The organism is Pseudomonas sp. LBUM1643 (assembly GCF_059716215.1).
On the sequence record NZ_CP166813.1, the window covers coordinates 2,119,771 to 2,176,349 of the forward strand.

At 59.4% G+C, this 56,579-nt stretch carries 52 protein-coding genes and 1 pseudogene (1 of these 53 running past the window's edge); 22 read left to right on the forward strand and 31 right to left on the reverse strand.

Going from position 1 to position 56,579, the window contains the following annotated elements:
• A protein-coding gene (mfd, locus tag ACA063_RS09505; RefSeq protein ID WP_497665634.1) for a transcription-repair coupling factor crosses the window boundary here: on the reverse strand, positions 1-2,176 show its 5' portion. The gene continues 1,274 nt to the left of window position 1, outside the view; the window shows 2,176 of its 3,450 coding nt (coding positions 1-2,176); the start codon lies at positions 2,174-2,176; its stop codon lies off the left edge, out of view.
• A 363-nt stretch (positions 2,177-2,539) separates the two neighbouring features.
• Here mfd and ACA063_RS09510 point away from each other — a divergent pair, with 363 nt between their 5' ends.
• The 5 genes from ACA063_RS09510 (at position 2,540) to ACA063_RS09530 (ending at position 10,570) form a co-directional block, all read left to right on the forward strand.
• Complete coding sequence (locus tag ACA063_RS09510; protein ID WP_162437411.1) at positions 2,540-4,003, forward strand: glyceraldehyde-3-phosphate dehydrogenase; 1,464 nt, start codon at positions 2,540-2,542, stop codon at positions 4,001-4,003.
• Between the two features lie 519 nt (positions 4,004-4,522).
• Positions 4,523-5,728, forward strand: coding sequence for an HlyD family secretion protein (locus ACA063_RS09515; protein WP_497665635.1), 1,206 nt, complete (start codon positions 4,523-4,525; stop codon positions 5,726-5,728).
• Complete coding sequence (locus tag ACA063_RS09520) at positions 5,725-6,969, forward strand: hypothetical protein (RefSeq protein ID WP_497665636.1); 1,245 nt, start codon at positions 5,725-5,727, stop codon at positions 6,967-6,969. The genes ACA063_RS09515 and ACA063_RS09520 overlap by 4 nt, the downstream gene beginning before the upstream one ends.
• Position 6,970: 1 nt before the next feature.
• The gene (locus ACA063_RS09525; RefSeq protein ID WP_497665637.1) at positions 6,971-9,121 is read left to right on the forward strand and encodes a glycosyltransferase family 2 protein; all 2,151 of its coding nucleotides are present in this window, start codon (positions 6,971-6,973) and stop codon (positions 9,119-9,121) included.
• A gap of 9 nt (positions 9,122-9,130) precedes the next feature.
• Positions 9,131-10,570, forward strand: a complete 1,440-nt coding sequence (locus ACA063_RS09530; protein WP_497665638.1) for an efflux transporter outer membrane subunit — start codon at positions 9,131-9,133, stop codon at positions 10,568-10,570.
• A gap of 111 nt (positions 10,571-10,681) precedes the next feature.
• On the opposite strand, the gene ACA063_RS09535 is transcribed toward ACA063_RS09530, so the two are convergent.
• On the reverse strand, positions 10,682-11,980 hold the full coding sequence (locus tag ACA063_RS09535) for an MFS transporter (RefSeq protein WP_497665639.1): 1,299 nt from the start codon (positions 11,978-11,980) through the stop codon (positions 10,682-10,684).
• Positions 11,981-12,331: 351 nt separating this feature from the next.
• Between ACA063_RS09535 and ACA063_RS09540 the strand changes: the two genes are divergently transcribed.
• Entirely contained in the window at positions 12,332-13,363 is a 1,032-nt protein-coding gene (locus ACA063_RS09540) for an FAD:protein FMN transferase (protein ID WP_497665640.1), read from the forward strand.
• Positions 13,364-13,563: 200 nt separating this feature from the next.
• Positions 13,564-14,958: a Si-specific NAD(P)(+) transhydrogenase gene (gene sthA, locus ACA063_RS09545; protein WP_497665641.1), complete on the forward strand. Its 1,395-nt coding sequence runs from the start codon at positions 13,564-13,566 to the stop codon at positions 14,956-14,958.
• Between the two features lie 42 nt (positions 14,959-15,000).
• Here sthA and ACA063_RS09550 read toward each other — a convergent pair whose 3' ends face one another.
• Positions 15,001-15,723, reverse strand: a complete 723-nt coding sequence (locus tag ACA063_RS09550) for a glycerophosphodiester phosphodiesterase (protein WP_162437405.1) — start codon at positions 15,721-15,723, stop codon at positions 15,001-15,003.
• A gap of 14 nt (positions 15,724-15,737) precedes the next feature.
• Positions 15,738-16,319: a PilZ domain-containing protein gene (locus ACA063_RS09555; protein ID WP_497665642.1), complete on the reverse strand. Its 582-nt coding sequence runs from the start codon at positions 16,317-16,319 to the stop codon at positions 15,738-15,740.
• A gap of 94 nt (positions 16,320-16,413) precedes the next feature.
• Between ACA063_RS09555 and ACA063_RS09560 the strand changes: the two genes are divergently transcribed.
• From ACA063_RS09560 to ACA063_RS09570, 3 genes are all read left to right on the forward strand, one after another.
• Positions 16,414-17,664, forward strand: a complete 1,251-nt coding sequence (locus tag ACA063_RS09560; protein ID WP_497665643.1) for a lipoprotein-releasing ABC transporter permease subunit — start codon at positions 16,414-16,416, stop codon at positions 17,662-17,664.
• A 7-nt stretch (positions 17,665-17,671) separates the two neighbouring features.
• Entirely contained in the window at positions 17,672-18,355 is a 684-nt protein-coding gene (gene lolD / locus ACA063_RS09565) for a lipoprotein-releasing ABC transporter ATP-binding protein LolD (protein WP_497665644.1), read from the forward strand.
• A 66-nt stretch (positions 18,356-18,421) separates the two neighbouring features.
• On the forward strand, positions 18,422-19,666 hold the full coding sequence (locus ACA063_RS09570) for a lipoprotein-releasing ABC transporter permease subunit (RefSeq protein ID WP_497665645.1): 1,245 nt from the start codon (positions 18,422-18,424) through the stop codon (positions 19,664-19,666).
• A gap of 140 nt (positions 19,667-19,806) precedes the next feature.
• Here the strand turns inward: ACA063_RS09570 and ACA063_RS09575 are convergent, their stop codons facing one another.
• Together ACA063_RS09575 and ACA063_RS09580 are read right to left on the reverse strand one after the other, a co-directional pair.
• Positions 19,807-21,156, reverse strand: a complete 1,350-nt coding sequence (locus ACA063_RS09575; protein WP_497665646.1) for a heavy metal sensor histidine kinase — start codon at positions 21,154-21,156, stop codon at positions 19,807-19,809.
• Positions 21,156-21,836, reverse strand: coding sequence for a heavy metal response regulator transcription factor (locus tag ACA063_RS09580; RefSeq protein WP_497665647.1), 681 nt, complete (start codon positions 21,834-21,836; stop codon positions 21,156-21,158). The genes ACA063_RS09575 and ACA063_RS09580 overlap by 1 nt, the downstream gene beginning before the upstream one ends.
• 155 nt (positions 21,837-21,991) lie before the next feature.
• Between ACA063_RS09580 and copI the strand changes: the two genes are divergently transcribed.
• Positions 21,992-22,519 carry a copper-resistant cuproprotein CopI gene (gene copI, locus ACA063_RS09585; RefSeq protein WP_497665648.1) on the forward strand — a complete coding sequence of 176 codons (528 nt, stop codon included), beginning with the start codon at positions 21,992-21,994 and terminating at the stop codon, positions 22,517-22,519.
• A gap of 102 nt (positions 22,520-22,621) precedes the next feature.
• Positions 22,622-23,452 carry an NADPH-dependent 7-cyano-7-deazaguanine reductase QueF gene (gene queF, locus ACA063_RS09590; RefSeq protein ID WP_497665649.1) on the forward strand — a complete coding sequence of 277 codons (831 nt, stop codon included), beginning with the start codon at positions 22,622-22,624 and terminating at the stop codon, positions 23,450-23,452.
• Between the two features lie 156 nt (positions 23,453-23,608).
• On the opposite strand, the gene ACA063_RS09595 is transcribed toward queF, so the two are convergent.
• Both ACA063_RS09595 and pcrP read right to left on the reverse strand, forming a co-directional pair.
• Complete coding sequence (locus ACA063_RS09595; RefSeq protein ID WP_497665650.1) at positions 23,609-23,872, reverse strand: DUF4404 family protein; 264 nt, start codon at positions 23,870-23,872, stop codon at positions 23,609-23,611.
• Between the two features lie 125 nt (positions 23,873-23,997).
• A complete protein-coding gene (pcrP, locus tag ACA063_RS09600) occupies positions 23,998-24,618 on the reverse strand; it encodes an HAD superfamily inactivated hydrolase PcrP (protein WP_497665651.1) in 621 nt (206 codons plus the stop codon).
• Positions 24,619-24,813: 195 nt separating this feature from the next.
• Here pcrP and ACA063_RS09605 point away from each other — a divergent pair, with 195 nt between their 5' ends.
• Complete coding sequence (locus ACA063_RS09605) at positions 24,814-25,503, forward strand: MlaA family lipoprotein (RefSeq protein WP_194690420.1); 690 nt, start codon at positions 24,814-24,816, stop codon at positions 25,501-25,503.
• A 61-nt stretch (positions 25,504-25,564) separates the two neighbouring features.
• Here the strand turns inward: ACA063_RS09605 and ACA063_RS09610 are convergent, their stop codons facing one another.
• Complete coding sequence (locus ACA063_RS09610; RefSeq protein ID WP_497665652.1) at positions 25,565-25,864, reverse strand: PilZ domain-containing protein; 300 nt, start codon at positions 25,862-25,864, stop codon at positions 25,565-25,567.
• A gap of 274 nt (positions 25,865-26,138) precedes the next feature.
• Here ACA063_RS09610 and rssB point away from each other — a divergent pair, with 274 nt between their 5' ends.
• Both rssB and rssC read left to right on the forward strand, forming a co-directional pair.
• Entirely contained in the window at positions 26,139-27,323 is a 1,185-nt protein-coding gene (gene rssB / locus ACA063_RS09615; protein ID WP_497665653.1) for a two-component system response regulator RssB, read from the forward strand.
• Complete coding sequence (rssC, locus tag ACA063_RS09620) at positions 27,320-27,802, forward strand: anti-sigma factor antagonist RssC (protein WP_123403442.1); 483 nt, start codon at positions 27,320-27,322, stop codon at positions 27,800-27,802. Before rssB ends, rssC begins: the two co-directional genes overlap by 4 nt.
• Before the next feature lie 207 nt (positions 27,803-28,009).
• Here rssC and tal read toward each other — a convergent pair whose 3' ends face one another.
• Together tal and dusA are read right to left on the reverse strand one after the other, a co-directional pair.
• Positions 28,010-28,936 (reverse strand): transaldolase, encoded by a 927-nt coding sequence (gene tal / locus ACA063_RS09625; RefSeq protein WP_497665654.1) that lies wholly within the window; start codon positions 28,934-28,936, stop codon positions 28,010-28,012.
• Positions 28,937-29,114: 178 nt separating this feature from the next.
• A complete protein-coding gene (dusA, locus tag ACA063_RS09630; protein WP_497665655.1) occupies positions 29,115-30,110 on the reverse strand; it encodes a tRNA dihydrouridine(20/20a) synthase DusA in 996 nt (331 codons plus the stop codon).
• Positions 30,111-30,283: 173 nt separating this feature from the next.
• Here dusA and ACA063_RS09635 point away from each other — a divergent pair, with 173 nt between their 5' ends.
• The gene (locus ACA063_RS09635; RefSeq protein ID WP_497665656.1) at positions 30,284-31,276 is read left to right on the forward strand and encodes a threonine ammonia-lyase; all 993 of its coding nucleotides are present in this window, start codon (positions 30,284-30,286) and stop codon (positions 31,274-31,276) included.
• 99 nt (positions 31,277-31,375) lie between these two features.
• On the opposite strand, the gene ACA063_RS09640 is transcribed toward ACA063_RS09635, so the two are convergent.
• On the reverse strand, positions 31,376-32,167 hold the full coding sequence (locus ACA063_RS09640) for a transporter substrate-binding domain-containing protein (protein ID WP_497665657.1): 792 nt from the start codon (positions 32,165-32,167) through the stop codon (positions 31,376-31,378).
• Between the two features lie 109 nt (positions 32,168-32,276).
• A complete protein-coding gene (locus ACA063_RS09645; protein ID WP_497665658.1) occupies positions 32,277-32,981 on the reverse strand; it encodes a murein L,D-transpeptidase catalytic domain family protein in 705 nt (234 codons plus the stop codon).
• 81 nt (positions 32,982-33,062) lie between these two features.
• Between ACA063_RS09645 and ACA063_RS09650 the strand changes: the two genes are divergently transcribed.
• The 3 genes and pseudogenes from ACA063_RS09650 (at position 33,063) to ACA063_RS09660 (ending at position 37,494) form a co-directional block, all read left to right on the forward strand.
• Positions 33,063-34,811, forward strand: a complete 1,749-nt coding sequence (locus ACA063_RS09650; protein WP_497665659.1) for a L,D-transpeptidase family protein — start codon at positions 33,063-33,065, stop codon at positions 34,809-34,811.
• 10 nt (positions 34,812-34,821) lie between these two features.
• Positions 34,822-35,619: a WaaZ-like lipopolysaccharide core biosynthesis protein gene (locus ACA063_RS09655; protein ID WP_497665660.1), complete on the forward strand. Its 798-nt coding sequence runs from the start codon at positions 34,822-34,824 to the stop codon at positions 35,617-35,619.
• A gap of 302 nt (positions 35,620-35,921) precedes the next feature.
• A pseudogene (locus ACA063_RS09660) lies at positions 35,922-37,494 on the forward strand (sensor domain-containing diguanylate cyclase).
• Between the two features lie 58 nt (positions 37,495-37,552).
• Here ACA063_RS09660 and ACA063_RS09665 read toward each other — a convergent pair.
• Complete coding sequence (locus tag ACA063_RS09665) at positions 37,553-37,870, reverse strand: hypothetical protein (RefSeq protein WP_497665661.1); 318 nt, start codon at positions 37,868-37,870, stop codon at positions 37,553-37,555.
• 186 nt (positions 37,871-38,056) lie between these two features.
• Here ACA063_RS09665 and ACA063_RS09670 point away from each other — a divergent pair, with 186 nt between their 5' ends.
• On the forward strand, positions 38,057-38,851 hold the full coding sequence (locus ACA063_RS09670; RefSeq protein ID WP_497665662.1) for an exodeoxyribonuclease III: 795 nt from the start codon (positions 38,057-38,059) through the stop codon (positions 38,849-38,851).
• Positions 38,852-38,962: 111 nt separating this feature from the next.
• Positions 38,963-39,790 (forward strand): arylamine N-acetyltransferase family protein, encoded by an 828-nt coding sequence (locus ACA063_RS09675; protein ID WP_497665663.1) that lies wholly within the window; start codon positions 38,963-38,965, stop codon positions 39,788-39,790.
• Between the two features lie 72 nt (positions 39,791-39,862).
• On the opposite strand, the gene ACA063_RS09680 is transcribed toward ACA063_RS09675, so the two are convergent.
• Together ACA063_RS09680 and ACA063_RS09685 are read right to left on the reverse strand one after the other, a co-directional pair.
• A complete protein-coding gene (locus ACA063_RS09680; protein WP_497665664.1) occupies positions 39,863-40,195 on the reverse strand; it encodes a BrnA antitoxin family protein in 333 nt (110 codons plus the stop codon).
• A gap of 3 nt (positions 40,196-40,198) precedes the next feature.
• Positions 40,199-40,480, reverse strand: coding sequence for a BrnT family toxin (locus tag ACA063_RS09685; protein WP_497665665.1), 282 nt, complete (start codon positions 40,478-40,480; stop codon positions 40,199-40,201).
• A 254-nt stretch (positions 40,481-40,734) separates the two neighbouring features.
• On the opposite strand from ACA063_RS09685, the gene ACA063_RS09690 reads away from it, so the two are divergent.
• A complete protein-coding gene (locus ACA063_RS09690; protein WP_497665666.1) occupies positions 40,735-42,252 on the forward strand; it encodes a nucleobase:cation symporter-2 family protein in 1,518 nt (505 codons plus the stop codon).
• 65 nt (positions 42,253-42,317) lie between these two features.
• Here ACA063_RS09690 and ACA063_RS09695 read toward each other — a convergent pair whose 3' ends face one another.
• The 15 genes from ACA063_RS09695 to antA form a co-directional block, all read right to left on the reverse strand.
• The gene (locus tag ACA063_RS09695) at positions 42,318-43,550 is read right to left on the reverse strand and encodes a dienelactone hydrolase family protein (protein ID WP_497665667.1); all 1,233 of its coding nucleotides are present in this window, start codon (positions 43,548-43,550) and stop codon (positions 42,318-42,320) included.
• A 28-nt stretch (positions 43,551-43,578) separates the two neighbouring features.
• Positions 43,579-44,367 carry an SDR family oxidoreductase gene (locus tag ACA063_RS09700; RefSeq protein ID WP_497665668.1) on the reverse strand — a complete coding sequence of 263 codons (789 nt, stop codon included), beginning with the start codon at positions 44,365-44,367 and terminating at the stop codon, positions 43,579-43,581.
• Positions 44,364-44,957, reverse strand: coding sequence for a cysteine hydrolase family protein (locus tag ACA063_RS09705; RefSeq protein WP_497665669.1), 594 nt, complete (start codon positions 44,955-44,957; stop codon positions 44,364-44,366). Before ACA063_RS09705 ends, ACA063_RS09700 begins: the two co-directional genes overlap by 4 nt.
• Positions 44,957-45,490: an aromatic-ring-hydroxylating dioxygenase subunit beta gene (locus tag ACA063_RS09710; RefSeq protein ID WP_497665670.1), complete on the reverse strand. Its 534-nt coding sequence runs from the start codon at positions 45,488-45,490 to the stop codon at positions 44,957-44,959. The genes ACA063_RS09705 and ACA063_RS09710 overlap by 1 nt, the downstream gene beginning before the upstream one ends.
• Positions 45,480-46,811: an aromatic ring-hydroxylating dioxygenase subunit alpha gene (locus ACA063_RS09715; RefSeq protein WP_497665671.1), complete on the reverse strand. Its 1,332-nt coding sequence runs from the start codon at positions 46,809-46,811 to the stop codon at positions 45,480-45,482. The genes ACA063_RS09710 and ACA063_RS09715 overlap by 11 nt, the downstream gene beginning before the upstream one ends.
• A 17-nt stretch (positions 46,812-46,828) precedes the next feature.
• Entirely contained in the window at positions 46,829-47,773 is a 945-nt protein-coding gene (locus ACA063_RS09720; RefSeq protein WP_497665672.1) for a PDR/VanB family oxidoreductase, read from the reverse strand.
• A gap of 307 nt (positions 47,774-48,080) precedes the next feature.
• Positions 48,081-48,875 (reverse strand): alpha/beta hydrolase, encoded by a 795-nt coding sequence (locus ACA063_RS09725; protein WP_497665673.1) that lies wholly within the window; start codon positions 48,873-48,875, stop codon positions 48,081-48,083.
• A 6-nt stretch (positions 48,876-48,881) separates the two neighbouring features.
• Entirely contained in the window at positions 48,882-49,568 is a 687-nt protein-coding gene (locus ACA063_RS09730) for an ABC transporter ATP-binding protein (protein WP_497665674.1), read from the reverse strand.
• Complete coding sequence (locus tag ACA063_RS09735; protein ID WP_497665675.1) at positions 49,561-50,310, reverse strand: ABC transporter ATP-binding protein; 750 nt, start codon at positions 50,308-50,310, stop codon at positions 49,561-49,563. The genes ACA063_RS09730 and ACA063_RS09735 overlap by 8 nt, the downstream gene beginning before the upstream one ends.
• Complete coding sequence (locus ACA063_RS09740; protein ID WP_497665676.1) at positions 50,307-51,323, reverse strand: branched-chain amino acid ABC transporter permease; 1,017 nt, start codon at positions 51,321-51,323, stop codon at positions 50,307-50,309. Before ACA063_RS09740 ends, ACA063_RS09735 begins: the two co-directional genes overlap by 4 nt.
• 10 nt (positions 51,324-51,333) lie before the next feature.
• Positions 51,334-52,245 (reverse strand): branched-chain amino acid ABC transporter permease, encoded by a 912-nt coding sequence (locus ACA063_RS09745; protein WP_497665677.1) that lies wholly within the window; start codon positions 52,243-52,245, stop codon positions 51,334-51,336.
• A gap of 66 nt (positions 52,246-52,311) precedes the next feature.
• Complete coding sequence (locus ACA063_RS09750) at positions 52,312-53,472, reverse strand: ABC transporter substrate-binding protein (RefSeq protein WP_497665678.1); 1,161 nt, start codon at positions 53,470-53,472, stop codon at positions 52,312-52,314.
• A gap of 104 nt (positions 53,473-53,576) precedes the next feature.
• Positions 53,577-54,599, reverse strand: a complete 1,023-nt coding sequence (antC, locus tag ACA063_RS09755; protein WP_497665679.1) for an anthranilate 1,2-dioxygenase electron transfer component AntC — start codon at positions 54,597-54,599, stop codon at positions 53,577-53,579.
• Positions 54,600-54,618: 19 nt separating this feature from the next.
• Positions 54,619-55,110 carry an anthranilate 1,2-dioxygenase small subunit gene (gene antB / locus ACA063_RS09760; protein WP_497665680.1) on the reverse strand — a complete coding sequence of 164 codons (492 nt, stop codon included), beginning with the start codon at positions 55,108-55,110 and terminating at the stop codon, positions 54,619-54,621.
• Between the two features lie 2 nt (positions 55,111-55,112).
• Positions 55,113-56,516 (reverse strand): anthranilate 1,2-dioxygenase large subunit, encoded by a 1,404-nt coding sequence (gene antA / locus ACA063_RS09765; RefSeq protein WP_497665681.1) that lies wholly within the window; start codon positions 56,514-56,516, stop codon positions 55,113-55,115.
• Between the last annotated feature and the right edge of the window lie 63 nt (positions 56,517-56,579).

Consider the following 56,579-nt stretch of genomic DNA (forward strand, 5'->3'; position numbering starts at 1 on the left):
CCAGGTTTTTGATTTTGACGTCGTCCTGCAGCAGTTTGTGCGTACCGATAACGATGTCGATCTTGCCTTCGGCGAGGTCTGCAACGGCGGCGTTCACTTCCTTGGTCGACTTGAAGCGGCTCATCACTTCCACGGTCACCGGCCAGTCGGCGAAGCGGTCGCGGAAGCTGTTGTAGTGCTGTTGGGCGAGGAGGGTGGTCGGCACCAGAATCGCAACCTGGCGGCCGCCATGCACCGCGATAAAGGCGGCGCGCATCGCCACTTCGGTCTTGCCGAAACCCACGTCGCCGCAGACCAGGCGATCCATCGGTTTGGGCGCGAGCATGTCGGCGCGTACGGCGTCGATGGTGGTTTGCTGATCCGGGGTTTCTTCGAACGGGAAGCCGGCGCTGAAGGTCGCGTAATCGGCTTTCGGGTCTTCGAAGGCATGCCCCTCGCGAGCGGCGCGGCGCGCATAAATGTCGAGCAGTTCGGCGGCCACGTCGCGCACCTGTTCGGCAGCTTTGCGTTTGGCTTTCTGCCAGGTCTCGGAGCCGAGACGGTGCAGCGGGGCCAGTGCATCGTCGCTGCCGGTGTACCGGGCGATCAGGTGCAGGTTGGCGACCGGCACATACAGCTTTGCGCCTTCGGCGTACTGGAGCGTGAGGAACTCCGCTGCCTGGTCATCGATCTCCAGTGTCGCCAACCCGAGGTAGCGGCCCACGCCGTGATCGATGTGCACCACCGGAGCGCCTTCGCGCAGCTCGGTGAGGTTCTTGATAACGGCATCGTTGTTGGCATCGGCACGCTTTTCGCGACGCCGGCGCTGCATCACACGCTGGCCAAACAGCGGGCTTTCCGCCACCAGCGCCAAGGCTGGATTGTCGAGCACAAGGCCTTCGTCGAGCGGCGCAATGGTAATCGACAGGCGTTCCTTGCTTGCGACGAAATCAGGCCAGCTGTCGACGGTCTTCGGTCGCAGCTTCAGGCGTTCGAGCAATTCCAGCAGCACTTCGCGACGACCCGCAGACTCGGCAGTAAACAACACGCGGCCGGGGAACTCGTCGAGGAAGCCGGCCAGCGCCGCCAGTGGCTGAGTCGCCTTGGCTTCGATGGCCAGGTTGGGCAATTCGCGCGCCGGGAAGCGCTCGCGGCCGACGCCGGTCTCAATGTCTTGCTGGCTGGCAACCACACGCGGCCAGCTCTTGAGGCGTGCGAAGCAATCTTCCACCGGCAGAAACAACTCGGCGGGCGGCAATAAAGGACGCGCCGGATCGACGCGTCGCTCTTCATAGCGATTGCGCACATCGTTCCAGAAGTTTTCTGCGGCTTGCTCGATGCCTGGCAGGGAGAACACTTGTGTGTCCTGTGGCAGGTAATCGAACAAGGTTGAGGTTTCGTCGAAGAACAGCGGCAGGTAGTACTCGATACCGGCCGGCGTAATCCCGCTGCTCAGATCCTGAAAGATGGGGCAGCGACGGAAGTCGACATCGAAGCGCTCACGAAAACGCGCCTTGAAGCGAGTGACGGCATCTTTCTGCAGCGGGAACTCGCGTGCCGGCAACAGGCGGACGGTGTCCACCTTGTCTATGGAACGCTGGTTCTCCGGATCGAAGGTGCGCAGGGTTTCGATTTCGTCATCGAACAGATCGATGCGGAAGGGCAGTTTGCTGCCCATCGGAAACAGATCGATCAGCGAGCCACGTACAGTGAATTCGCCGTGCTCGTACACCGTATCGACATAGCGATAACCGCTGGCCTCGAGCCGGGTGCGCATTTGTTCGACATCCAGCTTTTGGCCGACGTCCAGAACAAGGCTGCTGCCCAGCAGGAATTTGGTCGGTGCCAGGCGATGCAGGGCCGTGGTGATCGGCACGACGAGCACGCCATGACTCAGCTCCGGCAGCCTGTACAAGGCGGCGATGCGCTGGGAAATGATGTCCTGGTGCGGCGAAAACAGATCGTAGGGCAGGGTTTCCCAGTCCGGGAAATGCAGTACTGGCAAGTCCGGGGCGAAGAAACTCAGCTCCTGTTCCAGCCGTTCGGCACTTTGGCTATCGGCTGTCAGCAGCAGGGTAAAGCGCTTGGCAGCGCTGGCAGCCTCGGCGATGGCCAGGCTCAGGGCGGCACCGGGCAGGTTGCCCCAATGCTGTTTACCTGCCGCGGCAGGGAGAATCGGTAGACGCAGAACGGGCACGGAAGGTTGAGCTCCAAGCGTTGCGACAAAGTCGGTAATTGTAGCGGTCCCGGGTGCCGCCTGTCAGTTGAAGACTGCGTCTATTACGCAGGTTTGGCGAAATGTAGTGGTAAAGACAAAAACCCGCTGTTTTTTGCAGTTTTTTGGGGATTATGTAGTGCCGAAATGGGTGAGTGTTACGGATGGTTACGGATAAGGCAGCGCTGTCTCTAAAAAATACGCAGCGCTGGAAGCCACGGTTTTACTGGGCTTTAGCGAGGCGTAATTTTTTTCGATGGGAATTTGTTACGGCCCGTTCGACAGGATCGCATTGCTACGTGACGGTTGGGGCGGCATAATGTAGCCCCTTTTTTCTGCCCCTACATGTGGAAGGTTCCCGTGACTCAGAAGCCCGACCAGTGTCTTGGTGAATGGATCGACCGTGAAGCACTCGCAGAAGCGATGATTCCGCTTATCGGTCAGCTCTACCGCAATAACAACGTGGTGAGCTCGATCTATGGCCGCAGCCTGATCAATCGTTCAGTCATTGCGATTCTCAAAGCTCACCGCTTTGCTCGTCATCGTCAGTCCGATGACAGCGAATTGTCCGTCCACGAAACATTCCCGCTGCTCAAAGCGATGAGCGAGCTCAAGCTCGGCGCCGCTTCGGTAGACCTGGGCAAGCTTGCGGTCAAGTTCAAGGCCGAAGGCAATGGCCGTACTGCCGAGCAGTTCGTCCGTGAAGAACTGGCCGACGTCGTTGGTCAGCAAAACGCTTCCGCTCGCAAAGGCACCGATGTTGTTCTTTACGGCTTCGGTCGTATCGGTCGTCTACTGGCGCGTATCCTGATCGAGAAAACCGGTGGTGGCGACGGCCTGCGTCTGCGCGCCATCGTTGTCCGCAAGGGCGCCGAGAACGATCTGGTCAAGCGTGCAAGCCTGCTGCGTCGTGACTCGGTTCATGGTCCGTTCGACGGCACCATCACCATCGATGAAGCCAACAGCACCATCACCGCCAACGGCAACCTGATCCAGGTTATCTACGCGAAGAACCCGACTGAAGTGGACTACACCCAGTACGGCATCAAAGACGCGCTGCTGGTGGACAACACCGGTGTATGGCGTGACGCCGACGGCCTGGGCCAGCACCTGGCCTGCCCGGGTATCGACCGCGTTGTTCTGACCGCGCCTGGCAAAGGCAAGCTGAAGAACATCGTTCACGGCATCAACCATGGCGAAATCACCGCTGACGACAAGATCGTTTCCGCCGCTTCCTGCACCACCAACGCCATCGTGCCGGTGCTGAAAGCTGTAAACGACAAGTTCGGCATCATCAACGGTCACGTTGAAACGGTTCACTCGTACACCAACGACCAGAACCTGATCGACAACTTCCACAAAGGCGATCGCCGTGGTCGTAGCGCCGCGTTGAACATGGTGATCACCGAGACCGGTGCTGCTACCGCTGCTGCCAAGGCATTGCCTGAGCTGGCCGGCAAGCTGACCGGTAACGCGATCCGCGTTCCGACGCCTAACGTGTCGATGGCCATTCTCAACCTGAACCTTGAGAAAGCCGCTACCCGCGAAGAGATGAACGAGTACCTGCGCTACATGGCGCTGCACTCCGATCTGCATAAGCAAATCGACTACGTCAATTCGCAGGAAGTGGTTTCCACTGACTTCGTTGGCTCGCGCCACGCAGGCGTTGTGGATGCTGAAGCGACCATCAGCCAGGACAACCGCGTTGTATTGTACGTTTGGTACGACAACGAGTTTGGCTACAGCTGCCAGGTTGTTCGCGTGATGGAAGACATGGCCGGTGTAAACCCGCCAGCGTTCCCACGCTAAGCGTCACAGGTAAATGAAAACGCCCCGGCACTTGTCGGGGCGTTTTTTTTATAACGTTTTAATCTGTTTGTTTTGAAATTAATGATTGTCTTGAACTCGATACAAAGTTCATTTCAGTAGTAAAAATAAAAACTACTAATAAAAATAAACAGTTGTCGCGCAAACGCGTGTGGATGATTGAAGCGGATCCAATCCAAAGCGCGGTACATATTTGGCGTCATTTAATTGCTCTGCACAAATGCTTGACACTCTAAAACACTGAATCTAGTGTCTTCCCTGTCGGCGTCCGCTCTTCCTCGGGCATCACAGGTTTTGCCGCCACTGCGTTTCGTGTATCTCTCCAACAAGACAGGAATCCCATTCCTGCTCACATCAAATAAATCCTGATAAGAAAGTGGCCGGCTTAGTTGCCGTCCATAAAGACTCTTTGTTTTTTCGCTCACCCTGCCAAAAGTGTTTCGCAGTCACGGCCTGCTATTGCCTGACTTTTACGCGGTTGGTCTATCGGGAGAGTTGAACATGGCTGAAGAGCGCTCAAAGCTATTGTCATTGTTACCGCGCCTGGTGGGTCTGGGCGTTCTTGGATTTATCATCTGGCTGTTGTTGTCGACGTTGTTGATGCCTTTGGTTTCGGCTTCCGCAACGCGGGCGATTTTAAATGCACCGGTAATTCTGCTCACCACACCGATTGACGGTGTGGTGAGCACGCTGGAGGTCAAACCGGGTGCGACGTTTGTGCAGGGACAGAAAATCGCGGTCGTGGAAAATCCTCGGGCCAATCAGGAAACATTGCTGACCTTGCAAACGCGACGATTGACCCTGGAGCAGCAGCTGTCCTCATCGGCGAGTCAGGCCGAGCACGATCAGCGGTATTACGAAGCGCTCGAAAGAACCAGCCAGCAGTACCAGACGGCGTTTCATACCCGCCAGCTGTTCACTCAAAGAGCCCTGAAAGCCGAGAACAGCGCTGCCAGCGCCCGGTTGATGGATGCTCAGGAAACCGTCGAACGCAATCTGGAGTTGTTTGTGCAGGGGGCAGTGAGTGGCGCGGTGGTCGCGTCATCCAAAGCCCAGTTGGCCTCATTGCAAGGCGCGGCCGAGTCGGTTCGCTCGCAATTACGCATCAACGATGGTGACGTCAGCGCCGCCAACAAGCAGGTTTACCTCGATCCGGATCAATTGAGGATGTTCGACCTCAGTGCGCAAATGACCACTTTGAAACTCAGCCTCGAGAATCAGGCGCGCAACCGGGCGACCTATCAACAGGAGCTCGACAACCTCAACCAACTGATCGAAACCGAGCAAAATCGGGTCAGGCTGATGGCCGGTTATGACGTGGTGGCGTATTCGCCGGGTACCGTCCAGGAGCTGTTGGCACCCCAGGGCACCCTGGTACAGGCCGGGTCGACCTTGTTGCGCGCCACCGATTGCGGTCAGAGCTACGTGATCGCGGTGTTTCCGGAACGCATGGCCAGCAAGATCGACCGCGACAGTGTGCTGACAGTGAAAATCCGCGGCCTGGATGAACCTCTCAAGGCCAGTGTGGTGCAGTTGTTGTCGAGCACGTCGGACATCCGCGCCAACACCTACAGCGTGCCGTTCCCCTATGCCGAGCAAAACTCGGTGTACGTGGTCGGGACGTTTGCTTCGGACCTGACGGACACCCAACGAGCCATGACTTGCAACCCGGGTTTGTGGGCCAGTGCCGAGGTATCGCGGCGATGAATAACGTCCTGAAGGGAATGGTCGGCGTGATGCTGATCACCAGTGGGGCGTCCGCACTGGCCGCTCAGGCTCGGCCGCAACTGGTGGCGATGACCTGCGCTGCGCTGGACCGGGCGGTGGCTTCACAACCTGCAGGCCCGGTGCTGTTGGCCAGTTATCCGCCGCTGGAGGGTCAACCTTCACCGATCCTGGCCCTGCGCGGCGTCGCCTTCACTTACGACAACGCGTTGGCGAGTATCGCGTTGTTCGCCTGTGGCAAAGCGGTGTCGGCGCGGCGGATAGCCGATGCCCTGGCGTTCGCGACGAATCACGATCCCGAGTATCAGGACGGCCGCTTGCGCAACGCCTACGCCGCCGGCCCGGTGGGTGCACCGTCGATGAAGTTACCGGGCTATTGGAGTACCGAACGTAACGCCTGGAATCAGGATGCCTATCAGGTCAGCAGTGCCACGGGCAATCAGGCGTGGGCCGCGTTGGCGTTGTTGGAGGCGTTTCGTCAGAGCGGGGAGGCGTCTTACCTCGAGGCCGCACGAAAAGCCCTGCAGTGGTCGCAGAAAAACACCTACGACGGGCAATCGCCAGCCGGCTTCAGCGGCGGCTATTACGGTTACTTTGCCCAGCAGGTCCAGCAGAACTGGAAGTCCACTGAGCACAATGTCGACCTGGCTGCCGCATGGTCGGCACTCAATGCGCTAGCGCCGGACCAGGCTTCGGCGCAACAGGCGCAGATCGCCCGGCAATTTGTCTCAAGCCAGTGGGACGCTAAAGAAGGGCGGTTTCTGATCGGCACCGGGGAAGACGGCCAGACATCCGACCGCATTCGCTCGGGGCTGGACGCGCAGATCTGGCCATTGATTGCCTTGCACGATCCGCCCAAGGATTGGCGTCGGGTGTTCGCGTTCATCGATCACGCTCACCGTGCTGGCGAAGGTTATGGCTTCAACCGCGACCCCGATGGGTTGTGGACCGAAGGCACCGCTCAAGCGGCTGCTGTCGCGCAGTTGAGTGGCCTGAGCGACATGGCCCAACCGCTATGGAGCGTGTTGTTAGCCCAGGAAGCCAGTAATGGCTGGCTCTTCGCAACACCGGCAGCGCGCATCAGTACCGGGCTGGCCATAGGTCCGGACTCCGTCACCAACGACTTTTTCTATTACCACCTGCCTCACTTGGGCGCCACGGCGTGGGCGGCGATTGCGGCCACCGGCGTCAATCCCTTTACTGGTTCGCTAGAGGCTGACTGACATGCAGGCACTGGACTCGCTGCAACTGCTGCAAATCAATTTCTGGACACTGGCGGCGGTGATTCTGTTCACCTGCCTCACGCATCGGGACCAATGGGCGGCGCGGGCAGGTTTCGGTGCCGTCACCGCGTTGTTGTTGCTCAACTACGCTGCTTGGCGGATTCGCGACACCTTGCCCGACAGCCACTCAGGCTTCGCCACGGTATGGGCGTATGCCTTTCTGTTTTTTGAAATGCTGGCGATCGGTTACACGCTGTTCTCCATTGTCGTCATGCTCTGCCGATCGGATCACAGCAAGGACGCGGACGCCGGCGAGCGAGAGTTGCGCGCCTGGGGTGTGGATGTGCCCGCCGTGGACGTGTTCATCGCCACCTACAACGAAGGCCTGGAGATCCTCGAAAAAACCATTATTGCCGCCCAGGCCATCGATTATCCCAACTTCACCATATGGGTGCTCGACGACACGCGTCGCGACTGGTTGCGCGATTACTGTGCCGAGGTGGGCGTGCAGTACGCGCGACGCCCGGATAACTCCTTCGCCAAGGCGGGCAATCTGAACAACGGCCTGCGTCAATCGGCGCTAGGCAGCAACGCGCCATACATACTGGTACTGGACGCCGACTTTGCCCCGCAGCAACCGATTCTGTTGCGCACGCTGGGGCTGTTCGATGACCCGAAAGTCGGCCTCGTGCAGACGCCGCAGTTCTATTACAACCCTGATCCGATCCAGCACAACCTCGGCACTTCAGCCTGTTGGGTCGATGAGCAGCGGGTGTTCTTCGACGTCTACCAGCCGGCGAAAGATGGGTGGGATGCAGCGTTCTGCGTCGGGACGTCCTTCGTCGTGCGGCGGGATTTAATCAACGAGATCGGTGGATTTCCGACAGGCTCGGTCTGCGAAGACATCTACACGACGTATCGACTCCTGCAAAAAGGCTACGTCACGCGCTGGTTGAATGAGCGTTTGTCGATTGGTTTGTCTGCCGAAGGTTTGACCGAGTACATCAATCAGCGTGGGCGTTGGTGCCTCGGAACCATCCAGGTGGCGCTGCTCAAGGACGGCCCGTTGCGGGGCAGCGGTTACACGCTCAATGACCGGTTGCACTACATCCACGGGCTGATGCACTGGTTTTCCAAGCCGTTCATTTTGATGATGCTGGTGTCCCCGGTGTTGTATTGGTACTTCGGCATTGCCGGGTTCTACGCCAATCCAGTGGATTTCCTTGCGTTCGGCATGCCGGCGCTGATCGCGTTCTGGGGATATGGCACCTGGGTCACGGATCGGCGCACCTTGCCGATTTTCACCGAGGTCACCCAGATCGTCGCCTCGCTGGCGGTCACGGCGACCATTGCCAGCGCCATGATCCGGCCCTTTGGACGTCCCTTCAAAGTCACCGCGAAAGGGCTCGACCGGACGAAAACAATGGTCCACTGGAAGCTCTTCGGCTTCTTTTTTGCCCTGACGCTGTTTTCACAGATCGGCGCGTACATCGCCATCAGCACGGCGGCCTCGTTCGACGGCAACATGCTGTTCAACCTTTGCTGGACGGTGGTCGCGCTGGTGTACAACCTGGCGACGCTGGTGGCTTGCGTCGACCGCCCACGGTTGCACGGCGAAGAGCGCTTCCCGTTCGACAAGCCCACCGGGTTCCGCTTCGGCGGCAAAGTCCTGCCCGGGCGTCTGGTGGATATTTCCCTCAGCGGCACGTCATTGAAATGTGCCTTCGCGTCCTCGATCAAGCCCGGGCTGCGCGGCCAACTGTGGATCGACAAACTGGGCTGGCTCGACGTCGAGGTGATGCGCAATCACGCCGACGATCAGTTGGGCTTGAGGTTTATCGACCTCGATGAGCCTCTGCGCCGGCAACTGATTGCGCGTCTGTTCAGCGACGCGACGATCAATGTGGTGAGCAAGGCCGAGCCGGCGCTGGCGTTCGGTACTTTACTGCGTCGGTCATTGCTTGGAGAAAAGCGTACGAAGCCGCGTTTGCCTGCGCAGGCCAAAGTTCCGTCCTACACGCCATTGCCAAGTTGGCGTCCGCTGCGTGTGCGCTCGCGGGAACCGGCACTGCCGCACATCAGTGTCGGACGTTCAGGTTTGTGGTCTTTGCTTCTTTCTCCCTTGCGAGCTTTGCTCGGCCAACGCCTGTAGGTGCGCGCCATGACGAACAGTTACTTACCCACTTCATGTTTCATGTTGTTACTACTCGGCGGCTGTTCCCTGGAGCCGACTTATGAGAAGCCCGATGCGCCCATCGACCAGCAGTGGCCAGCGAACACAGCGGGTGAGTGTTGCGCGGGCAAGCAGGCGTTCGACAAGGATTGGCACGGTTTTGTGGTCGATGATCGTCTGCGTCAACTGATCGAAATGGCACTGACCAACAATCGCAGCTTGCGACAGTTCGCAGCCAGCGTCGAAGAAGCGCGGGCCGGCTATGACAGCGCGCAGTCGGGACTTTTTCCTACGATTGGCATCGACACCTACGCGGGACGCAGCAAATTACCGCCGTTGGTGCGTACGCCGGGAGGCGGTGACAGCGCCGGCAGTATCGCCAACACGTTTCAGGCAACGGGTGGGTTCACGTCCTACGAGCTTGATCTGTTTGGTCTTATCCGCAGTCAACGCAACGCCGCCGGGGCGCGTTTCGAGGCGTCCGAAGCGGATTACCAGACGGCGCGCCTGGCATTGATTGGCGAAGTCGCCAGCACCTGGTTGAGTCTCAAGGCCAATCAGCATTTGCTTGATCTTGCACAGAACACCTACCAATCCCAGGACAAGTACGGACAACTGTTGCGTAAAAGTTTCAATCTCGGGTCCAGTGCGCGCATAGACGTTCACCAGGCGGATGCGCAAACGAATACCGCGGCGGTGCAGGTCAACACCTACCGCATGCAAGTGGCGCAGAACAGCAACGCGTTGCGGGTGCTGGTGGGGCAGCCGGTGCCGGTGGGTTTGTTGCCCACGGGTGTGCTCGGCGAGCAGTTGGCAACGCTCGACGTTCCGGCGGGTTTGCCGTCGTCGCTGGTCGAACGCCGGCCGGACATCATGTCTGCCGAAGCCCAGTTGCGAGCGGCCAACGCTGATATCGGCGCCGCTCGCAGTGCGTACTTTCCAACGTTTTCGCTGACCTCGGCGTTGGGCAGCCTGACGGGTGATTTTTCGCGGTTGCTCAGTGGCCCTGCGGAATTCTGGTCGGTGGCGTTGGCGGGGTCGTTGCCGTTGATTGACGGCGGTGCGCGGCGGGCGCAAGTGGATGCCAGTCATGCGCGGTTCGACGGTCGAACGGCGGCGTATGAAGCCACGGTGCAGAATGCGTTTCGTGAAGCAGCCGATGCGTTGAATGCGCGGCAGGAAATGCTTACGCAGGTGGAGTTCCAGAAAAAACTGGTAGGGGACTATCAAGAGGCGTATCGCCAGTCGCGTCTGCGTTTCGAGGCGGGGCTCGACAGCTATTTCTCGACCATGGATGCGCAGCGTTCGCTGTTTGACGCGCAGCAGAAGTGGGCGCAACTGGAGTTGGCGCGGGAGATTAACCAGGTGACGTTGTACAAGGCGTTGGGCGGGGGATGGAGTCGTTCGTTGAAGGTAGCGGAGCGGTGAGTTTGCGGTGAGTTTTCGGGCCTCATCGCGAGCAGGCTCGCTCCCAAAGATTATGCGCTAATTTTGAAATGGCGCACGAACCTGTGGGAGATTGCTCGCGATGGCGGCCTATCAGGCGCCGCCAACCACCGCCGCTTGCGCCGTCCGCAGTTCGTGCCGGTTACCCCGGAACAGCACCAGCGTCGCGATCAATCCCATCACCGCCGCGCCCGTGAGCCAGATCCCTGGCGCCGCCTTGTTATCCAGCACATGAATCAGGTACGTGCAGGCCGCCGGAGTGAAACCACCGAAGGTCGCGGTGGCCAGGCTGTAGGCCAAAGAGAAACCGGTCGTACGAACTTCCACCGGCATGATCTCGGTAAGCGCCACGACCATCGCGCCGTTGTACGAGCCGTACAGGAACGACAACCATAACTCGACGATCAGCAAATGACTGAAGCTCGGGTTTGCCACCAGCCATGACAGGGCAGGGTACGCAGTGAAAATCGCGAGAATCGTCGCCGCCAGGAGTAAGGGTTTTCGCCCGACCCTGTCGGACACAGCCCCCATCACCGGCAACCAGAAGAAATTCGACAGGCCGATGCACACCGTCACCAGCAATGCGTCCAGGTCCGACAAATGCAGCTCGGCTTTGCCGAAGGTCGGCGTGTAGGCCGTGATCAGGTAGAACGACACCGTGGTCATCACCACCAACGCCATACCGGCGATGACGATACCGAAATTCTGACCGATCGAGCGGATGATTTCCTGCAGGGTAGGGCGGTGTTTGCGCGCCTGGAACTCTGGTGTTTCTTCCAGCGAACGACGGATCACGAAGATCACGGGCACGATCATGCAGCCGATCAGGAACGGCACGCGCCAGCCCCAGTCACCCATTTGTTCCGGGCTGAGCCAGTGGTTCAAGCCCACCCCCAGCAAACCGGCAAAAACCACCGCCGCTTGCTGGCTGGCGGACTGCCAGCTGACAAAAAAGCCTTTGCGCCCGGGCGTGGAAATCTCGGCGAGGTACACCGACACACCACCGAGCTCAACGCCGGCGGAGAAACCTTGCAGCAGGCGTCCGAACAGCACGAGCAGCGGCGCCGCCACGCCTAATGTGGCGTATCCCGGCACGCAGGCAATCAGCACCGTGCCGGCTGCCATCATTGCCAGTGTGATGATCAGACCTTTGCGACGGCCATGACGGTCGATGTAGGCACCAAGGAAAATGGCGCCCAGCGGACGCATCAGGAAACCGGCGCCGAAGGTGGCGAGGGACAACATCAGCGAAGCGAAAGCGCTGTCGGCGGGGAAGAAGGTTTTGGCGATGGCCGTGGCGTAAAAGCCATAGACCATGAAGTCGAACATCTCGAGGAAGTTGCCGCTGACAACGCGAAAAATCGCCTTGCCTTTGCCCGTATTCGAGGACATTTGTACGTACTCACTTTTGGCTAGCTGGTTGGAAATCCTTGTTCTAGAGGCGTCCTCGGCGCTTTCAGGAAGCCAGGCTCCTTGGGCGAACAGTTTTGTAACGATATGTGTATAGAGATCGTTAGGCAACAACTAGTTAGCTTGCTGCTTAAACGTTATTGCCATTACGCGGGATGGATTGCGTACTGAAGGGAATGACAATGCGAGCTCCTGTAGGCGCTGCCGAAGGCCGCGATCTTTTGACTTTCAAGAGCAGGATCAAAAGATCGCAGCCTCGTTTCACTCGACAGCTCCTACAGGGGGGTGGTGCATACTGCTGGCCGTGATGGTGTGTCTGGGGTTCTTCAGGGGATGTGGGAATTGTTGAAACGGCGGTTGTATTGTCTTGTTGTGTTCAGCTTCATGCTGTCCGGCTGCGGCAATGGCGATTCCATGGAAAGCTTCAGCGGCCCGACCATGGGCAGCACGTATTCGATCAAATACCTGCGCCAGGCCGGTCTTCCCTCTCCAGCAGACGTGCAGGTCGACATGGAAAAAATCCTCGCCGAAGTCGATCAGCAGATGTCCACCTACCGCAGTGATTCCGACATCGAACGCTTCAACGATCTGCCCGCCAACCGCTGTCAGCACATGCCAGCGCCTGTCCTCAAGTTGATCCGCGTCGGTGAACAACTGTCGGAACAAAGCGAAGGTTCCTACGACTTGACGGTGGAGCCGCTGCTCAATCTCTGGGGTTTCGGCCCCCAGGCGCGAGAGGAGAAAGTCCCCGACGCCCAAGCGCTGGCGCAAGTACGCCAGCGAATCGGTTACCAACACCTGCGCATCGAGCGTGATCAACTGTGCAAGGACGCCGCAGTCGAAGTCGACTTCAACAGCATCGCCGCCGGTTATGCCGTTGACCGGATTGCCGCAAAGCTCGAGGCAATGGGCATCCACAACTACCTCGCCGAGGCCACCGGGGAGCTGAAGGCGGCGGGCAGGAAGCTCGATGGCTCACCCTGGCGGATCGCGCTGGAGGAACCTCGCGACGATCAGCAAGTCGCCCAGCGCATGATCAGTCTCGACGGGAACGGCGTGTCCACCTCCGGCGACTACCGTCATTATTTCGAGAAGGACGGCAGGCGGTATTCCCACACCTTTGATGCCCGCACGGGTGCTCCGGTGTCCCACTCGTTGGCGTCCGTCACAGTGATTGATCCTTCGGCCATGATGGCCGATGGCTTATCGACGCTGCTGCTGATTCTCGGACCCGTGCGCGGGTGGGACTACGCCGAAAAACACGACATCGGCGCATTTTTTGTGATTCGCACCGACAGCGGTTTCGTCACACGAACCAATCAGGCTTTCGAACGGTTGAGCACCGGAAAACCGAGTGATCATTGAGTCGCAAGCATTGAAAACTGGCGTTGTAGTGCAGGCAAAAGTAGCCTACGACGCGACCAAGGGTTAATGTGCGCGGCGTTGACGCTTCTATAGACTGTGTCCGGGTTCTGCATTGACCCCAAATTGTTCCTTCACGCCGCAGATCGGCGTGATTTAGCCGCAGGTGCCGATGGCGCCGCGGCCTGTTCTGAGGAGTACGCATGGCTGTCTACAACTACGACGTGGTGGTGCTGGGTTCTGGCCCGGCAGGAGAAGGCGCGGCAATGAACGCCGCCAAAGCAGGACGCAAGGTGGCGATGGTCGATAGTCGTCGTCAGGTCGGCGGCAACTGCACCCACCTGGGCACCATCCCGTCCAAGGCACTGCGTCACTCGGTCCGGCAGATCATGCAGTTCAACACCAACCCGATGTTCCGGGCGATTGGTGAGCCGCGCTGGTTCTCGTTCCCGGACGTGCTGAAAAGCGCTGAAAAAGTCATCTCCAAGCAAGTCGCTTCGCGCACCGGCTACTACGCCCGCAACCGCGTCGACGTGTTCTTCGGCACCGGCAGCTTCGCCGACGAGCAAACCATCGAAGTGGTCTGCGCCAATGGCGTCGTCGAAAAGCTGGTGGCCAAGCACATCATCATCGCCACCGGTTCGCGCCCTTATCGCCCGGCGGACATCGATTTCCACCACCCGCGTATCTACGATAGCGACACCATCCTCAGCCTCGGTCACACCCCGCGTAAACTCATCGTTTACGGCGCCGGCGTGATCGGTTGCGAGTACGCCTCGATCTTCAGTGGTCTGGGTGTGCTGGTCGAGCTGGTGGACAACCGCGGTCAGTTGCTTAGCTTCCTGGACTCGGAAATTTCCCAGGCCCTGAGCTACCACTTCAGCAACAACAACATCACGGTTCGCCACAACGAAGACTACGACCGCGTCGAAGGCGTGGACAACGGCGTGATCCTGCACCTCAAGTCCGGCAAGAAGATCAAGGCCGATGCCTTGCTCTGGTGCAACGGCCGTACCGGTAACACCGACCAGTTGGGTCTGGAAAACATCGGCGTGAAGGTCAACAGCCGTGGTCAGATCGAAGTGGACGAGTCCTACCGTACCTGCAAGCCGAATATCTACGGCGCCGGTGACGTGATCGGCTGGCCAAGCCTGGCCAGTGCCGCGCATGACCAGGGGCGTTCGGCCGCTGGCAGCATCGTGGATAACAACAGCTGGCGTTTTGTGAATGACGTGCCGACCGGTATCTACACCATTCCGGAAATCAGCTCGATCGGCAAGAACGAGCAGGAGCTGACCCAGGCCAAGGTGCCATACGAAGTGGGCAAGGCGTTCTTCAAGAGCATGGCGCGTGCGCAGATTGCCGGTGAGCCTCAAGGCATGCTGAAGATTCTGTTCCACCGCGAGACGCTGGAAGTGCTGGGCGTTCACTGCTTCGGTTATCAGGCGTCGGAGATCGTGCACATCGGTCAGGCGATCATGAGCCAGCCGGGTGACTTGAATACGCTGAAGTATTTTGTGAACACCACGTTCAACTACCCGACCATGGCCGAAGCCTATCGGGTAGCGGCGTACGATGGCCTCAACCGGCTTTTTTGAGCGGCTCCGGCCGGTGGCCTGAGCCGGCCGGGGAGACCGATTTCAGCAATTCTCGAGCGTGGCGCTGGCCAAACCGGGAAAGTCTGTAATCAGGCTGTCAACGCCGAAGTCGGCGAGTCTGCGCATTAGCGCGGGCTCGTTGACTGTCCACACCGACACATGCAGCCCTTGTCGCTGCGCCTTCTGCAGGCGTTCCGGCGTACACAGGGTCCAGTTCAGCGCCAGAATTTCACAGCCATAGCTTTGCGCGACCTTCAATGGGTCAAGCCAGGCGTATTCGGCCACCAGTCCGCGAGAAACATCCGGCACCAGGTCCAGCGCGGCTTTCAATACTTCACGGGAGCTCGAAGTGATGGTCACTTTGTCGAGCAGGCCGTGGCGTTGCGCCATTTCGCGAATCGCCAGTACGGTAGTCGCTGCGCGGGTGCGTGAAGCGCTTTTGACTTCCAGTTGCCAGTGCTCGAAATCACACTTCTCGAACAGTTCTTCCAGCGTTGGAATCGGGCATGGCTTGATCCAGCCAGGGCCGCCCTTGCGCGCGTCGTAGGTCGAAAGCTCTGCCGCCGAATGCTCGACGACCTTGCCGCGCCGGTCGGTGGTGCGCTTGAGGGTCGGGTCGTGGATGACCATCAGTTCGCCGTCCTTGGACAGGTGCAAGTCCAGCTCGCAACGGCGCACGCCGTGCTTGAGGCATTGCTGAAAGCTGGTCAGGGTGTTTTCCGGTGCTTCGCCTTTGGCGCCGCGATGGCCGTAGATGAGGGTCACGGTTCTTCCTTAAATTAGAGGCCTGATTCGTTTTGTTCGCGGGCCAGACGTCGTTCCTGGGCCTGCTTTTGCAAGATGTAGCGGGCCAGCAGTTGGCGCTGGGCGTCGGTCGGGATCTGGAATTCGGTGCCGATGTCGTAGCCGCCGCCCTTGGGATCACAATGGGTGACGCGAGCGCGCAGCAACAGGCCGAGGGCTTGAGGCATCAGCACCAGTTTGATCGACAGTTGTGCGCCGGCGGCAATCGGGGTGGGGTGCTGAAAGTCGATGCCACCTTCGGAAATGATCACGGGTTGTGGCTCGCCGATCTGGCCAAGCACGGTGACCGCGATCACCTGACTGAGCAAATCGATGCGTTTGTTCTGGGATTTCAGGAACGCCGCTAGGTTGCGGTCCCGCTCGCTGATCTGGCGCAACAGGTGCTGCGACTCGAATTCGCTCAGGTGCAATTCGCTGAGCAAGTTGAAGAGTGGAGAAGCATCCTGCAACACTTCCTGTCCTGCGGCCTCGGCAGCGGACAGGGGCCGAATTTCCAGTGCGATCATGTCCTCGATACGGTAGTATTCGCGGCGATCTTCTTCATCTAATGTCGACATGGCGAACCCATGGTAGCGGCGGTGGTCTGAGTGTAAAGCTGGTTATCGACCCCCGCCACAAGGACGTTCCTTTTCCCTCCGAACAAGCCCCGACATGTTCAGACCTCTCTTCGTATTTATTGGCACGCGTTATACCCGTGCAAAGCGTCGCAATCATTTTGTGTCATTCATTTCCCTGACCTCGATGATCGGGCTCGCCCTGGGCGTGGTCGTGATGATCGTCGTTCTGTCGGTCATGAATGGCTTCGATCATGAGATGCGCACCCGCGTGCTGGGCATGGTGCCCCACGCGACCATCGAGTCTGGTGAGCCGATCAACGACTGGCAAAGCCTGGCTGACAAGGTCAAACAGAACCCGCAGGTGACGGCCGTGGCGCCGTTTACTCAAATGCAGGGTTTGCTGACCAATAACGGCAAAGTCTCCAAGGTCCTGCTTAATGCCATCGATCCGGCACTGGAGCGCCAGGTCTCGATCATCGACAAGTTCATGCTGCAGGGCAAACTCGACGACCTGGCTCCGGGCAGTTTCGGCATCGTCATCGGTGACAAGGCTGCGGCCAAGCTGGGTGCGGCCATCGGCGACAAGCTGACATTTGTCGCCCCGGAAGTCACCGTCACCCCGGCCGGGATGTTCCCGCGCATGAAACGCTTCACCGTGGTGGGCATTTTCCATGTCGGCGCCGGTGAGATTGACGGTTACCTCGGCGTTACCAACCTGCAGGATCTGGCCAGGCTGCACCGCTGGAAACCGGATCAGGTACAGGGCATTCGCCTCAAGTTCGATGACCTGTTCCAGGCGCCGCGCACCGCGTGGAACATCGCCCAGCAGTTGGGGCAGGACCATTACTATGCTCGCGACTGGACCCGCACCCACGGCAATCTGTATCAGGCGATCCGCATGGAAAAAGCCATGATCGGCCTGCTGTTGCTGCTGATTGTGGCCGTGGCGGCGTTCAACATCATTTCCACGCTGGTGATGGTGGTGAATGACAAGAAAGGCGACATTGCGATTCTGCGTACCTTGGGCGCTACGCCGGGCACGATCATGCGCACGTTCATGGTGCAGGGCACGGTCATCGGCGTGGTCGGCACAGCGATTGGCGCTGTGGTCGGGATCTTTGCCGCCTTGAACGTCAGCGCCGCGATCTCGGCCCTCGAAGGGCTGATCGGCCACAAGTTCCTTAACGCCGATGTGTACTTTATTGATTACCTGCCGTCGCAAGTGCAGAGCCAGGACGTGTTGATGGTCTGCGCCGCCGCGTTGGTCCTGAGTTTCCTCGCCACCCTGTATCCAGCCTGGCGTGCCGCGCGCACCCAGCCTGCGGAGGCGCTACGTTATGAGTGAGTTGGGCATGAGTGAAAAAGCAATCCTGAGCTGCCGCAATCTGGGCAAGTCCTACGAGGAAGGCCCGGAATCGGTGGAGGTTCTGGCCGGCTTGCAACTGGAGTTGCACCCGGGCGAGCGTGTGGCGATTGTCGGCACTTCGGGTTCGGGCAAAAGTACCTTGCTGAACCTGTTGGGTGGCCTCGACACGCCGACCAAGGGCAGTGTGTGGCTGGACGGCGAAGAGCTGTCAGCACTGAGCGAGAAGAATCGCGGTCTGCTGCGTAACCGGTCCCTGGGGTTCGTGTACCAGTTTCACCATTTGCTGCCGGAATTCACCGCGCTGGAAAACGTCTGCATGCCGTTGCTGATCGGCAAGACGGCGATTCCGGAAGCGCGTCAGCGTGCGACGGCGTTGCTGGAGCGGGTAGGGCTGGGTCATCGCCTGGAGCACAAACCGTCCGAGCTGTCCGGTGGCGAACGCCAGCGCGTGGCGATTGCTCGCGCCTTGGTGAACAATCCGGGCCTGGTGATGCTCGACGAGCCGACCGGCAACCTCGACTCCCACACCGCGCAGGGCATTCAGGACTTGATGCTGGAGCTCAGCACCTCGATGCGCACGGCGTTCCTGGTGGTGACTCACGACATGAACCTGGCCCGCCAGATGGATCGCGTCCTGCATTTGCAGGAAGGTTGCCTGACCCCCATCTGACCGGCCCAAGCCCGACGTCACTGAACAGTGCGTCGGGTCTTTTATTTTTATACGGTGCCCAAGCGAATGTTCAGACCGTTATCGATCTTTATCGGCGCGCGCTATACCCGCGCCAAGCGTCGCAATCGCTTTGTTTCCTTCATCTCGATGACCTCGATGATCGGCCTCGCCCTCGGCGTGTTGGCGATGATTGTGGTGCTGTCGGTGATGAACGGATTTCAACGCGAGATGAGCTCGCGGATCCTCGGCATGGTGCCTCATGCGACCATCGTCGGCGTCAATCCGATTGATGATTGGCAACCGGTTGCCGCGGCGGCGATGAAAAATCCCGAAGTCACCGCCGCCGTGCCGTTCACCGAGATGGAAGGCATGCTGTCCTATAAGGGGACGATGCAGCCGATCCAGGTCAGCGGCGTCGACCCGGCGCTGGAAGGCAAGGTGTCGATCGTTGCCCAGCACATCGTCCAGGGGCGTCTGGATGACTTGAAGCCCGGTGAGTTCGGCGTGGTGATCGGCGAGATTACGGCGCGACGTTTCCGCTTGAACGTCGGCGACAAGATCACCCTGATCGTGCCGGAAGTCAGCACCGCGCCGGGGGGGATTACCCCACGGATGCAGCGCCTGAACGTGGTCGGTGTGTTCAAGGTCGGCGCCGAGCTGGACGGTTCGATGGCACTGATTCATGTGGCCGATGCTGCGCAAATGCAGCACTGGCAGCCGAATCAGGTACAAAGCGTGCGTCTGGCGGTGAAGGACCTGTATGCCGCGCCGAAAGTGTCCGGCGACATCGCCAGCGGTTTGGGTGCTGATTACCGGGCTGACGACTGGACCCACACCCAGGGCAGCCTGTTCAGCGCGATGAAGATGGAAAAAACCATGATCGGTCTGCTGTTGCTGATGATCGTCGCGGTGGCGGCGTTCAATATCATTGCCACCCTGATCATGGTGGTGAACGACAAAGGCGCGGACATCGCCATTCTGCGTACCATCGGCGCCACACCACGGCAGATCATGGCCATCTTCATGGTGCAGGGCACGGTGATCGGGATCGTCGGCACCTTGATCGGCGGCGTGTTGGGCGTGATTGCGGCGCTGAACGTCAGTGAGTTGGTGGGCTGGGTGGAGCGGGTGAGCGGGCAGCACATCTTCAGTTCGGATGTGTACTTTGTCAGTAACCTGCCTTCGGAACTGCAGGGCGGGGATGTGCTGCTGATCTGCTCGGCGGGATTTGTCCTGAGCTTTCTGGCCACGGTTTACCCGGCCTGGCGAGCGGCGAAGATCGAACCGGCTCACGCGTTGCGGTATTCGTAAAGCTTCAGTCCGCTATCGCGAGCAGGCTCGCTTCCACCGTGGAACGAGTTGAGCCACAGATTCATGGTCAACTCCGAAACCTGTGGGAGCCGACGGTGCGACGATTCGACTTGCTCGCGATGAGGCCGGCCCTGCTGGCCTCAATCTCCTCTGGGCAACTCAATCACAAAGCGCGTCAAGCCCTTCTCCGATTCACACCAGATCTGCCCGCCATGGGCACGTATGATCGAACGGGTGATCGCCAGCCCTAATCCCGCATGCTCACTACTGCCTTCCTGGCGTGCCGGATCAGCCCGGTAGAAACGATCAAACAACCTCGGCAACAACGCCTCGGCAACCTCGTCCCCCGTGTTCTCAATAGTCAGGCTCATCCCTTGCGGTTGATCAGCGATCCGCACCCGCACTTCGCCATCGACCGGCGTGAACCGCAACGCGTTATCCAGCAGATTGGAAAACGCCCGTCGCAACATGCTGCGATCGCCCACCATGCGTGCAGTGCCCTCGCGGCTCACTGTCACGTGGGAGTCATCGGCCAAAGGCGCAAAAAATTCCAGCAACACATCCACCTCGTCCGCCAGGTTCAGCGGTTCGCGACTGGGCATCAACAACCCGTGGTCCGCCTTGGCCAGGTACAGCATGTCGTTGACCAGTTGCGCCATCCATTGCAGCTCCTCGAGGTTGCTGTGCAGTGCTTCGCGATAGTCCTCGATCGGACGTGGGCGGGTGAGGGTGACTTGCGTGTGGATCAACAGGTTCGACAGCGGCGTGCGCAGTTCATGGGCAATGTCGGCGGAGAACGCTGAGAGCCGCTGAAAGGAGTCGTCCAGGCGCCCGAGCATGGCGTTGAAGTGGTGGGCCATTTCTGCGAGTTCTGGCGGCATGTTTTCTTCGGGCAAGCGCGCGTTGAGCGATTGCGCCGACACCCCGCGAGCCACCGCGCTCATGCGCCGCAATGGCCGCAACCCGCTGCGCGCCGCCCACGCGCCGAGCAACGCAGTGGCCAGCGCGGAGAGCCCGACAGTCAACCAGATCAAGTGCTGCATGCGCTGTAGAAAGTGCTGGTGGTGAGTGATGTCCAGCAACAGCGTCAGTTGCGGCGAATCGGGTTTGTCGGGGTAGAGTGGCGCGTTCAGGACGCGATAGTCCGTGCCATTACCCTTGAGGGTCGACAGGCCTGGTGTTTGCGGGAGTGTCTCGGGCAGGCGCGCCGAACTGTCGTACCAGCGCTGACCGTCGCTGCCCGTGATCCGCAAAGACAGATCAGCCTGTCGACTCAACTCATCTGCCAGTTTGACTTCGCTAGTGCTGGATTGAATGTCCTGCAGCGACCGGCGCAGGCCAATCAACTTGCCCTCCAGCAACTGTTGATCAAGCTCGATGAAGTGTGCCTCGCTGGCACGGTTGAACAGCACGCCAGCGAACAATGACACCACGGCCGTGCAGGCGGCAAACAACAGCGCCAGGCGGCTGCTCAAGGACAATCGACGCATCAGGCGGGGCGCTCTTCAAGGACGTAACCCATGCCGCGTACGGTATGAATCAATTTGTTGGGGAATTCATCATCGACTTTCAGGCGCAAGCGGCGGATGGCCACTTCGATGACGTTTGTGTCGCTGTCGAAATTCATGTCCCAGACCTGCGATGCAATCAACGACTTGGGCAGCACCTCACCCTGACGGCGCAACAGCATCTCCAGCAAGGCGAATTCCTTGGCGGTCAGGTCGATGCGCTGACCACTGCGTTCGACACGGCGGCGGATGAGGTCGAGGCGCAAGTCGGCCAGTTGCAGGCTGGTGTCCTGAGGTGGCGCACTGCCGCGTCGCAACAGGCTGCGGACTCTGGCCAGGAGCTCGGAAAAGGCGAACGGTTTGACGAGGTAGTCGTCGGCTCCCAGCTCCAGGCCATGAACCCTGTCTTCCACTGCGTCACGGGCGGTCAGAAACAGTACCGGCGTATCGAGCCCGGCACCGCGCACCGCTTGCAGGATCTGCCAGCCATCGCGACCGGGCAGCATCACGTCGAGGATCAACAGGGCGTAATCGCCACTCAATGCCAGCTGCTGACCCGTGCTGCCATCGGCCACCAGTTCGGTGGTGAACCCGGCCTCGGTCAAGCCCTGGCGCAAGTAGTGGCCGGTTTTCAGTTGGTCTTCGACGATCAGCAGTTTCATGGATAACTCGAGGCTAATGAAGCGAATGCTTTATACCGTGGGCAGCGCGAATGCAGGCCAACCTGACAAAGTTGTAATCTGGCTGTCAGGTTCAAGGCAGTGACAGCAGTTTAATGTCTTCTACAAGCTGAACCTTATCTTGTTGGAGTATGACTATGTTTTTGCGCAAACCTTTTCTGCTGTGCGCCTGTCTGTTGGCGCTGAGCACGCCGGCATGGGCAGCGCCCGCGCATACTTTCGATTTCGGTCAGCCGGCGCCAGCGTCCAAGGCGACTCGCAGCATTGAAGTGGTGATGGGCGATATGTCGTTCGACCCCAAAACCATCGATATCAAGGCAGGGGAAACGGTGCGCTTCGTGCTGGTGAATAAAGGCCAGCTGCTGCACGAATTCAACCTTGGTGACGCGGCGATGCATGCTCGCCATCAGCGGGAAATGCTGCAAATGCAGCAAAGCGGCATGCTGACGCCGACAGGCATGAAGAAAATAGACCACGGCTCCATGGGCAAAATGGATCACGGGATGAAGCACGACGACCCCAACAGCGTACTGGTGGAGCCCGGCAAAACCGCGGAGTTGACCTGGACGTTCAGCAAGGCCACCAACCTGGAATTTGCCTGCAATATTCCTGGTCATTACCAGGCGGGCATGGTCGGCAAGTTGACCGTCGACGCAGCTAAGTAAAACAAGGCGGAAACCGGGGTAGAGGAAAACCCTCTGTAACAGCACTCAAAGGCGGGAGCAAAGGCTGGTAGAATCGGCTGATTATTCAGTCAGGTTTCCGCCATGCATCCCGCAGCCGAACACTCGCCGCTGGGCAAATCCAGCGAATACATCGCCACGTACACACCGTCCCTGTTGTTCCCGATCCCGCGCACCGCGAAATGGGCCGAGCTGGGCCTGACCGCAGAAACCTTGCCTTATAAAGGTGTGGATTTCTGGAACTGCTTCGAGCTGTCCTGGTTGCTGCCATCGGGTAAGCCCGTCGTCGCGATCGGTGAGTTCAGCATCCCTGCGGATTCGCCGAATATCATCGAATCCAAGTCGTTCAAGCTGTATCTCAATTCGCTGAATCAGACGCCCTTCGCCGACACTTCGAGCCTCGAAACTGCGCTGGTCAGGGATTTGTCCGCCGCTGCCGGCAAACCGGTCGGCGTGCGCATCCGCAGCCTGAAAGACGTTGAAGCCGAAGGCGTGGTGGCATTGCCGGGCGTGTGCATTGACGATCTGGAGATCACTGTCAGCAACTACGAGCACCCACGCCCGGAGCTGTTGCGTTGTGACGATTCACGCATTGTGGAAGAGATTGTGCACAGCCATTTGCTCAAATCCAACTGCCCGGTGACCAGTCAACCGGACTGGGGCAGCGTGACCGTGGAATACCGCGGCGCGGCGCTGGATCACGCGAGTTTGCTGGAATACATCGTGAGTTTCCGCCAGCACTCGGATTTCCATGAGCAGTGCGTCGAGCGGATCTTCCTTGATCTGCAGCGGCTGTTGAAACCGGAGAAATTGACGGTGTATGCGCGCTACGTACGGCGCGGCGGGCTGGACATCAACCCGTATCGCAGCACTGAAGAGGTGCAACTGCCGAACCATCGTCTGGTTCGTCAGTAACGATCTTGTTTATGTAGCAGCTGGCGCAGCCTGCGTTTGGCTTCAACGCAGGCTTCGCCAGCTGCTAAAAAGGGCGCGCAGTTCAAAGTAATTTGTCGGTCGTTGAAAACAAAAAGCCCCACCATCACTGGCGGGGCTTTTTTGCATCTGACGGGGTTAGATCCCGATATTGCCCAGGGTCTGCACGATGTTGCGCAACGTGCCGGCAATGGCAGGGTGTTCGAGTTCGAAGCGTTCTACCGCCAGGTTTACACCGTCGGCAAGGCTGGTGTCTTGAGTCTTGGTCTCAAGCTCGATTTCCAGTTCGATCTGTTGCATCAACGCGTGAAGGTCCTCGCGCTCGGCTTCGGACAGTGGCGGATTCTGTTCCAATTGCTCGCGCAGAGTATTGAGCTGTTCTTGCAGTTCGCGGGCAGGCATGGCGTTCTTCCTTTTATCGATAGGCACTGGCATAGACCGCAGCAACATGCCAAAGGTCTATGGCTTGCCTCTAGATTAATCCACTCGCGTACAACCTGCATGTGTTCATGTTGGAGAGGCGGCGTTCAGGGCTTTTCGCCCTTGAGTCGGCGCTGATTGATGTCTGCCAGGCAGGTATCGAGGTCGCCCAGGTGATCGATCACTGAATGCACACCCAGGCCGAACAGCTGAACCGTCGCTTTGCCGCGTTTGATTTCGCGCTGTTGTGCCGTCAATGCTTGCCACTCAGCGGGTGCCAGCCCGCAGAGCGAACCGCAAGACGCCAGGCCAATCGTCCACAACCCGGCGTTCAGGCCCGATTGCAGCAGGCGCGGTTCTCCGCTGACCAGGACACACCCCTCCAGCCGATCAACGTTGAGCGACATCAACGCTTCCCAGCAGGCGTGAGGCGCCGGCCATGAATTGTTTGTTTCGATTTGTGTCGATGGTTTGACCCATTCCGGCAGTGCGAGGGCCAGGGAATGGCTGAGGGCTAGGGGCAATTCATCTACCCATGCGCATGGAATATGTTGGCGCTGCAGGCTGTGCAGGCTATCCAGTGCGCCGGGAGTCAGTTCGGCGTGTGTGGTGCAGAGGTCGCGGTGTTCACGGGTTCGGGCGCCGAAATCCACCAGGCAACCACTGAGACCAAACAAAACGGCGGTCAGGCGCGGAGCAACGAGGGGTAAGACTTCGGCGTGCGGCATATCAACGTCCCTGAAATAGTACGAGGCTATGCGTCGCCGATGACAGTTGAGTGACAATCAAGTGAATCGCCTGACATCGCCGCTGCCCTACAGCAGCGGACGCTGATGCTGCCTAAAGCGGCGTTTCCGTCTTATACTGTCGAGCTTAACGTCTGGGCCGTGAGCCCACGTCAGTACAATCCAAGGAGTTTTTCTATGCGCTGGAGCAATCTTCTAGCTCAGCTTTGTGTGTGTTCCAGCGTATTGCTGATTCCGTTTGTTGCTCAGGCAGCATCGGAAGATGACCCTTTGGAAAGCATCAACCGTCCGATCTACAAGTTCAACGATGTGCTCGACACCTATGCACTGAAGCCTTTGGCCCAGGGCTACCAGTACGTGACGCCGCAGTTCGTTGAAGACGGCATTCACAACTTCTTCAGAAACATCGGTGATGTTCGCAACCTGGCCAACGACGTGCTGCAAGCCAAACCGGCTGCGGCGGGTGTTGATACCGCGCGGTTGATCTTCAACACCACGTTTGGCTTGCTGGGCTTCATCGATGTCGGCACCCGAATGGGCCTGCAGCGCAACGACGAAGATTTCGGCCAGACACTCGGCTACTGGGGCATGCCTAGCGGTCCGTACCTGATGCTGCCGCTCTTGGGCCCGAGCACCCTGCGCGATGCGCCAGCGAAGTATGCTGACTCCTACGTCGGCGCTTATCGCTACGTCGACGATGTCGCAGCGCGTAACTCGTTCATGGCGCTGGATATTGTCGATACCCGTGCCAGCCTGTTGTCGGCCGAGAAGCTGATCAATGGCGACAAGTACATCTTCATCCGCAATGCGTACCTGCAAAACCGCGAATTCAGGGTCAAGGACGGTCAGGTCGAAGACGATTTTTGATTTCGACTGGTAAAACAAGGAAGGCGGCCATCAGGCCGCCTTCTTTCGTTTGAAATCGACGTTATTTCATCTTCAAGATTGTAAGCCCGAGTTTCTGGCTCCCGCCGTCCTGGTCCCTGACCCATACCACCTCGGTGTCGGCTTCAAGGCCCTTGAGGGCAGCATGTTCTGAATCTATCCGCACGCTCAACAGGTCGCCGACCTTGAACAAGCGGGGCGCTTCAACCTGCATGCCGCTGCTGGAAAGGTCGATACAGACGGCTGGAACCTCATCGCCCTCATGAATCAGCGCCACCTCGGCATCCACTCGCATGCGGATGAAATCGCGTTTTTCGCTATAGTCCCGATCGGTTTGACTCATGGGGTTCAACCTTCCATTGGGTTACGGTTTTGACAGTTCTTATAACTCCCGGTCATTTGACAAGTAAAGAGCTCAAGCGACCATCGCCGTATGCTTGAAACGCCCCGCGGATGGGAGTACCGTCTGCGCCTTAGAAGGGCACCTCTGGTGTAACTGTGTGTAGGGCAAATGCCTGAAAGCGGTGCGACAGAGAGGCTAGAAAGCGAATCCAGTAGTACGGTGAGGTTGAAAACCTGCCGGCTACGCCAACCTAATTCTGGCGCCGTTTGCCCACATGCCAAAAACCAGTGCCACGCTGCTGATAATCGATGATGACGAAGTAGTGCGCGCGAGCCTCGCCGCCTATTTGGAAGACAGTGGTTTCAGCGTCCTGCAGGCCAGCAATGGTCAGCAAGGTCTTCAGGTATTCGAGCAAGACAAGCCCGACTTGGTCATCTGCGATCTGCGTATGCCGCAGATGGGCGGACTCGAACTTATCCGTCAGGTCACCGAGCGTTCGCCGCAGACACCGGTGATCGTGGTTTCGGGCGCCGGCGTGATGAACGACGCGGTCGAGGCCCTGCGCCTGGGCGCGGCGGACTACCTGATCAAGCCTCTCGAAGACCTGGCCGTGCTCGAGCACTCTGTGCGCCGGGCTCTGGATCGTGCGCGCCTGCTGCTGGAAAACCAGCGCTACCGTGAAAAGCTGGAGAAGGCCAATCGCGAGCTCGAAGCCAGCCTGAACCTGCTCCAGGAAGACCAGAACGCCGGTCGCCAGGTGCAGATGAACATGCTGCCGGTGAGTCCGTGGACAATCGACGATTTCCAGTTTGCCCACCAGATCATCCCGTCGCTGTACCTCTCGGGTGATTTCGTTGACTACTTTCGGGTCGACGAGCGCCGTGTAGCGTTCTATCTGGCGGACGTTTCCGGTCACGGCGCTTCATCAGCCTTCGTTACCGTGCTGTTGAAGTTCATGACCACGCGCTTGCTGTTCGAATCCAAACGCAGCGGTACATTGCCCGAATTCAAGCCTTCAGAGGTGCTTGGTCATATCAACCGAGGCCTGATCAGCTGTAAGCTGGGTAAACACGTCACAATGGTCGGTGGAGTCATCGACGAGGAGACAGGTTTGTTGACCTATAGCATCGGTGGTCATTTACCGTTGCCTGTGTTGTACACACCGGACAGTGTTCGTTATCTGGAAGGGCGTGGTCTGCCCGTGGGCCTCTTCAATGAAGCCACTTACGAAGACCACGTACTGGAGCTGCCGCCGACGTTCAGCCTGACGCTGATGTCCGATGGCATTCTGGACCTTCTGCCAGAGCCTACACTCAAAGAAAAAGAGGCGGCGTTGCCCCAACGGGTCAAGGCTGCGGGCGGCACCCTGGATGGGTTGCGGCAGGTTTTTGGATTGGCCACGCTAGGGGAGATGCCGGATGATATCGCCCTGTTGGTGTTGAGCAGGAATCTTCAATGAGTACCGGTAGAATCCAGTTCGCCGAACAGGACGGCACCTTCGTTCTGAAGTTCGTCGGTGAAGTTCGCCTGACCCTATGTTCGGCGTTGGATGCGACTATTGAGCGGATCTTCACCGCGTTGAATTTCAACGCGATCGTGATCGACCTGACCGAAACCCGCAGCATCGACAGCACCACCCTTGGCCTGCTGGCCAAATTGTCGATCCTGTCGCGGCAAAAGGTCGGCCTGCTGCCGACCGTCGTGACCACCCACGAAGACATCACGCGTCTGCTGCAGTCCATGGGCTTCGAGCAAGTGTTCAACATCGTTGACCGCCCGATCCCATGCCCTGAATGCCTGACCGACTTGCCAGACCAGGATCAATCCGAAGAAATCGTGCGGATCAAGGTGCTCGAAGCACACAAGATCCTGATGGGCCTCAACGATTCCAACCGTGAAGCCTTCCACGACCTCGTGAACGCGCTAGAGCGGCACTGATTTCGGGTCATCCTGTGATCTGTGGCGAGGGAGCTTGTCGAATCGTCGCACCGTCCCGCTGGGGTGCGTAGCGCCCCCAAACCATCCCCGCGTCGCGTCAGACAGCCCCTGGCAAGCCAAATCAGCCTGAACCTCGCATCAATCCCAGCGCACAAAAAAAGGGCGAACCCACCAGGGTTCGCCCTTTTTGCATTGCCTTGAACTAGATCACAGCTTGGCTTGCAACAACGCCTCAAGCTTCTCCTGGTCCCGAGCAAACTGGCGAATGCCTTCCGCCAGTTTCTCTGTCGCCATCGCATCTTCGTTAGACAACCAGCGGAATTGCGCTTCGTTCAGGCTCAGACGCGCTTCCCCGGCATGCCCCGGCGCCAGTTTACGCTCTAGCTTGCCGTTGTCCGCCGCCAGTTTCTCCAGCAGTTCCGGGCTGATGGTCAGTCGATCGCACCCGGCCAGTTGCTCAATCTGATTCAGATTACGGAAGCTCGCGCCCATCACCACAGTCTTGTAGTCATTGGCTTTGTAGTAGTTGTAGATACGCGTCACCGACTGTACACCCGGGTCATCCGAGCCGGTGTAGTCATTGCCGTTGGCCTTTTTGTACCAGTCGTAGATACGGCCCACAAACGGCGAAATCAGAAACACGCCCGCATCGGCACACGCTGCGGCCTGAGCAAACGAAAACAGCAGCGTCAGGTTGGTCTGGATGCCTTCCTGCTCCAGCTTCTCAGCAGCACGGATGCCTTCCCAGGTGGACGCGATCTTGATCAGCACGCGGTCACGGCCAATGCCGGCCTTGTCGTACAGCTCGATCAGACGGTGCGCACGCTTCAATACGGCGTCAGTGTCGAACGACAGACGCGCATCCACTTCAGTGGAAATGCGCCCCGGTACAACCTTCAAAATCTCTTGACCTACCGCCACGCCAAAACGGTCGCTGGCCAGGCCGACGTCGCCCTTGCAGTCATGAACGCAAGCGTTCAGCAATTCGGCATAACCGGAAATGGCCGCCGCTTTCAGCAACAGGGAAGGGTTGGTGGTAGCGTCCACCGGTTTAACACGAGCGATCGCTTCGAAGTCGCCGGTATCGGCAACCACGGTAGTCATTTGTTTGAGTTGTTCCAGCTTGGAAGTCATGAGTTTGCTCTGTCCTTTGGATTTGATGACATTACCCGAGCGCTGACAGCCACTCAAGGGCGCGTGTACCTATCGAAGGCCCCAGCGGCAACAACCTGAAAACAGCTGTTTGAAAGGTGGGGCGCGGTGTTGATAAATACGATGCCGAAACAGTGAACAGGTTCAACCCGGGCGACCGTTAACGCCCCTCCAGCAACTCCGCCGCCTGATCCAGCAACGCCAAAGGCTCCTTGGCCTTGTGAATATCCACCGACAACAGCTGCCGAAACTTGCGCGCACCCGGAAAACCGGTGCCCAGCCCCAGCACATGCCGGGTGATATGGTGCATCGAACCACCCGCATCGATATGCGCGGCTATATAAGGACGCAACTGCGCCAGCGCCTCGGCCCGAGTGATCACCGGTGCCGTGCTGCCGAACAGCTGCTGATCCACCTCGGCCATCACATAAGGGTTGTGATACGCCTCACGACCCAGCATCACACCGTCGAACGTCTGCAAATGCTCGTGACAGGCTTCCAGCGTCTTGATCCCGCCGTTGAGAATAATCTCCAGTTCCGGAAAATCCGTCTTCAACCGCGCCGCCACGTCATAGCGTAGTGGGGGGATGTCGCGATTCTCCTTCGGCGACAGCCCCTCAAGAATCGCAATCCGCGCATGCACCGTAAAGCTCGTGCACCCGGCATCCCGCACCGTGCCAACGAAATCACACAACTGCTCGTAACTGTCCCGCCCATTGATCCCGATGCGATGCTTCACCGTCACAGGAATCGACACCGCATCGCGCATCGCCTTCACACAATCAGCCACCAACTGCGGATGCCCCATCAGCATCGCGCCAATCATATTGTTCTGCACCCGATCACTCGGGCAGCCAACGTTCAGATTGACCTCGTCATAACCATGCTCCTGAGCCATACGCGCGCACGCGGCCAGGTCCAGCGGAACGCTGCCACCGAGTTGCAGCGCAAGCGGGTGCTCGGCCTCGTTGTGGCGCAGGAAACGCTCGTGATCGCCGTTGAGCAAAGCGCCGGTGGTGACCATCTCGGTGTAGAGGAGGGCGTGCTTGGAGAGCAGGCGCAGGAAGAAGCGGCAATGGCGGTCAGTCCAATCCATCATCGGAGCAACAGAAAAGCGGCGGGACATTGGCGCAGGTGCAGCGGTGATTGGGAGCATGGGGAAATCTGGAGTCGGTGAGGCTGAGAGGTGGTGGAGTTTATCAGAGTTGAGGCGCTGAGCTTTGAGCGAGTCCTGCTTCCATGCCCTGTAGCAACGGGGTGGATTACGCGAGACAGTCATAAAACGGGCTGCTAGCATCCGGCTACCGAGTTTTTCGAGGAAGGGATTCCATGTTAAGAAAACCGCTCCATTCGCCCCCAGATCTCATCAATTTCACCTCCATCGTCGCCGCCGCGCAGCGGATATCTGGTTCAGTGATCCGCCCCCCAACTGTTTCGAGCCCTCGTCTGACTGAAAAGACCCAACGACCCGTCTTCCTCAAACTTGAAAACCTGCAGGTTGGCGGATCGTTCAAAGCCCGCGGCGTACTCAATAAATTCTCGGCATTGTCGGAAGATGTAAGCAGCGCAAAATTCGTTGCGGTCAGCGGCGGTAATTTTGGTATTGCCATCGGCGAGGCCGCGAAGCGCTTCGGTGCTGACGTGACGGTCATCGTCCCGAAGAGTGCGCCGTCGTCGTCGATTGAACGGATTCGCTCCTCTGGCAGTTCGGTCATTGTGGAAAGCGATGTTTATGCTGCGTTTTCCAGGGCGAAAGCGCTGGAGGAAGAGGGGTATGTGGTCATAGATGATTGCAGCGATACGCTGATCGCTGAAGGCCACGGAACGCTTGCCCTTGAGTTTATTGCCGATTGCCCTGCACTCACTGACGTCTTCGTTGCCGTCGGTGGCGGGGCGATGCTGGCGGGTGTGGCGACGGCGTTGAAGGCGATCAAACCCGACATTCGGATCTGGGGCGTCGAGACGGTCGGGGCGAGTTCCATGTACCAGGCTTTGCAGGCCGGAAAGCCGGTTGACGTCCAGATCAGTTCTATCATCTCAACGCTGGGCGTGCCCGTTATCGATGAACTGATGCTGGCCCACGCTCAACACTATGTAGAAGACATGGTGATCGTGACTGACCAGGAGGCGATCGAGGGCATGCTTGCCTTCGGAGAGGAGGCGGGATTATGGGTAGAGCTCGCGACTGGGGCGCTCATCCCTGCGGTAATTGCTACCGCACCAGAGCTTCCTGATAACGCAGTCATCGGCCTCGTGGTGTGCGGCGGAAATATATCGCATCAAGAGATGGGGAAGTGGGCGGACGCTCCGCGAATGTCCTGATTGTGCGAAAGCGGCCCTCCTGCTGTTGGGAGGGCGCTGAATTAGCGATTGCTTCGCAATCGGACGCAGGCTTCGCCAGCTGCTACAGGAGACGCATTGTTAGTTAGGGGCGGGCACTGCCAGCCATTGTCCCAGCACTTTCTGATAATTCCCGGAGACCTTGGCCAGGTGCAGCCATTGATCGACGTAAAGCTTCCAGGTCATGTCATCGCGAGGCAGCAAGTAGGCCTTTTCGCCGTACTGCATGAATTGAGTCGGATTCACCGCGCACAAACCAGGCTTGAGTTTTTGCTGGAACAACGCTTCCGACGCATCGGTAATCATCACGTCTGCTTTCTTGTCCAGCAGCTCCTGAAAGATGGTCACGTTGTCATGCAACCGCAGTTGCGCGTTGGGCAGGAAGGCATGAACAAACGCTTCGTTGGTACCGCCCGCCGGTTCAACTAAACGCACCGATGGCTGGTTGATCTGCTCGACTGTCTGGTACCGCGACTGATCTTCGCAGCGCACCAAGGGGATTTTGCCGTCGACATCAAGCGTGGTGCTGAAGAAGGCTTTCTTCTGGCGTTCCAGGGTGACGGAGATGCCGCCCATGCCGATGTCGCATTTGCCCGCGACCAGGTCAGGCATCAGGGTTTTCCAGGTGGTTGGCACCCATTCGACCTTTACGCCCAGGCTATCGGCCAGTGAGCGGGCCATGGCAATGTCGATGCCGGAGTATTCGCCGTCTTCGGCTTTGTACGTGTAGGGTTTGTAGTCGCCGGTCGTGCAGACGCGCAGTTGGCCCTGCTGCAGGACGCTGTCCAGATGAGAAGGGCCTTCCTGGGCCTGCACGCTAATGGACAGGGCGAGCAGGCTACCGAGTAGCATCGTGCTTTTCAGGTTGTTCATTATTTTTAGGCTTATTTGATGGTTCGGGTGAACCGATCAAACCATCAAAGCAGAGCAGAATCCAGCATTGAACTATGCCCTTTGGGGAAGGGCATAGTTCACAAGTAACCTATTTGCGATTGGTGGTTTTCCCGGCCGAGGCCACAGTGGCGCCGCTGCAATTAATATAAGAAGAAGATTTCAGCCAGCGTTGATCCGGGTAATACGAAAACAGCAACTGCCCATCTTTCATCGAATCAATCAGTCGGCGGGCAACCGCAGGTCGCACGGCCGGGCAACCCAGGCTTCTGCCGATCCGGCCATTGGCACGGGCCAGCACCGGGCTGACGTAGGGCGCGCCGTGGATGACGATGGCGCGGTCAAATGCGTTGTCATTGAAGCCGGGCTCCAGGCCTTCCATGCGAAGTGAATAGCCATTTTGGCCGACATAACTCGCCTGGGTGCGATACAACCCCAGACTGGTGGCGAAGCTTTCATTTTGATTGGAGAAGTTCACGGCCATGTTCTCGCCGCTGTTTCGGCCGTGGGCAACCAGTTCATGAAAAAGCAATTTGCGCTTTTTCAAATCGAACACCCACAGGCGTTGTTTGGTCGAAGGCAGTGAGTAATCGATCACGGCCAGACGCTGGGCAGGAATTGAGCCCTGGACTTGTGAGCATTGTGAAGCACGTACGGCGAGGTTTATAACAGTGGCGTTGGCATCGGGAGCGGCTTTGACGAGAGCGGCTGCAAGTGAATCGGCGTACGCTGCCGGTACTGAAAGGGATGTCAGCAGCAGGGCCGTGAATAACGAACGAATGCGGTCTCGCGCCATATAGATGTCTCATCGTGATAGTTTCGAGTCTAGCTGTTTGCGGGAAGCTAGCCGTTTAATTCGGGAGATTAAGGATTATCCATGGTGCAATTAACAAGGTTATTCGTCATAAGCCGCGTGTTTTTTATGGTCTTTCTGATCAGCGGTTCTGCGCTTGCAGAAAATTCGTCGATTGAGCCGACAATTGCTCCGAACATCCTTAGGGATGCAGCCGTCGACGACAACGTCGGCCAGGCGATTCAAGCGAAGCTTTCGCCACTTACCACAGCATTTCCGCCATTGCTGACTTCGTCGCGTTACAAGCGAGTCGATATCAGTCGCATGGTGCTGGATTTCTACTCCCATCGCGGTTACCGCGCGGCCTGGACAAACGAAAAGGACGTCGCGCAGTTGTTCACCAGCCTGCACGCCACTCAGGTTGAAGGGTTGAACCCGGCGGATTTTCACATTGATGAGCTGGCCAGGTCCCAGCCGTTGATGCAGGCCGAAACATCGACACCTGAGCAACGCGCTGCGTTTGATATTGCCGCGACCCACACATTCCTGACTGCGCTGCTGCAATTGCGCCGCGGCAAGGTCGATCCTTCTCGACTGGATATTCACTGGAATTTCGACCCGGCCGATGTCGATCCACGTGAAGACGTGAACAAGTTTTTCATCGCGCTCGATCAGCATGATGTGGCCAGCGCCTTTGCCCAGGCGCCGCCCCAAGAGGCCGTTTACGTGGGCTTGCGTGAAGGCTTGGCGCAGTTACGCAAGGTGCGCGAGATCGGTGGCTGGCCGAAAGTTGCCGAAGGTCAGTCGCTCAAACCGGGTATGGATTTACCTGCCATCGCGCAGTTACGAGCGCGGCTGGTGGCTGGCGGTTTTCTTGATCCGCGCCTGGCGCGGGGAACCCAGTACGACGCCGCCGTCACTGCGGCGGTGAAGAAGTATCAAACCGATCAATACCTTGGTGCCGATGGCGTGGCAGGGGCGACGACCCTGGCGGCGCTGAACGTGCCCGTGGACGCGCGTATCGATCAGGTGCGAGTGAACATGGAGCGCGCGCGTTGGCTGCTGTACAAGCTGCAAGGTACGTTCGTGATTGTCGATATCGCCGGGTACAAAGTGGCGATGTACCGTGACGGCAAACCGATCTGGCGCTCCCGGGTGCAGGTGGGTAAACCGTTTCGCAATACCCCGGTGTTTCAGGCCGAGATCACTTATGTCACGTTCAACCCGACCTGGACGGTGCCGCCGACGATTCTCAAGGAAGATGTAATTCCGAAGATCCAGAAGAACCCGGATTACCTCGCCGCGAACCGTATTCGAGTGATCGACCGGCAGGGCGCGGTGCTTGATCCGTCGAGCGTTGACTGGAGCAACCCGCGTGGCATCAGCCTGCGCCAGGACGCCGGTCCGGACAGCTCGTTGGGTCAGGTGGTTATCCGGTTCCCCAATGACTACGCAATTTATCTTCACGACACGCCACATCGCGAGTTGTTCTCCAAAACCGTGCGCGCCACCAGTTCGGGCTGCATTCGCGTAGAGAACCCGTTGCAACTGGTCGAGCTGTTGTTCAACGACCCGGTACATTGGGACAGTGCCGGTATTCAGAAACAGTTGGCCAATGGCAAGACGCAAAACATCAAGCTGCCGGTCAAAGTGCCGGTGTTGTTGGCGTACTGGACGGTGGACCTGAGTAAGGACGGTCGGGTGACTTTCAAACCCGATGTCTACGACTACGATTCGGCGGTCCTGAAGAGTTTGAATCTGCCGTCGAAATTACCCATTCTGGATTTGCTGCGGGCAGGAGCTCCCGCCGTGGTGATCAACCCGAAACAATAGGGGGCTGAATATGGATGTTGCGCAAAAAGCCAAGGAACTGCTCAAAAGTCCGCGACAGGTGCGTGACCTGGAAGAGTGCCGCAATGTTGAAAATGGCGCGGTTTTTATTATCGCTTCAGGTGCATCGGCCAAAGATTTTCCCCTGGCGAAGTATGCCGACGTGCCGATGATCACAATGAACGGGGCGATTTCGTTGTTTATCGGCTCTGGCGTCAAACCGTACTTTTACATCTGCTCGGATGACGCTTTCTACAGGGAGCAGCCCCGTCTGAGTGGGGAAGCGATGCGCCTTAGTCAGCGTGTGGCCGTGCCACAAAACCACATGTATTACGAGGCACTTGATCCTGCGGGTCAGCTGTATCTATTGACCCGTGCACCGAAACTTTCCTGGTTCGATCTGATGTGTCGACGCGACGAGGAGCTCATCAGAAGTCGAAAGTTGGGGGCGGGTCGCAATAGAAGCCTGGGGTTCAGCAAGAACCTCAAACGCGGTTTTTTTGATGCCCGCACCGTGGCCTATCTGGCGCTGCAAATTGCCTATCACGTGGGATTTACCAAAGTGTTTTTGGTGGGCGTCGATCTCGATCAGTCGGCGAATCGATTTTATGAAACGCCGGGCTCGTTCGTTTCACCTTGTACGCTGGACGAGCATTTTCATACCCGTATCCTGCCGTCGTTCAAGATCCTGTCGAAGTACGTCATGAACAAAGACTTTCAGGTCTACAACCTGTCCAGATCCTCAAGGATTCCCTCTGAACTGGTTCCCCGAGTGACGTTTGAGGACGTCGACAGGATGATTGCTGGTTAATCCCCCTGATGAAACCAAACCTGTAGCAGCTGGCGAAGCCTGCGTTCGGCTGCGCAGCAGTCGTAAACCTGAACGCGCGGTCGTCCTGAAATATCGCGCTGCTTGATTTTACGACTGCTGCGCAGCCGGACGCAGGCTTCGCCAGCTGCTACATAAAGCGGTTCAAGGTTCGCAGGTTGTTCCGCATAGTGTGATGCGATGCCTCTAAAGGACAATTGTCTCGTCACTAAGGCGTAGACTACGCTCACAAAAAACAAGGGCTTTGGGTCGGTGCCCACGCCTTGCCCTCTCAGGATGAGCTTTTGCCAATTCCCCTTCACGATCCGCTTCACACCCCCGGTGGTACGTTGAAACGATTACCGCTGCGTAAGGCAGCGGTATTGTTTATTGCGGCGGTCTGCCTGTGTCTCTGTGGTCTGTTGTACCTGCAACTGGAGCAGTCCCGCCGCCATGATCTGGCTGAAGCGCAGGTGGCATCGTCCAACCTGACCCGTGCCATGGCGCAGCAAGCCGAAGACACTTTCATGAAGGCCGACCTGGTACTGAGCAGCCTGGCCGACTGGATTCAGGCCGACGGCTACGGCGCCGCGCAGTTGCCACGCCTACGCAAAACCTTCGCGCGGCGAGTACTGACGCTGAATCAGTTGCACGGCATTTTTCTGTTCGACAAGCAGGGGCAGTGGGTGGTGACCTCGTTTGACGACCTGCCTCGCGGTGCGGGTGTGGCAGACCGTGAGTATTTCAAGTTTCACCAGCAGAACGTTTCATCTGTGGCTCACATCGGTCCGGCTATCCGCAGCAGGGAGAACGGAGAGTGGATCATTCCGGTGTCCAAGCGGGTGAACGACCGAAACGGCAAGTTCCAGGGCATCTTGATGGCCGGGATCAAGATGTCTTACTTCGATCAATTCTTCAAAAGCTTCAGCATTGATGACAACGGTTCGATGTTTCTGGCGCTGACCGATGGGACCTTACTGGCTCGACGACCGTTCGTGGAGGCACAGATCGGTACGTCATTGGCCCAGGGGGAAATCTTTCAGACATTGCTGCCCAAGGCATCCACCGGCAACGCCATGATCGGCTCTGTAGTGGACGGCATTGTGCGGTTGTACGGCTACCGTCAGCTGGACGCGTACCCGCTGGTCGTTTCCGCCGCTTCCTCCGAGGATGCGATTCTCAAGCATTGGTACGACACAGCGTTTCAATCCATCGTAATTGTCGCGCTGGTGTTGCTCGGTGTGGGGCTGTTCGGTTGGGTATTCATTCAGCAGGTACGCAATGGCGAACGCATCGAGACTGATTTGCGTGAGGCTCAGGAAGCCCTGGAGTTGATCGCGACCCATGACAGTCTCACCGGATTGGCCAACCGACGGCTGTTCGAGCGGGCGATGGACATCGAGTTCGGACGTGGGGCCCGCCAGGCGAGTTCATTGAGTCTGATCATGCTCGATATCGATTTCTTCAAGCGTTACAACGATACCTACGGGCACGTGGCCGGTGATCACTGCCTGGCTGAAGTGGCCCGGGCGATAAAGGGTTGCTGCCATCGTAAGGCCGATCTGGCGGTGCGTTACGGCGGGGAGGAGTTCGCGGTGTTGCTGCCGGACACGGACATTCGGGGGGGCGATGGTAATTGCCGAACAAATAAGACGCAGTGTCATCGACAAGAACATTAGCCACACCGGTTCGCCCACAGGCAATCTGACAGTGAGCCTGGGGTGCTATTCATTCGTGCCAACGGGGCGCGACAGTCTCGAAGTGTTCGTTGAGCGTGCAGACGCGGCGTTGTATCAGGCCAAACATTCAGGTCGCAATCGCGCCGCGGCGCTGTCGATGGAAGGCGGCGCAGAAGCGTTGATGCGGTCTGATCGTTGAGATGAGCGAGCCGGCGAACAAAGCAGCCGACAGTTAATTATCGACTGCCTTTACGCGTTCAGCTGCCTGTCCCACCTCCCGCGCCACCTGTTCCCCCACCGGCCGCACCGGTACCTCCGCCTGCGCCAGAGCCACTGGTGCCGCCGTTGGTATTAACGCCAGAGCCGCTTGATGAGCTCGATCCGCTGCTGCTACCCGACGTGCTGCCGGGTGCAGGGGCGCCTGTGGTGTTGTTGGGCGACATCGTCGAGCCACCGGTCGAACCTGATTTGGTACCGGTTGCATCAGCGCCATCGCCGGAGGCTGCATAAGTGGCGAAAGAAGCCGCGGATAACAAGCCTGCCAGTATCAGGGAAGAGATTTTGAGATTGATCATGGTACGTCTCCAAAAGTGAGTCGTTACCTGAAATTGGTGTCACGGACCGCGTAATTGGTGCCTTTTGGATGACGAGTGGTCGACCACGCCAAGAGCGCTTCATCCAGCCAGCTCATTACCCGGACGCAACCACCCAAACGCGCAGGTGTCACACGCTAGACACCTCGTTATTAGGAGCGTTGGTCCGTGAAAAAATTACGAATCGCCACCTTCAACGTCAACGGCATGCGTGCCCGACTGCCCAATCTGCTCGCCTGGCTGGAGCGCGAGAAGCCGGATATTGCTTGCTTGCAAGAGCTTAAATCGGTCGATAGTGCCTTTCCCGCCGCCGAGCTTGAGGCGGCCGGCTATGGCGCGATCTGGCAGGGCCAGTCGTCGTGGAACGGGGTGGCGATTCTGGCGCGGGATGCACAACCGCTGGAGAGTCGGCGAGGTTTGCCGGGCGATGACAGCGATACGCATAGCCGGTATCTGGAAGCCGCCGTCCATGGCGTTCTGGTGGGCTGCCTGTATCTGCCCAACGGCAACCCTCAGCCGGGACCGAAGTTCGACTACAAACTGGCCTGGTTCGAGCGGCTGATCGCGTATGCCCAGGACTTGCAGGCGAGTGACCATCCGGTGGTGCTGGCGGGCGATTACAACGTGGTGCCAACCGATCTGGACATCTACAACCCGCGCTCCTGGCTCAAGGATGCGTTGCTGCAACCACAAAGTCGTGAGTGTTATCAGCGCCTGCTCGATCAAGGCTGGACGGATTCCCTGCGTCATCTGTATCCGGAAGATCGGCTCTATACGTTTTGGGACTACTTCCGTCAGCACTGGCAGAAAAATTCCGGGCTGCGCATCGATCATCTGCTGCTTAACCCGGCCTTGAGTCCTTATCTGGAGGAGGCGGGCGTGGATGCCTGGGTGCGCAACGAACCCCATGCCAGCGACCATGCCCCAACGTGGATCAGGTTGGGCTCGCGCAAGCGCCGTTGAGGTTTTCTCGCAGGGCTATTGGCTAAATCAATTGTCGGTCCGATGAGCTTTTGGCCTATACCTGTGGCCCATCGGTGGAGCGATCCGCGGCCACTTCAAAAGGACTGAACAATGAGCGAGCCACGCCTGACACATCTCGCGCAGTACCTGCAACGACTCGGTTTCGACACCCCTCCGGCACCCACGCTGGAAACACTGCGCCTACTTCAATTGCGCCATACCGGCGCTTTTCCGTTCGAAAACCTGTCGACCCTGGCCGGCGAGCCGGTATTGATCGATTTGCCATCGATCGAGCGCAAATTGCTGCACGAAAGGCGGGGCGGTTACTGCTACGAACTCAACTGTCTGTTCCTGGTCTTGCTGCAAACGTTGGGCTTCAATGCGCGTGGCATTAGCGGTCGAGTGGTGATGGGGCAACCCGAAGGAGCGTGGACCGCCCGCACGCATCGTCTGAGTCTGGTCAGCCTGGAGGGTGTGCGCTACATCACTGATGTCGGTTTCGGTGGCATGGTCCCCACCGCGCCACTGCTGCTCGATTCACTTGCCGAACAGCTCACGCCGCATGAGCCGTATCGCATCGAGCAGCATGCCGATGGCTACACCCTCCGCGCCAACGTAGCGGGCGATTGGCGCGCGATGTACATCTTCGATCTGCAACGCCAGGAAGACATCGATTACGCCGTCGGCAACTGGTATGTCTCGACTCATCCTGAATCGTCTTTCACCAGGCAATTGATGGTGGCGCGGACTGGGGAAGGGTGGCGACGCACACTCAACAATGGCAGTTTTGCCATTCACCGGATGGGCGGTGAAAGCGAGCGGCATCAAGTGGCGGATCTGGATGAGTTGATTGATCTGCTGAAGACGGAATTCGGCATTCAAGTGCCGGCGCATGCGCGGTTGCGGCAAGTGTTGGAGCGGTTGATTCAGGGCGTATGAATACCTGTAGGACAGATAGAAAAAGGCAGCGCTGCTAAATCTGCCTTTGGTTGCCCATTACCGGCATCGGACTCAAGGCTTCATCACCCGATGGATTTCGTTGAGTGCCTCGGCCAGTTTTTTCTCGAGATTTTTCAGTTCAGCGGTCGTTATTCCTTCGTTGATATGCGGCGCATTGCCAACAGCGGTGTGTTGATCGAGACCGGCCGATTTGCCTTTCTCGTTGAGTAAGGCCTGGCGCAAGGTATTGTTGATAACCGTCTGATAGCCATAGCCCTCGCTCTCGGCCAAAGCGCGAGCAGCCTCTATAACCACATCATCGAGCATGATGGTGATTCGGGTTTTTCCTTTGCTGGATGCGATGGCTCCACGCTTGGCATTGCTGAAATCGTGTTCGTTTTTCATAGGTCAGGATTCCTGATAGCTGCGGCGCTCGTTTTTTGTGGCAACTCGCGCGGAAATGATTCGAACGAAATTCGGGTCCCGATAAGTGAACGCATCCACGAGCAAGCGCCCTTTGGCATCCATCCCCGTGATGATCCACCGCTGTTCGTCATGATGGTTGTCCTGCACCGTCATCGCTCGGTCGTCGTAAAACACCGCCTCCGTCTCCGCCAGGCTGATGCCTCGGTGCTTTAATTTGTTAGCCGCGTTCTTTGCCTTGTCATATTGAATTTCGAATGAGTTCATTATGCATACTTTATATGTATAAGCGAGGGGCGTCCGTGCCAACGGTCGCTGCGAGTGATGAAGATTAGCGGGGGAGGGAGGCGGGGCAGGCGGGATGTGTTTCAAGGATTTTTCTGGAGGAAAGGTCAGCGCGGGCGGAGGAAAATGGACATGTGTCCATTATCTGACTGGTGAGTTGTATACAACTCTATAGACATTTGTCCTGAGTCTTGCATACAGTGTGCGCAGAATAAAAACCAGGGAACCCCCCAACCATGAAAACGCCCCATGTTTCACACCAACGGCCCGAGGATGAAAATCTTGGAGTCGGCGCAAATATGGCTTATGGCCTGCAACACGTTCTGACCATGTACGGCGGTATCGTCGCAGTGCCATTGATTATTGGCCAGGCGGCCGGGCTTTCGCCGGCGGACATTGGTTTGTTGATTGCTGCTTCATTGTTTGCAGGGGGGCTGGCGACGTTACTCCAGACCCTTGGTTTACCGTTTTTCGGTTGTCAGTTGCCGCTGGTACAGGGCGTTTCCTTCTCTGGCGTTGCGACCATGGTGGCGATTGTCAGCAGTGGCGGGGAGGGTGGTTTCCAGTCGATCCTGGGGGCGGTCATTGCCGCGTCGTTGATCGGGTTGCTGATCACGCCGGTGTTCTCGCGCATCACGAAGTTTTTCCCGCCGTTGGTGACGGGCATCGTGATCACCACCATCGGCCTGACGCTGATGCCGGTGGCCGCGCGCTGGGCGATGGGCGGCAATAGCCATTCCCCTGACTTCGGCAGCATGGCGAACATTGGCCTGGCGGCGGTGACCCTGGTGTTGGTGCTGCTGTTGAGCAAGATTGGCAGCGCAACCATCTCCCGTCTGTCGATTCTGCTGGCGATGGTGATCGGTACCCTTCTCGCGGTGTTCCTCGGCATGGCGGACTTTTCGAACGTGGCCCAGGGCCCGATGTTCGGCTTCCCGACACCGTTCCACTTCGGCATGCCAACCTTCCACTTCGCCGCGATTCTGTCGATGTGCATCGTGGTGATGGTGACGCTGGTGGAAACCTCCGCCGACATTCTGGCCGTCGGTGAAATCATCGACACCAAAGTGGATTCCAAGCGCCTGGGGAATGGTCTGCGTGCCGACATGCTGTCGAGCATGATCGCCCCGATCTTCGGCTCATTCACTCAAAGTGCCTTCGCCCAGAACGTCGGGTTGGTGGCGGTGACCGGGATCAAGAGCCGCTTTGTGGTGGCCACGGGTGGTTTGTTCCTGGTGATCCTGGGTCTGCTGCCGTTCATGGGGCGGGTGATCGCCGCGGTGCCGACTTCGGTGCTCGGTGGTGCCGGTATCGTGCTGTTCGGTACGGTGGCGGCCAGCGGTATCCGTACCCTGTCGAAGGTCGACTATCGCAACAACGTCAACCTGATCATCGTTGCCACTTCCATCGGCTTCGGCATGATTCCTATCGCCGCACCCAACTTCTACGATCATTTCCCAAGCTGGTTCGCGACCATTTTCCATTCGGGCATCAGTTCGTCGGCGATCATGGCGATCGTGCTTAACCTGGCGTTCAACCACCTCACCGCAGGCAACTCCGACCAGCAATCGGTGTTTGCAGCAGGGACTGAGCGTGTTCTGCGATATCAGGATCTGGCAGCGTTGCGCGAAGGGGATTATTTCAGCGAAGGCAAGTTGCATGACTGCGACGGCAAGGAAATCCCGGTGATCGAGGTGGATCACGGGCACGGAGAACCACGGCCGGCGCATGCGAAAAGCAGTGAACATGTCTGACGTTCTCAGCGAATGAAAAAAGGCCGATCTGTGCATGACAGATCGGCCTTTTTATTACCCGGTCGTTATTGCTCGCTTTGCGTCCAGCGCCCCATCAACGTGTTGGACGGCCGCTGTTCATCCAGCAACTTCCTCGCCGTTTCCACCCCGGCCACCGGCAGCCCCTCAGGGTTCAACAGGCCAATCTGCACCAGCACACTGGCCTGGTCCCAGTAGATGTGCTCGTGGTACAGCTTGTCCCCGCGGAACTTGATCACCCCCAGCATCGGAATCTCGACGTACTTGCCGGTCGGTGCCACGTTGGGCAGCATCCAGTCGATTTCGGTGCTGTGGGTAAAGCACATGATGAATTCATCGACGATCTGCAGTGCACCGATGGTGCGGGAAATCGGGATGAGCTTCATGTCCGGCGGGTTGCCGTGGACAAAATGGTGCTGGTAGAAGCGGCTGAGTTCCTTGGCTCCAACACCGCCGGTCATGGTCGGAATATGGTTGACGTAGGGTTCGGCGACCATGGTTGCCATGGTGGCGGGCACGTCGCGGGTGTCGAACTCATGGCGAATGTGTTCTTCCCACAGGGCGGACAGATTGAAGTGCGGGCCGATCTCGCGCTTGAGTGCGGCGATGCTGCGTTCATGGGCCATCAGCGAGGCCGACCTGTCGAAGTGTGCGCTGCCGGCCCGGGCGAAGGCGTGGTCGACGCCTGGGTATACGTAGATTTCGGTTTTGTCGTTGCCGCCAAGGTGCTCGCTGATCCGGGCGCGTGCACTGGCGTCGCAGTAGCCATCGTTTTCGGCAAAATGCAGTACCAGGCGGCCCCTGAGGTTTTCCGACTCGTGCAGCAGGTGTTCGATGCCCATGCCGTAGTAGCCGACGGCGCAGGCCACATCGGTACGCGTGGCGGTCAGCCAGGCCAGTTTGCCGCCCATGCAGAACCCGACATAACCCAGGCCCGTGCCTTCGACTTCAGGCAATGCACGCAAGGCGGTGAAGCAGGCGTCGATGTCGCTGACGGCCTTGTCCATGTCCAGGCGCTGAAACAGATCAATGGCGACGGCAAAGTCCGCTTCGGTGTAGCCCAGGTCAACGCCCGGCTGCAGACGCCAGAACAGGTCCGGCACCAGCGCCACGTAGCCTTCCTCGGCATAGAAATCGGCCACCGCGCGCATGTTGGCGTTGACCCCGAAAATCTCCTGGCCGATCACCACGCCGGGGCCCTTGCCGCTGGCGGGCAGGGCCAGGTAAGCGCCGAACGTGGCGCTGCTGTCCGTTGCCTGGATCTCAATCATCTTGCCCATGTCATCTACCCCATTCGGTTATCAGGTTTTATTGGCTGTCACGGTGTTGCTGGAACCACACCCGCGGCGACACGCCACGGTCTGGCCCGAGAATCGAAAAGCCGCCGTCTACTGGCACATCGACACCGGTCATCCAGCTTGCACCGGCGCTGCACAGAAAAGCCACCACGCTGCCGATCTCATGGCCACGGCCGATGCGCCCGAGCGGGTGAAAAGGTGCTCCGACCCGATCCGCCAGGTCCGGGTCGTTGTCGCTGAAGTCGGCGACGCTGGGTGACCAGGTCCAGGCCGGGGATACGCTCAGCACCCGGATGTGCTCCGGGGCCAGGGTCATGGCCAGGTTCTTCGTCAATTGCAGGATGCCGGCCTTGGAGGCGGGGTACAGCGCGCGCCCGGCCGCGCCGAATTTGCCGCCGGTGCTGCCCATGTTGATGACTACCCCTCCGGCGGGCAGATGCACGGCGGCTTTCTGGGTAAAGATGGCCGCCGACACCAGATTGACGTTCAGGGTTTTCAGCCATTGTGCACGGTCCGAGGCCAGTCCCTGATCGGTGTACAGGCACGCGTTGTTGACCAGGATGTCGAGCCTGCCGAAGCGCTCCAGCGTGGCCGCGATGCACCCGTCGATGTCTTCGTCGCGCTCCACGTCGCAGGCTGAAAACGCGCAATCCATTGTTTGCGCCAATGCCTGGCCGGTGTCGGCGTTGCGCCCCACCAGCATCACTTGGGCGCCCTCGGCTAACAGTTGCCGTGCGATATCCAGCCCCAGCCCCTGAGTGCTGCCGGTGACAATCGCAACTTTGCCTTCGAGCATCATGACAAGTCCTCCAGTGCTTGCGTGACGGGGCTGATATGGGCGATCACCGCCATGCTCGCCAGCGAGGCCGCATGCATGCCGCTGTCTGCGCTGGCGCAGGCATCTGCCGCCACCGTCACCTCGAAACCGCAATCCACCGCATGGCGCACCGTGCTTTCCACCACGGAGTGGGTCGCCACGCCAGCGATCAGCAGGCGCGAAGGGTTGAACTGGTGCACCACGGTTTCCAGCGCCGAACCAAAAAAAGCGTTGATCCGGTGATGGGTGATGACGAACTCATTGCGGCTGTCCAGCGGCGCCAGGGCGCTGAAAAACTCCGCGCCCCAACTGCCTTCCCGGACCGCGCCGAGGCTGGCGACCGTGCGCAGGATCGGCGCGTTCTGGATCAGGTCACCGTAATCCGCACGGAACGCCACGCGCACGTGGACGATTGGCCAGCCCTTGGCGCGTGCGCCGGCGAGCAGTCTGCCGGCCGCGTCGAGCAGCGCAGCACGCGCGCGGTCATCGGCGCCCAGCCCGACCCGAATTTTGCCCTCCGGGTGCAATACGTCGTTTTGATAGTGCAGGGCGATCACCACCGGCGTATTCATCACACGAACACCTCAAGGTTGGCGAACACATCGTTGCAGTTGATGAGGTCCACGCGCTTGAGCTGGATCTGCCAGCCGCCACCGTCCTGGGCGGCCAGTTTATAGGTGTAGCGACCGGCGAGCTGGCGCTGTTCCAGACGCCATTCGCTGTACTGGAAGCTCGCGCTGATCACCAGCAGACCCTCGGCATCGAGCCCCTCGACCATCACGTTGCCGACCAGGTGCGCGGTTTGGGTCTGGGGTTGCTGGGACCAGTTGCGAGCGTTCTCCACCCGACGGATCCGCACCTCGCGCAGCATGCGGTCTTCCCAGAACAGCGAAATATGGTCGAACGGGTTGGCCTGCTCGTGCTTGTGCGGCACCCAGTACATACCGGTGTTGGTGAACAGCTTGTCCCATTCCCAGAAACGCCGCTCATCCAGCAGGCGCGCCTCCCGGTAAAGAAATTGTTCGAGCTGGCGCAGGGTCTCGACGGGCACATTGGCGGGGGTCAACTGGCGGGTGTCGACGTCGATTCGGCGGTCAAGCAGCATGGGTGCTCTCCTTGGCGATCAGCGTGGCGGTCATGAACTGTTTCCAGGCGGCGAACTGGTTGCGCATCGGCAGTTCGCTAGTGCCGTTGGTGGACACCGCGCCGTCGTCCAATGGCTGATCGGTACCGACGTAGCGGTGCATGCTGATCCACTCGCCACCGCGGGTCATGTTGCCTTCCTGGCAGCGCGCATAAACCTCAACATCGTCGGGCATCACGTTGGAGGAGGGCGAGTTGATGACGTTGGCGTAGGTCAGCGCGCGATCGAACACGGCCTCCGGTGCTCCCTTGCAGCGGAAGGTCTGGATCTCGACCATGGTCTGGTCGACGGCGATCGGGCGGATCACCCGGAACTGCATGAACACCGTGTGCGGGGAGCCGCTGCCGTAGATCACCGTGTTGTGGCGGTTCATGCCCAGGATTTCCTTGGCACGCTGTTCGCCGTAGGCCTGGCTCAGGCATTCGAAATGAGCGCGGGAGACCTCGTCGCGCTCGGCGGCGGCCGGGTCGAAGATGGCTTCCATGTAGCCGTGGCCGTTGTGGTAGGCGCGCAGTTCAAGCTTTTCCCAGAAGTCATAGGGCTCGCCGTTGCCGTCCATGATCAGCAGTTCGAAGGGCATTTCACCGATGGCTTCGGCTTCGCCACGCGCAGCGTCCACCGACGATTCGTGGGTCACGCGGGCGTGCATGGTGTCGTGCAGGTTCTCGTAGAACACCTTCCAGTTCGAGCGTTGCTTGACGCGGAAAATGCCGCCCGCCACTTCGACTTCACCGACTGGCGAGCGGTCGCAAAGGTTGTCGATGGAGGTGATGACGCCGCCCAGAAATGCTTTCAGGTCCGGTCCGAATGCTGCCTGGCTGGCAAACACAAACCCGCGATAGGTGTCGACGCGGGCCACGCTGGCCATGGAGAAGTCCGGGTGTTTGGGGTCGTAGCAGGTGCCTTCGAAACCGCTCTTGAGCGGCGCCGACAGATGCTGGCCGTCGAGCTTGAAGGTCCAGGCGTGGTACGGGCAGCGGAAGAATTTGCCGACACTGCCGTCGCCGTCGGCCACCAGTTTCGCGCCCTTGTGCGGGCAGCGGTTGTACAGCACGCTGACCTGCTGGTTGGCGCAGCGCACCATGATGACATCCTGATCGCCGATTCGCGTGGTGTGGTAGTCGCCGGGGTTCTTGACCTGGCTTTCATGGCCGACGTAGATCCAGGCGTTGCCGTAGATGCGCTCCATTTCCAGCTTGAACAGGGTCGGGTCGGTGTAGACGCTCTTGTGAACGCTGTCCTCGCGGATCAAGGCAGCGATTTGCTCATTGGTCGGTATCACGGGATGTCCTCGGCTTTTCACAGATCGAGCACCAGCAGCGCGCTGCTGGCACGGGAAACACAGGTACAGAAACTGCCACTGGCGCGGTCGCGCGCCGACAGGCAGATGTCGCGGTGATCGGGCTGACCGTCGATGACCTGGGCGACACACACGCCACAGTCACCCCGTCGGCAGTCGAACATCGGGTCCAGGCCAGCCTCGAGCATGGCGTCCAGCACGCTTTGCCCGGCGGCGACTTGCAGGCTCACGCCGCTCTCGCGCAGGTGCACCTCAAAACCGTGATCACCGGCCATTTCCAGGGCACCGCTGAACAGTTCGTAATGCAGGTGATCTTCGGCCCAACCCTGTTCGCGGGCGCAGGCCAGTACGCTGTTGAGCAGGGCGGTCGGGCCGCAGATGTAAAGGTGCAGGCCCGGTCTTGGCGAGGCCAGGATCGCGGCGGCCGGGAAGCGCTTTTGCGGGTCGCCGCCGCTGATCCAGCAGTGGTGGTCCAGGCAGGCGCGGGCCTCTGGCAGATACGCCATCTGTGCTTCATCACGACCGGCATAGTGCAGGGTGAACGGCTTGCCCGCTGCTTGCAGCGACCTGGCCATGCTCAGCATGGGCGTGATGCCGATGCCACCGGCGATCAGCAGGTCGTGTTCGGTGTTTTCACACAGCGGGAAGTGGTTGCGTGGTGCATCGGCCAGCAGTTCATCGCCGACCTTGAGCGAGTGCACCCAGCGGGATCCCCCTGTGCTCGTCTCTTCGAGCTGGACGGCGATTTCGTAGTGCTCGCCGTCGGGCAGGTTGACCAGGGAATAGGCTCGGCGTTGAGCGCGATGGCCAGGGACATGCAACTCAAGGTGCGCCCCGGCGGTGAAGCCCGGCAGTCTCTGCGCGCTGCTGGACACCAGCAACATGCGGCGGATTCTGGGGGTCAATAACTCGATCTGTTGGACCCTGAGCGAGAGGCTGGACATACGCAATTCCTGTCTGAATTCGTAGCCACTGTATGAAGCTTGAGGGGTTCAAAAAAGCCGCAAACGGCAAACCGGTATCCACTTCTGGCGAGAGTGATTACGATGCCGATCTTTCAAGCTGCACCGCAACCTGTAGCAGCTGGCGAAGCCTGCGTTCGGCTGCGTAGCAGTCGTGAATACTGAAATCCGATTCACTTGATGCACCGCACTGCCTGACCCAGCGACTGCTTCGCAGCCGAACGCAGGCTTCGCCAGCTGCTACAAGGATCGCGTGTTGGCTTCAGGGATCGGCATCAAAGCAATCGGATTAACGCTCTAGACAGGCGAGCAGGGCGCGCAACTGTTCGCCATCCGCCCAGGCCAGATCGTCCAGCACCGCAAAATGATGACACCCCGCAAGCTCGACAAGGCTCACGGCCTGCCCGGCCTCGCGACAGGCACTGGCGTAGTCGCGTGAGTGCCGGATCAGTTCCGGTAATTCATCCGCGCCTACGGTCAGCAATAACGGCGCGCCATCACCGATCAGCCGCTGCGGGCTGTAGCGCTGGATGTCTTCTGCGCTCAGTTGCAGCTTGTCGTTCAGCCAGCAGCGACTGATGAGGTCTAGCTCCATCAGGCCGCTGATGGGCATGGCCAGCGTCACCAGTGGATGCCCGCGATGCAGCGCAGTCAGATGCCCGCCCGCCGAGTGCCCGCACAGCACCACCTGCTGACCGATGTTCAAGGCTTCGCGATGCGCCCAAAGGTAGTCCAGTACTTTGCCGATTTGCCCGACGATGGTGCCCATGCTCGCCTCGGGCGCCAGGGTGTATTCCAGCAATCCGACATTGAACCCGGCTTCGATCAGGCCTTCGGCGACGAAGGCATAGTCGTCCTTGTCCGAGGCCTGCCAGTATCCGCCGTGAATGAACAGCAATGTCGGCGCCCCGACATCCGCCTGGGCGTACCAGTCGAAACGCTCGCGCAGGGCATCGCCATACGACACGTCTCGTTGCCAGGCATGGCTCGCGTAAGTCTCGGCGCTGCGCTGGCGAAAACGCTGCATGATCTGTGGAAAATCACCCACGGCAGCAACGTTGTTGTAGGCCTGATCGAGGTCCATGGCGGCTCACACTCCCAGGTAACGTTGCGACAGTTCGGGTTGTCCCGCCAGTTCCTGCGGTGTGCCGTCCCAGACCTGGCGTCCCTTTTCGATAATGTGATGACGGTCGACCACCCGCGCCATTTCCTTGAGGTTCTTGTCGATCACCAGAATCGTCTCGCCCTCGGCTTTGAGCGTGGCCATGCAATTCCAGATCTGCTCGCGAATGATCGGTGCCAGGCCTTCAGTGGCTTCGTCGAGAATCAGCAGGCTGGGGTTGGTCAGCAGTGCGCGGCCGACCACCAGCATCTGCTGCTCGCCGCCCGACAACGTGCGTGACAGCTGGTCCTGTCGCTCCAGCAAACGCGGGAACAGTTCATAGACCCGCGCCAGGTCCCACTTGCCCCGCGTGGCGGTGGCCAGCAGATTCTCCCGCACGCTCAAGGTGCCGAAGGCGCGGCGGCCCTCCGGCACCAGCCCCAGGCCCGCCTTGGCGATGCGAAAGGGCGCTGCACCGCGCATCTCCGTGCCGTTGATGCGGATGCTGCCGGCACTGGGCTTGAGCAATCCCATAATCGATTTCACCGTGGTGGTCTTGCCCATGCCGTTGCGACCGATCAGCGATACCACCTGGCCTTGCTCGATGCTCAGGTGCATGTCGAACAGCACCTGGCTCAAGCCGTAGCCCGCTTTCAAGCCTTGAACTTCAAGCATGTTCTTCTCCCAGGTAAGCGGCCCGCACTTGCGGATCGTTGCGCACTTGCTCGACGCTGCCGGTCAGCACCGTCTGCCCGTACACCAGCACCGTGATGCGGTCGGCGAGGGCGAACACCGCGTCCATGTCGTGTTCAACCAGCAGGATGGCGTAGCGGCCCTTGAGGCTGTGCAGCAGCTCGGTCATGCGTGCGGATTCGTCGGCACCCATCCCGGCCATCGGCTCATCGAGCAACAACACCGAAGCTTCCTGTGCCAGTGCCAAGGCGATCTCCAATTGCCGCCGTTCGCCATGGGACAGCTCGTGGACCGGGTCTTGCGCGCGAGGGCCCAGGCCCACCTGCTGCAAATAGCCCAGCGCCGGTTCCAGCAGGCGGGTGTCGCGGCTCAACGGACGCCACATGCCGAACGCTTTGCCTTCGCGGGCGGCGATGGCCAGGGCGATGTTCTCCAGCAGCGTAAACTCGGTGTACAGCTGACTGACCTGGAAAGCCCGCGCCAACCCCAGGCGCGGCCGCTGCCAGGCTGGTACGCGGGTGATGTCCTTGCCGTTGAGGTGGACCTGGCCCTGATCAGGGAAAATTTCCCCGGCGATCTGCGCGATCAGCGTGGATTTACCGGCGCCGTTAGGGCCGATGATGGCGTGCAACTCGCCCTTGGCCAGTTCAAGGCTGGCGCCGTTGGTGGCTTTCACCGCACCGAAAGACTTGTACAGATCACGAATCGACAGTTGTGAGTTCATGGGCGTGCCTCCACGGCGGCGTTCGGTTTGACGGCCACCACCCTCGGTTTGCGCTGCAACACGCCCAGCAGTAATCCGTAAACGCCTTTCTTGCCGAACAGCACCACCAGCAACAACAGGGGCCCGAAGATCAACATCCAGTGTTCGGTCCACTGGCTCAGCACCTGTTCAAGGCCCAGGTAGGCGGCCGCGCCCAGCAGAGGGCCGATCAGGGTCCCGACGCCGCCGAGGATCACCATCGCCATCAGCTCGCCGGACTTGTGCCAGGCGCCCATGTCGGGGCTGACAAACAGCGCGTAATTGGCCCACAGAATCCCTGCCAGACCACCGCCGGTGCCGGCAATCACAAACGCCGTCAGGCGATAGCGCAAGGGTTTGAAGCCCAGGCTGACGCTGCGTCGCTCGCTCTGCTTGAGCCCGCGCAGCACGTAACCAAAACGCGAATTGACCAGCCGCCGGCACAGCAGCAACCAGCCGGCCAGCAAGGCTACGCACAGGTAGTAGAAGTGGTTGGGGTCACCCAGATCGAGTGCGCCTAAGGTATTGCGCTGGTTGAGCAGAATGCCGTCGTCGCCGCCGTACAGCGACAGCGAGCCGAGCACGAAGTAGAGCATCTGGCCGAACGCCAGGGTGATCATGATGAACTGCACGCCGCTGGTGCGCAGCGACAGGTAACCCACCAGCAGCGAGAGCAGCGCGCAGACCAGCAGGGCCAGCGGCCACACCACCAGCGCGCTGTTGCTGCCTTGCCAGCCCCACAGCGGCATGCCTTGCGAGGTGTGAAAGGCAACGATGCCGACGATGTAACCGCCGAGGCTGAAGAACGCGGCATGGCCGAAGCTGACCATGGCGCCGTAACCGATCAGCAGGTCCAGGCTGATAGCCGCCATGCCGTAGATCGCCAGACGGGTGAAAAAGCTGACCAGATAAGGTTCGTGCAACCAGTGGGCCAGCAGTGGCATGCAGGCGAAGGTCGCCAGGCACGCAAGATCGATGATGAGACGGGGTGACATAACGTTCTCCTCAGGCGCGGGCCGGCAGCAGGCCGCGCGGGCGCACCAGCAGCACCAGGGCCATGACGATGTAGGCGCTGGCGGAAATCAGCCCGGCGCTCAGGGTGCTGCTGGTGTCGCTGGGCAGCAGTTGGTCCAGCAACGGCGGAATGTAGGCACGACCCAGGCTGTCGACCATGCCGATCAGCAAGGCGCCCACCAGCGCACCGCGTACCGAGCCGACGCCGCCGACGACGATGACCACAAAAGTGGTGATCAGGATCTTCTCGCCCATGCCGATCTCCACCGACAGCAACGGTGCCGCCATGAAACCGGCCAGCCCGCACAGCACGCAGCCAAAGACAAACACCAGGGTGTACAGCCGGGCGATGTTGACGCCCAGCGCACCGACCATTTCATGGTCGTCGGCACCGGCGCGAATCAGCATGCCCAGGCGCGTGTGGTTGATCAGCAGCCACATGCCGACCGCCACGAGCAGCCCGGCGGCGATGAACAGCAGCCGGCTGACCGGGTACATCAGCCCCGGCAGCACTTCGACAAAACTTGAATACCATTCAGGCGTGGGCATTGCCGGTGGGCTGCGGCCGAAGATCAGGGTCAGCAGTTCATTGCTGAAGAACACCACGGCCAGGGTCGCCAGCACCTGATCCAGGTGATCGCGTTGGTAGAGGCGGCGCATGATCGAGGTTTCGATCAGCGCGCCGTAGCAGGCCGAGCCGATCAGCGCGGCCAGGCCACCCAGCCAGAACGAACCGGTGGCCATGGCGGTGTAGGCGGCACAGAAGGCGCCCACCATGTAAAAGGCACCATGGGCCAGGTTGATCACACCCATGATGCCGAAAATCAGGGTCAGGCCTGAGGCCAGCAGAAACAGCAAGGCGCTGTATTGCAGGCCGTTGAGAATCTGTTCGAGCAATAACATGACTGCGTTCCTCATGAAAACGCCCCGCAGGTGTTCTGCAGGGCGAGGACGGGGCTCAGAGACCGGTCAGATCGAGCATTGAGCGGCGTAGCTGTCGACGTGGCGGGTCGCCAGGGTCTTGATCGGCACTTCGATCAGCTTGCCGTCGGCGCCGGTCTGCACTTGCAACAGGTACCAGTCGATGACCGGGTGCTGGTTCCGGGCGAAGCTGAAGTCACCGCGAATGGAGTCGAACTTGACGTTTTTCATCGCCTCGCGAAACGCCGGCTGGTCTTTCAGATTGCCCTGGGAGGTTTTCAGGGCGGCGCCGATGAGGCGTGCCGTGTCGTAGGTTTGAGCGGCATACACCGTAGGGACGCGCTTGTACTTCTCGGTGAAGGCCTTGATGAAGGCCTGGTTGGCCGGATTGTCCGATTGCGGGTTCCACAAGGTCACAACGTTGGTGCCCTTGGCCACGTCGCCGACCGCGGCGAGCATGCGTTCATCCATGGAGAACACCGGTACGACCATCGGGACCTGTGCCGACAGGCCCGAGCCGCCGTATTGCTTGGCGAAGTTGATACCGCCGCCGCCCGGATGAAACTGGAAGATTGCGTCCGGCGCCAGTGAACGCACGCGTGCCAGTTCTACCGAAAAGTCGAGCTGGTTGAGCTTGGTGTAGATCTCGGTCACTTCGCCCTTGTAGGTACGCTTGAAGCCGGCGAGCGCGTCACGGCCACCCTGATAGTTGGGCGCCAGGATCACCATTTTCTTGTAGCCCAGCTCGTTGGCGGCGACACCGGCCATCTCGTGGGGGGTGTCGTTCTGGTAGGAGCCGACGAAGTAGTTGGCCATGCACTTTTCGCCGGCAAGGGTCGAAGGTGCGGTGTTGTTGCTGACGTAGAACGCGTCCTTGGTGGTGGTGTTGATCACGGCCGCCAGCACGTTGGAAAAAATCACCCCGGTATACAACGAGATGCCGTCCAGGCTCATACGGTCGGCGATCTGCTTGGCCTTGGCCGGCTGCAGGCCATCGTCTTCCACAATGAGTTGCACCGGCACGCCGCCGAGCTTGCCGTCTTCCTGGTCGATCGCCAGCTGGAAGCCGTCGCGCGAGTCTTCGCCAAGGTAACCGGCGGGGGTGGAGAGGGTGGTGATGAAGCCGATTCGGACAGGCTCCACGGCCTGCGCAGCCGTCGCGGCGCAGAGGGAGGTTGCCAGACATGCACGCAATACCAGGTTTTTCATGAGGCGGCCTATGAAGTAGGTCGTGCCAACGCACGGTAGATGTCGATGAGGGCAGTGATGCAGTGTTCGGTCGGGCCGATTAATTGTTGTTATGGGGGGCGGTGTCAGCTGTTGCTCTCGGTGAACTTCTCCAGGTAAAGACGGCTTTGATCCAGGCCGTGTTGCTGGCGCCAGTCCTTGATCGACTCGACCATCGGCGGAGGGCCGCACAGGTACAGGTCGAACGGCTGGTCGCGCAGTTCGGCCAGGTCGAGGTGATCGGCGATGTAGCCGGTCTTGCCCGGCCAGTCGGGGTCGGGATTGCTGACCACTGGCGTAAAACGAAACCCCGGGATCCGTGCGGCATAGGCCTCGATGCGCGAGACCTCGCACAGGTCCGCGGCCTCGCGCACGCCGTAGTACAGGTGTACCGGGTGGCCGCAGCCTTGCTGATCGGCAATCTGCTCGAGCATGCCGAGGAACGCCGACAGCCCGGTGCCGCCGGCCACCATCACCAGCGGGCGGTCGATATGGCGCAAGTAGAAGGCACCCAGCGGCGCTTCCATGTGGATCACGTCTCCGACCTGGCAGCGATCACGCACGTAGTCCGTCATCACGCCGCTGGGCAGCAGCCGAATAAGAAACTGCAGGTGGCTGCTGCCCGGCGCGCAGGCAAAGGAATACGAACGCCGATGCTCGGTGCCCGGTACCTGCAGGCGGGCGTACTGGCCCGGCAAGTAGTCCAGCGCCGCACCCGCTGCGCCGACCTCCACATGCACGATGGCGGTGGTCGGAGAGACCTGCCGCACCTCGCTTACAGTGCCTTGCAGGCTGCTCGGGCCGTTGCTGCCGCAGAGGCTGGAATCGAAATCGAAATAGAAGGCAGCGTCCGACTGCACGCGCGTCTGGCAGGTCAGCACCTTGCGCTCGGCCAGGTCGCTGGCCGACAAGGCTTCATCGTCCACGTAGTCCTGGGTGTACTGCCCGGATTCACAGCGGCCCTGGCAGGTCGCGCAAACCCCTTCGCGGCAGTCCAACGGAATCTTGATCCCGCTGCGCAGGGCCGCGTCGAGCAGGATTTCATTGTTCTGCACGTTGCAGAAGAGTGTTTTGCCGTCGGCGAAATTGAAGGCGACCTTGTGCGTCATAAGCGTTAATCCGCAGGGTTCAAAGATGGTAGAAATCGAGCACGGAGTTGATCGTGTCGTTGAGCAGCACCACGTGTTTGCGGGCGATTTTCCAGCTCTCGCCGTCGGGGCGCAGGCGGTACGTGGCGCGGCCGAAGAATTGCTCGGCGGTCTGCATGCGGTAGTACAGGGTGCTCCAGTTGACGCGCACCTCCAGCTCATCGTCCTGCAGCGGCGCAATGCGCACGTTGCTGATCAGGTGCAAGGTGCGCGGCATCGGGATGGTCGACGCGGCCTTGCCGGTGCGAATGCGGAACACCCGGTCTTCCAGGCCGCCCCGGTTGGGGTAATAGATCAGCGACATGCCTTTTTTCGGGTCGGTGGTGTAGACGTGCTCCGAATCCCATTGCGGCAGGTGGAATTCGCTGTCGTCGCTGAACATGTCCAGGTAGGTGTCCCAGTCCTGGGCATCACAGGCCTCGACGTTGCGGTAAAGAAATTGCTCGACGCGGTATTGCAGTTGCGAATTCATGTTCACACCTCACGCAGTTTCAACGGTTGTTGTTCGGCCGCCTTGCGCGCCAGGCCTTCGAGCAAAAAGCGCTGCCAGTTGGCGTGCTGGTTGACGTACAGGCCTTCATGGGTGAATTCGGTGCCGGTCAGTGCCGGGGCGATGCCAATGGTCTCGCTGTTGGGAGTGGCGCCTTCGACCCACTTGCCATGGCCGCGGGAAATGTCGCTCCAGCGCTCCAGGCGGGCCTGGAAGCCGCGCTGGGCTTCACGGAACTCCACCAGGTCGTCAGGGGTACCCATGCCGGACACGTTGAAGAAATCTTCGAACTGGCGGATGCGGTTTTCCCGATCCGCATCCGATTCGCCGACCACGCCCAGGCAGAAGCTGTTGATCTCGGTCTTGTTCCAGGCCAGCGGACGGATGATCCGCAGCTGCGAGCTGATCTGGTCGAGGAAGAACATGCTCGGGTAGACGTTCAGGTTGCGCAGGCGATGCATCATCCACTCGGCCTTGCCCTGGCCGTGTTCCTTGACCAGGCGCGGCATGATGCTCGCGTAGCCCGGGCGCACGGCCGGGTTGGGCATGTCGCTGAACAGCAAGCTGTGGCCGTTGTGGAAGGCGAACCAGCCGTCGTCGGTTTCCTTGTCGCCAGCACCCAGCTTGCTGTAGTCCAGGGTGTCGCTGGCGCTTAGGCCTTTTTCGGCGTTGACCTGCTGGCGGTGCTGCACGGTGGCTACGTAGTTGTAGTGGACGGTGCTGACGTGATAACCGTCCAGGCCGTTCTCGTTCTGCAGTTTCCAGTTGCCTTCGTAGGTGTAGGCCGACTTGCCCGGCAGGACTTCGAGCTGACCGGTCGGCGACTGCGCCACCATCATGTCGAAGAACACCTTGGCGTCACCGAGGAAGTCTTCGAGGGTGTCGGTGCCTTCCACGTTGAGGCTGACGAACACAAAGCCGTTGTAGCTTTCGATACGGGCCTTTTTCAGGCCGCGGGTGGCCTTGTCGAAATCTTCGGGGTATTCGCCCGGCGCCTTGACCTTCACCAGTCGGCCGTCGCTTTTGTAGCACCAGGCGTGGAAGGGGCAGGTGAAGGTTGACTGGTTACCCTTGCCAACGCGGGTGAGGGTGGTGCCGCGGTGCTGGCAGGCATTGATCAGGGCGTTGAGACGACCTTCACCGTCGCGGGTGATGATCAGCGGCTGGCGCCCGGCACGCAGGGTCATGAAGTCGTGATTATTGGCGATTTCGCTTTCGTGGCAGGCGTAGATCCAGTTCTTCTCGAAAATCAGTTCCATTTCCAGATCGAACAATTGCGGGTCGGTAAACATATCGCGGGCAATACGATAAACACCGTCTTGCGGACGGAAGTCCAGGCAACTTTCTATGTAACTTTTCCACTGTTCGACACTTCGTGCAGTTGTCATATCCCGGTCCTCGGCCAATGGGCTAATTCATGGGTCCATTTAATGACGTGGTGGCGAGCACGG

Coding starts and splice junctions, on each gene's coding strand:
- ACA063_RS09510 (WP_162437411.1), top strand. CDS start 2,540: ATGTGGAAGGTTCCCGTGACTCAGAAGCCCGACCAGTGTCTTGGTGAA.
- ACA063_RS09515 (WP_497665635.1), top strand. CDS start 4,523: ATGGCTGAAGAGCGCTCAAAGCTATTGTCATTGTTACCGCGCCTGGTG.
- ACA063_RS09520 (WP_497665636.1), top strand. CDS start 5,725: ATGAATAACGTCCTGAAGGGAATGGTCGGCGTGATGCTGATCACCAGT.
- ACA063_RS09525 (WP_497665637.1), top strand. CDS start 6,971: ATGCAGGCACTGGACTCGCTGCAACTGCTGCAAATCAATTTCTGGACA.
- ACA063_RS09530 (WP_497665638.1), top strand. CDS start 9,131: ATGACGAACAGTTACTTACCCACTTCATGTTTCATGTTGTTACTACTC.
- ACA063_RS09535 (WP_497665639.1), bottom strand. CDS start 11,980: ATGTCCTCGAATACGGGCAAAGGCAAGGCGATTTTTCGCGTTGTCAGC.
- ACA063_RS09540 (WP_497665640.1), top strand. CDS start 12,332: ATGTGGGAATTGTTGAAACGGCGGTTGTATTGTCTTGTTGTGTTCAGC.
- sthA (WP_497665641.1), top strand. CDS start 13,564: ATGGCTGTCTACAACTACGACGTGGTGGTGCTGGGTTCTGGCCCGGCA.
- ACA063_RS09555 (WP_497665642.1), bottom strand. CDS start 16,319: ATGTCGACATTAGATGAAGAAGATCGCCGCGAATACTACCGTATCGAG.
- ACA063_RS09560 (WP_497665643.1), top strand. CDS start 16,414: ATGTTCAGACCTCTCTTCGTATTTATTGGCACGCGTTATACCCGTGCA.
- lolD (WP_497665644.1), top strand. CDS start 17,672: ATGAGTGAAAAAGCAATCCTGAGCTGCCGCAATCTGGGCAAGTCCTAC.
- ACA063_RS09570 (WP_497665645.1), top strand. CDS start 18,422: ATGTTCAGACCGTTATCGATCTTTATCGGCGCGCGCTATACCCGCGCC.
- ACA063_RS09575 (WP_497665646.1), bottom strand. CDS start 21,156: ATGCGTCGATTGTCCTTGAGCAGCCGCCTGGCGCTGTTGTTTGCCGCC.
- ACA063_RS09580 (WP_497665647.1), bottom strand. CDS start 21,836: ATGAAACTGCTGATCGTCGAAGACCAACTGAAAACCGGCCACTACTTG.
- copI (WP_497665648.1), top strand. CDS start 21,992: ATGTTTTTGCGCAAACCTTTTCTGCTGTGCGCCTGTCTGTTGGCGCTG.
- queF (WP_497665649.1), top strand. CDS start 22,622: ATGCATCCCGCAGCCGAACACTCGCCGCTGGGCAAATCCAGCGAATAC.
- ACA063_RS09595 (WP_497665650.1), bottom strand. CDS start 23,872: ATGCCTGCCCGCGAACTGCAAGAACAGCTCAATACTCTGCGCGAGCAA.
- pcrP (WP_497665651.1), bottom strand. CDS start 24,618: ATGCCGCACGCCGAAGTCTTACCCCTCGTTGCTCCGCGCCTGACCGCC.
- ACA063_RS09605 (WP_194690420.1), top strand. CDS start 24,814: ATGCGCTGGAGCAATCTTCTAGCTCAGCTTTGTGTGTGTTCCAGCGTA.
- ACA063_RS09610 (WP_497665652.1), bottom strand. CDS start 25,864: ATGAGTCAAACCGATCGGGACTATAGCGAAAAACGCGATTTCATCCGC.
- rssB (WP_497665653.1), top strand. CDS start 26,139: ATGCCAAAAACCAGTGCCACGCTGCTGATAATCGATGATGACGAAGTA.
- rssC (WP_123403442.1), top strand. CDS start 27,320: ATGAGTACCGGTAGAATCCAGTTCGCCGAACAGGACGGCACCTTCGTT.
- tal (WP_497665654.1), bottom strand. CDS start 28,936: ATGACTTCCAAGCTGGAACAACTCAAACAAATGACTACCGTGGTTGCC.
- dusA (WP_497665655.1), bottom strand. CDS start 30,110: ATGCTCCCAATCACCGCTGCACCTGCGCCAATGTCCCGCCGCTTTTCT.
- ACA063_RS09635 (WP_497665656.1), top strand. CDS start 30,284: ATGTTAAGAAAACCGCTCCATTCGCCCCCAGATCTCATCAATTTCACC.
- ACA063_RS09640 (WP_497665657.1), bottom strand. CDS start 32,167: ATGAACAACCTGAAAAGCACGATGCTACTCGGTAGCCTGCTCGCCCTG.
- ACA063_RS09645 (WP_497665658.1), bottom strand. CDS start 32,981: ATGGCGCGAGACCGCATTCGTTCGTTATTCACGGCCCTGCTGCTGACA.
- ACA063_RS09650 (WP_497665659.1), top strand. CDS start 33,063: ATGGTGCAATTAACAAGGTTATTCGTCATAAGCCGCGTGTTTTTTATG.
- ACA063_RS09655 (WP_497665660.1), top strand. CDS start 34,822: ATGGATGTTGCGCAAAAAGCCAAGGAACTGCTCAAAAGTCCGCGACAG.
- ACA063_RS09665 (WP_497665661.1), bottom strand. CDS start 37,870: ATGATCAATCTCAAAATCTCTTCCCTGATACTGGCAGGCTTGTTATCC.
- ACA063_RS09675 (WP_497665663.1), top strand. CDS start 38,963: ATGAGCGAGCCACGCCTGACACATCTCGCGCAGTACCTGCAACGACTC.
- ACA063_RS09680 (WP_497665664.1), bottom strand. CDS start 40,195: ATGAAAAACGAACACGATTTCAGCAATGCCAAGCGTGGAGCCATCGCA.
- ACA063_RS09685 (WP_497665665.1), bottom strand. CDS start 40,480: ATGAACTCATTCGAAATTCAATATGACAAGGCAAAGAACGCGGCTAAC.
- ACA063_RS09690 (WP_497665666.1), top strand. CDS start 40,735: ATGAAAACGCCCCATGTTTCACACCAACGGCCCGAGGATGAAAATCTT.
- ACA063_RS09695 (WP_497665667.1), bottom strand. CDS start 43,550: ATGGGCAAGATGATTGAGATCCAGGCAACGGACAGCAGCGCCACGTTC.
- ACA063_RS09700 (WP_497665668.1), bottom strand. CDS start 44,367: ATGATGCTCGAAGGCAAAGTTGCGATTGTCACCGGCAGCACTCAGGGG.
- ACA063_RS09705 (WP_497665669.1), bottom strand. CDS start 44,957: ATGAATACGCCGGTGGTGATCGCCCTGCACTATCAAAACGACGTATTG.
- ACA063_RS09710 (WP_497665670.1), bottom strand. CDS start 45,490: ATGCTGCTTGACCGCCGAATCGACGTCGACACCCGCCAGTTGACCCCC.
- ACA063_RS09720 (WP_497665672.1), bottom strand. CDS start 47,773: ATGTCCAGCCTCTCGCTCAGGGTCCAACAGATCGAGTTATTGACCCCC.
- ACA063_RS09725 (WP_497665673.1), bottom strand. CDS start 48,875: ATGGACCTCGATCAGGCCTACAACAACGTTGCTGCCGTGGGTGATTTT.
- ACA063_RS09730 (WP_497665674.1), bottom strand. CDS start 49,568: ATGCTTGAAGTTCAAGGCTTGAAAGCGGGCTACGGCTTGAGCCAGGTG.
- ACA063_RS09735 (WP_497665675.1), bottom strand. CDS start 50,310: ATGAACTCACAACTGTCGATTCGTGATCTGTACAAGTCTTTCGGTGCG.
- ACA063_RS09740 (WP_497665676.1), bottom strand. CDS start 51,323: ATGTCACCCCGTCTCATCATCGATCTTGCGTGCCTGGCGACCTTCGCC.
- ACA063_RS09745 (WP_497665677.1), bottom strand. CDS start 52,245: ATGTTATTGCTCGAACAGATTCTCAACGGCCTGCAATACAGCGCCTTG.
- ACA063_RS09750 (WP_497665678.1), bottom strand. CDS start 53,472: ATGAAAAACCTGGTATTGCGTGCATGTCTGGCAACCTCCCTCTGCGCC.
- antC (WP_497665679.1), bottom strand. CDS start 54,599: ATGACGCACAAGGTCGCCTTCAATTTCGCCGACGGCAAAACACTCTTC.
- antB (WP_497665680.1), bottom strand. CDS start 55,110: ATGAATTCGCAACTGCAATACCGCGTCGAGCAATTTCTTTACCGCAAC.
- antA (WP_497665681.1), bottom strand. CDS start 56,516: ATGACAACTGCACGAAGTGTCGAACAGTGGAAAAGTTACATAGAAAGT.